This is a genomic window from Rhodococcus sp. NPDC058521 (assembly GCF_042719695.1).
Classification (GTDB): domain Bacteria; phylum Actinomycetota; class Actinomycetes; order Mycobacteriales; family Mycobacteriaceae; genus Rhodococcus_F.
Map to the genome: position 1 here is coordinate 1 of NZ_JBHXNL010000011.1, position 56427 is coordinate 56427.

At 64.3% G+C, this 56427-nt stretch carries 57 protein-coding genes and 3 tRNA genes (1 of these 60 only partly in view); 24 read left to right on the forward strand and 36 right to left on the reverse strand.

Features of this window, described 5'->3' with window-relative positions:
- Positions 1-390 precede the first annotated feature (390 nt).
- From ACFWO3_RS16290 to ACFWO3_RS16350, 13 genes are all read right to left on the reverse strand, one after another.
- Positions 391-999 carry a hypothetical protein gene (locus ACFWO3_RS16290; RefSeq protein WP_378579534.1) on the reverse strand — a complete coding sequence of 203 codons (609 nt, stop codon included), beginning with the start codon at positions 997-999 and terminating at the stop codon, positions 391-393.
- Between the two features lie 242 nt (positions 1000-1241).
- Positions 1242-1493 carry a hypothetical protein gene (locus ACFWO3_RS16295; protein ID WP_378579535.1) on the reverse strand — a complete coding sequence of 84 codons (252 nt, stop codon included), beginning with the start codon at positions 1491-1493 and terminating at the stop codon, positions 1242-1244.
- Between the two features lie 478 nt (positions 1494-1971).
- Positions 1972-2334, reverse strand: coding sequence for a hypothetical protein (locus tag ACFWO3_RS16300; protein WP_378579536.1), 363 nt, complete (start codon positions 2332-2334; stop codon positions 1972-1974).
- A 304-nt stretch (positions 2335-2638) separates the two neighbouring features.
- Positions 2639-3448, reverse strand: coding sequence for a hypothetical protein (locus ACFWO3_RS16305; RefSeq protein WP_378579539.1), 810 nt, complete (start codon positions 3446-3448; stop codon positions 2639-2641).
- Positions 3449-3466: 18 nt separating this feature from the next.
- Positions 3467-3850 (reverse strand): hypothetical protein, encoded by a 384-nt coding sequence (locus ACFWO3_RS16310; RefSeq protein ID WP_378579569.1) that lies wholly within the window; start codon positions 3848-3850, stop codon positions 3467-3469.
- Positions 3847-4188: a hypothetical protein gene (locus ACFWO3_RS16315; RefSeq protein WP_378579571.1), complete on the reverse strand. Its 342-nt coding sequence runs from the start codon at positions 4186-4188 to the stop codon at positions 3847-3849. Before ACFWO3_RS16315 ends, ACFWO3_RS16310 begins: the two co-directional genes overlap by 4 nt.
- The gene (locus tag ACFWO3_RS16320) at positions 4185-4364 is read right to left on the reverse strand and encodes a hypothetical protein (RefSeq protein ID WP_378579573.1); all 180 of its coding nucleotides are present in this window, start codon (positions 4362-4364) and stop codon (positions 4185-4187) included. The genes ACFWO3_RS16315 and ACFWO3_RS16320 overlap by 4 nt, the downstream gene beginning before the upstream one ends.
- Complete coding sequence (locus tag ACFWO3_RS16325; protein ID WP_378579575.1) at positions 4361-4729, reverse strand: WhiB family transcriptional regulator; 369 nt, start codon at positions 4727-4729, stop codon at positions 4361-4363. The genes ACFWO3_RS16320 and ACFWO3_RS16325 overlap by 4 nt, the downstream gene beginning before the upstream one ends.
- Positions 4690-5922, reverse strand: a complete 1233-nt coding sequence (locus tag ACFWO3_RS16330; protein WP_378579576.1) for a DUF3631 domain-containing protein — start codon at positions 5920-5922, stop codon at positions 4690-4692. The genes ACFWO3_RS16325 and ACFWO3_RS16330 overlap by 40 nt, the downstream gene beginning before the upstream one ends.
- 113 nt (positions 5923-6035) lie before the next feature.
- Positions 6036-6515 carry a hypothetical protein gene (locus ACFWO3_RS16335; RefSeq protein ID WP_378579578.1) on the reverse strand — a complete coding sequence of 160 codons (480 nt, stop codon included), beginning with the start codon at positions 6513-6515 and terminating at the stop codon, positions 6036-6038.
- Positions 6516-6918: 403 nt separating this feature from the next.
- Positions 6919-7131, reverse strand: a complete 213-nt coding sequence (locus ACFWO3_RS16340) for a hypothetical protein (protein ID WP_378579580.1) — start codon at positions 7129-7131, stop codon at positions 6919-6921.
- On the reverse strand, positions 7128-7499 hold the full coding sequence (locus tag ACFWO3_RS16345; RefSeq protein WP_378579581.1) for a hypothetical protein: 372 nt from the start codon (positions 7497-7499) through the stop codon (positions 7128-7130). The genes ACFWO3_RS16340 and ACFWO3_RS16345 overlap by 4 nt, the downstream gene beginning before the upstream one ends.
- Positions 7499-7699 carry a DNA-binding protein gene (locus ACFWO3_RS16350; RefSeq protein WP_378579583.1) on the reverse strand — a complete coding sequence of 67 codons (201 nt, stop codon included), beginning with the start codon at positions 7697-7699 and terminating at the stop codon, positions 7499-7501. Before ACFWO3_RS16350 ends, ACFWO3_RS16345 begins: the two co-directional genes overlap by 1 nt.
- A gap of 105 nt (positions 7700-7804) precedes the next feature.
- Here ACFWO3_RS16350 and ACFWO3_RS16355 point away from each other — a divergent pair, with 105 nt between their 5' ends.
- Together ACFWO3_RS16355 and xerC are read left to right on the forward strand one after the other, a co-directional pair.
- Positions 7805-8434: a helix-turn-helix domain-containing protein gene (locus tag ACFWO3_RS16355; RefSeq protein WP_378579585.1), complete on the forward strand. Its 630-nt coding sequence runs from the start codon at positions 7805-7807 to the stop codon at positions 8432-8434.
- Positions 8435-8531: 97 nt separating this feature from the next.
- A complete protein-coding gene (xerC, locus tag ACFWO3_RS16360; RefSeq protein WP_378579587.1) occupies positions 8532-9575 on the forward strand; it encodes a tyrosine recombinase XerC in 1044 nt (347 codons plus the stop codon).
- A gap of 61 nt (positions 9576-9636) precedes the next feature.
- Here xerC and ACFWO3_RS16365 read toward each other — a convergent pair.
- The 3 genes from ACFWO3_RS16365 to ACFWO3_RS16375 form a co-directional block, all read right to left on the reverse strand.
- Positions 9637-9709: transfer RNA gene (locus ACFWO3_RS16365), tRNA-Arg, on the reverse strand.
- Positions 9710-9746: 37 nt separating this feature from the next.
- A tRNA-Ser gene (locus tag ACFWO3_RS16370) sits at positions 9747-9838 on the reverse strand.
- Positions 9839-9936: 98 nt separating this feature from the next.
- Positions 9937-10656, reverse strand: coding sequence for a dienelactone hydrolase family protein (locus ACFWO3_RS16375; RefSeq protein WP_378579588.1), 720 nt, complete (start codon positions 10654-10656; stop codon positions 9937-9939).
- 61 nt (positions 10657-10717) lie between these two features.
- Here ACFWO3_RS16375 and hisC point away from each other — a divergent pair, with 61 nt between their 5' ends.
- Positions 10718-11794 (forward strand): histidinol-phosphate transaminase, encoded by a 1077-nt coding sequence (hisC, locus tag ACFWO3_RS16380; protein ID WP_378579590.1) that lies wholly within the window; start codon positions 10718-10720, stop codon positions 11792-11794.
- 27 nt (positions 11795-11821) lie between these two features.
- Here the strand turns inward: hisC and ACFWO3_RS16385 are convergent, their stop codons facing one another.
- The 3 genes from ACFWO3_RS16385 to ACFWO3_RS16395 form a co-directional block, all read right to left on the reverse strand.
- Positions 11822-12823, reverse strand: coding sequence for an alpha/beta hydrolase (locus ACFWO3_RS16385; RefSeq protein ID WP_378579592.1), 1002 nt, complete (start codon positions 12821-12823; stop codon positions 11822-11824).
- Between the two features lie 199 nt (positions 12824-13022).
- Positions 13023-13110, reverse strand: a tRNA-Ser gene (locus tag ACFWO3_RS16390).
- A gap of 42 nt (positions 13111-13152) precedes the next feature.
- A complete protein-coding gene (locus tag ACFWO3_RS16395) occupies positions 13153-13644 on the reverse strand; it encodes a MarR family winged helix-turn-helix transcriptional regulator (RefSeq protein ID WP_378579593.1) in 492 nt (163 codons plus the stop codon).
- Between the two features lie 87 nt (positions 13645-13731).
- Between ACFWO3_RS16395 and ACFWO3_RS16400 the strand changes: the two genes are divergently transcribed.
- Positions 13732-14724, forward strand: a complete 993-nt coding sequence (locus ACFWO3_RS16400; protein ID WP_378579594.1) for an NAD(P)H-quinone oxidoreductase — start codon at positions 13732-13734, stop codon at positions 14722-14724.
- A gap of 22 nt (positions 14725-14746) precedes the next feature.
- On the opposite strand, the gene ACFWO3_RS16405 is transcribed toward ACFWO3_RS16400, so the two are convergent.
- Positions 14747-15949, reverse strand: a complete 1203-nt coding sequence (locus ACFWO3_RS16405; protein ID WP_378579596.1) for a cysteine desulfurase-like protein — start codon at positions 15947-15949, stop codon at positions 14747-14749.
- Between the two features lie 140 nt (positions 15950-16089).
- On the opposite strand from ACFWO3_RS16405, the gene ACFWO3_RS16410 reads away from it, so the two are divergent.
- Genes ACFWO3_RS16410 through ACFWO3_RS16430 form a run of 5 tightly spaced genes read left to right on the forward strand, consistent with a single transcriptional unit; the run spans position 16090 to position 20202 of the window.
- Entirely contained in the window at positions 16090-16674 is a 585-nt protein-coding gene (locus tag ACFWO3_RS16410) for a bacterial proteasome activator family protein (RefSeq protein WP_378579598.1), read from the forward strand.
- 48 nt (positions 16675-16722) lie between these two features.
- Positions 16723-17595 (forward strand): ABC transporter permease, encoded by an 873-nt coding sequence (locus ACFWO3_RS16415; RefSeq protein WP_378579599.1) that lies wholly within the window; start codon positions 16723-16725, stop codon positions 17593-17595.
- 13 nt (positions 17596-17608) lie between these two features.
- A complete protein-coding gene (locus ACFWO3_RS16420; protein ID WP_378579602.1) occupies positions 17609-18448 on the forward strand; it encodes an ABC transporter ATP-binding protein in 840 nt (279 codons plus the stop codon).
- Entirely contained in the window at positions 18445-19356 is a 912-nt protein-coding gene (locus tag ACFWO3_RS16425; protein WP_378579603.1) for a glycosyltransferase, read from the forward strand. Before ACFWO3_RS16420 ends, ACFWO3_RS16425 begins: the two co-directional genes overlap by 4 nt.
- Positions 19357-19383: 27 nt before the next feature.
- Positions 19384-20202, forward strand: a complete 819-nt coding sequence (locus ACFWO3_RS16430) for a TylF/MycF/NovP-related O-methyltransferase (RefSeq protein WP_378579605.1) — start codon at positions 19384-19386, stop codon at positions 20200-20202.
- A 62-nt stretch (positions 20203-20264) separates the two neighbouring features.
- Here the strand turns inward: ACFWO3_RS16430 and ACFWO3_RS16435 are convergent, their stop codons facing one another.
- On the reverse strand, positions 20265-22088 hold the full coding sequence (locus ACFWO3_RS16435) for a glycosyltransferase (RefSeq protein ID WP_378579810.1): 1824 nt from the start codon (positions 22086-22088) through the stop codon (positions 20265-20267).
- Positions 22089-22253: 165 nt separating this feature from the next.
- On the opposite strand from ACFWO3_RS16435, the gene ACFWO3_RS16440 reads away from it, so the two are divergent.
- A complete protein-coding gene (locus tag ACFWO3_RS16440; protein ID WP_378579607.1) occupies positions 22254-24485 on the forward strand; it encodes a hypothetical protein in 2232 nt (743 codons plus the stop codon).
- Here the strand turns inward: ACFWO3_RS16440 and ACFWO3_RS16445 are convergent.
- Positions 24443-25060, reverse strand: coding sequence for a methyltransferase domain-containing protein (locus tag ACFWO3_RS16445; protein ID WP_378579609.1), 618 nt, complete (start codon positions 25058-25060; stop codon positions 24443-24445). The genes ACFWO3_RS16440 and ACFWO3_RS16445 overlap by 43 nt on opposite strands.
- A gap of 177 nt (positions 25061-25237) precedes the next feature.
- Here ACFWO3_RS16445 and ACFWO3_RS16450 point away from each other — a divergent pair, with 177 nt between their 5' ends.
- Positions 25238-26221: a glycosyltransferase gene (locus ACFWO3_RS16450; RefSeq protein ID WP_378579812.1), complete on the forward strand. Its 984-nt coding sequence runs from the start codon at positions 25238-25240 to the stop codon at positions 26219-26221.
- Between the two features lie 6 nt (positions 26222-26227).
- Positions 26228-27154 carry an NAD-dependent epimerase/dehydratase family protein gene (locus ACFWO3_RS16455; RefSeq protein WP_378579611.1) on the forward strand — a complete coding sequence of 309 codons (927 nt, stop codon included), beginning with the start codon at positions 26228-26230 and terminating at the stop codon, positions 27152-27154.
- 16 nt (positions 27155-27170) lie between these two features.
- On the opposite strand, the gene rfbB is transcribed toward ACFWO3_RS16455, so the two are convergent.
- The gene (gene rfbB / locus ACFWO3_RS16460) at positions 27171-28193 is read right to left on the reverse strand and encodes a dTDP-glucose 4,6-dehydratase (protein ID WP_378579613.1); all 1023 of its coding nucleotides are present in this window, start codon (positions 28191-28193) and stop codon (positions 27171-27173) included.
- Between the two features lie 108 nt (positions 28194-28301).
- Here rfbB and rfbA point away from each other — a divergent pair, with 108 nt between their 5' ends.
- The 4 genes from rfbA to ACFWO3_RS16480 are packed head-to-tail and all read left to right on the forward strand — an operon-like array spanning position 28302 to position 31091.
- Positions 28302-29177 (forward strand): glucose-1-phosphate thymidylyltransferase RfbA, encoded by an 876-nt coding sequence (gene rfbA / locus ACFWO3_RS16465; RefSeq protein WP_378579615.1) that lies wholly within the window; start codon positions 28302-28304, stop codon positions 29175-29177.
- Between the two features lie 8 nt (positions 29178-29185).
- On the forward strand, positions 29186-29788 hold the full coding sequence (locus tag ACFWO3_RS16470; RefSeq protein WP_378579618.1) for a dTDP-4-dehydrorhamnose 3,5-epimerase family protein: 603 nt from the start codon (positions 29186-29188) through the stop codon (positions 29786-29788).
- A complete protein-coding gene (locus tag ACFWO3_RS16475; protein ID WP_378579621.1) occupies positions 29785-30264 on the forward strand; it encodes a GtrA family protein in 480 nt (159 codons plus the stop codon). Before ACFWO3_RS16470 ends, ACFWO3_RS16475 begins: the two co-directional genes overlap by 4 nt.
- Complete coding sequence (locus tag ACFWO3_RS16480; RefSeq protein ID WP_378579624.1) at positions 30261-31091, forward strand: glycosyltransferase family 2 protein; 831 nt, start codon at positions 30261-30263, stop codon at positions 31089-31091. Before ACFWO3_RS16475 ends, ACFWO3_RS16480 begins: the two co-directional genes overlap by 4 nt.
- 2 nt (positions 31092-31093) lie before the next feature.
- Here the strand turns inward: ACFWO3_RS16480 and ACFWO3_RS16485 are convergent, their stop codons facing one another.
- From ACFWO3_RS16485 to ACFWO3_RS16505, 5 genes are all read right to left on the reverse strand, one after another.
- Entirely contained in the window at positions 31094-32278 is a 1185-nt protein-coding gene (locus ACFWO3_RS16485; RefSeq protein WP_378579627.1) for a PucR family transcriptional regulator, read from the reverse strand.
- A 258-nt stretch (positions 32279-32536) separates the two neighbouring features.
- Positions 32537-32698 carry a hypothetical protein gene (locus ACFWO3_RS16490; RefSeq protein ID WP_378579630.1) on the reverse strand — a complete coding sequence of 54 codons (162 nt, stop codon included), beginning with the start codon at positions 32696-32698 and terminating at the stop codon, positions 32537-32539.
- The gene (locus tag ACFWO3_RS16495; protein ID WP_378579633.1) at positions 32695-33012 is read right to left on the reverse strand and encodes an esterase/lipase family protein; all 318 of its coding nucleotides are present in this window, start codon (positions 33010-33012) and stop codon (positions 32695-32697) included. Before ACFWO3_RS16495 ends, ACFWO3_RS16490 begins: the two co-directional genes overlap by 4 nt.
- Before the next feature lie 118 nt (positions 33013-33130).
- Entirely contained in the window at positions 33131-34375 is a 1245-nt protein-coding gene (locus ACFWO3_RS16500; RefSeq protein WP_378579635.1) for a PucR family transcriptional regulator, read from the reverse strand.
- Between the two features lie 24 nt (positions 34376-34399).
- Complete coding sequence (locus ACFWO3_RS16505) at positions 34400-35947, reverse strand: acyl-CoA carboxylase subunit beta (RefSeq protein ID WP_378579637.1); 1548 nt, start codon at positions 35945-35947, stop codon at positions 34400-34402.
- Positions 35948-36219: 272 nt separating this feature from the next.
- Here ACFWO3_RS16505 and ACFWO3_RS16510 point away from each other — a divergent pair, with 272 nt between their 5' ends.
- Positions 36220-37293 carry a S1C family serine protease gene (locus ACFWO3_RS16510; protein WP_378579639.1) on the forward strand — a complete coding sequence of 358 codons (1074 nt, stop codon included), beginning with the start codon at positions 36220-36222 and terminating at the stop codon, positions 37291-37293.
- Here the strand turns inward: ACFWO3_RS16510 and ACFWO3_RS16515 are convergent.
- From ACFWO3_RS16515 to ACFWO3_RS16525, 3 genes are all read right to left on the reverse strand, one after another.
- Complete coding sequence (locus ACFWO3_RS16515; RefSeq protein WP_378579641.1) at positions 37265-38281, reverse strand: alpha/beta hydrolase; 1017 nt, start codon at positions 38279-38281, stop codon at positions 37265-37267. The two genes, ACFWO3_RS16510 and ACFWO3_RS16515, sit on opposite strands and share 29 nt — an antisense overlap.
- 119 nt (positions 38282-38400) lie before the next feature.
- Positions 38401-39117, reverse strand: coding sequence for a polysaccharide deacetylase family protein (locus ACFWO3_RS16520; RefSeq protein ID WP_378579643.1), 717 nt, complete (start codon positions 39115-39117; stop codon positions 38401-38403).
- A 19-nt stretch (positions 39118-39136) separates the two neighbouring features.
- Entirely contained in the window at positions 39137-39643 is a 507-nt protein-coding gene (locus tag ACFWO3_RS16525) for a GtrA family protein (protein ID WP_378579645.1), read from the reverse strand.
- Between the two features lie 45 nt (positions 39644-39688).
- Between ACFWO3_RS16525 and ACFWO3_RS16530 the strand changes: the two genes are divergently transcribed.
- Genes ACFWO3_RS16530 through ACFWO3_RS16540 form a run of 3 tightly spaced genes read left to right on the forward strand, consistent with a single transcriptional unit; the run spans position 39689 to position 43777 of the window.
- On the forward strand, positions 39689-41113 hold the full coding sequence (locus tag ACFWO3_RS16530) for an FAD-binding protein (RefSeq protein ID WP_378579647.1): 1425 nt from the start codon (positions 39689-39691) through the stop codon (positions 41111-41113).
- The gene (locus tag ACFWO3_RS16535; protein WP_378579649.1) at positions 41110-41874 is read left to right on the forward strand and encodes a decaprenylphospho-beta-D-erythro-pentofuranosid-2-ulose 2-reductase; all 765 of its coding nucleotides are present in this window, start codon (positions 41110-41112) and stop codon (positions 41872-41874) included. The genes ACFWO3_RS16530 and ACFWO3_RS16535 overlap by 4 nt, the downstream gene beginning before the upstream one ends.
- Before the next feature lie 25 nt (positions 41875-41899).
- Positions 41900-43777 carry a galactan 5-O-arabinofuranosyltransferase gene (locus tag ACFWO3_RS16540; RefSeq protein ID WP_378579814.1) on the forward strand — a complete coding sequence of 626 codons (1878 nt, stop codon included), beginning with the start codon at positions 41900-41902 and terminating at the stop codon, positions 43775-43777.
- On the opposite strand, the gene ACFWO3_RS16545 is transcribed toward ACFWO3_RS16540, so the two are convergent.
- Positions 43774-44241, reverse strand: coding sequence for a MarR family winged helix-turn-helix transcriptional regulator (locus tag ACFWO3_RS16545; RefSeq protein WP_378579651.1), 468 nt, complete (start codon positions 44239-44241; stop codon positions 43774-43776). The genes ACFWO3_RS16540 and ACFWO3_RS16545 overlap by 4 nt on opposite strands.
- 76 nt (positions 44242-44317) lie before the next feature.
- Between ACFWO3_RS16545 and ACFWO3_RS16550 the strand changes: the two genes are divergently transcribed.
- Both ACFWO3_RS16550 and ACFWO3_RS16555 read left to right on the forward strand, forming a co-directional pair.
- A complete protein-coding gene (locus tag ACFWO3_RS16550; RefSeq protein ID WP_378579653.1) occupies positions 44318-44857 on the forward strand; it encodes a carboxymuconolactone decarboxylase family protein in 540 nt (179 codons plus the stop codon).
- Between the two features lie 86 nt (positions 44858-44943).
- Positions 44944-45216: a hypothetical protein gene (locus ACFWO3_RS16555; protein WP_378579655.1), complete on the forward strand. Its 273-nt coding sequence runs from the start codon at positions 44944-44946 to the stop codon at positions 45214-45216.
- A gap of 7 nt (positions 45217-45223) precedes the next feature.
- On the opposite strand, the gene ACFWO3_RS16560 is transcribed toward ACFWO3_RS16555, so the two are convergent.
- Positions 45224-45925: an MspA family porin gene (locus tag ACFWO3_RS16560; protein WP_378579657.1), complete on the reverse strand. Its 702-nt coding sequence runs from the start codon at positions 45923-45925 to the stop codon at positions 45224-45226.
- Between the two features lie 161 nt (positions 45926-46086).
- Here ACFWO3_RS16560 and ACFWO3_RS16565 point away from each other — a divergent pair, with 161 nt between their 5' ends.
- Both ACFWO3_RS16565 and ACFWO3_RS16570 read left to right on the forward strand, forming a co-directional pair.
- Positions 46087-49329 carry an arabinosyltransferase domain-containing protein gene (locus tag ACFWO3_RS16565; protein WP_378579659.1) on the forward strand — a complete coding sequence of 1081 codons (3243 nt, stop codon included), beginning with the start codon at positions 46087-46089 and terminating at the stop codon, positions 49327-49329.
- 66 nt (positions 49330-49395) lie between these two features.
- A complete protein-coding gene (locus ACFWO3_RS16570; RefSeq protein ID WP_378579661.1) occupies positions 49396-52683 on the forward strand; it encodes an arabinosyltransferase domain-containing protein in 3288 nt (1095 codons plus the stop codon).
- Between the two features lie 68 nt (positions 52684-52751).
- Here the strand turns inward: ACFWO3_RS16570 and ACFWO3_RS16575 are convergent, their stop codons facing one another.
- The 3 genes from ACFWO3_RS16575 to pks13 form a co-directional block, all read right to left on the reverse strand.
- Positions 52752-53708: a hypothetical protein gene (locus ACFWO3_RS16575; RefSeq protein ID WP_378579663.1), complete on the reverse strand. Its 957-nt coding sequence runs from the start codon at positions 53706-53708 to the stop codon at positions 52752-52754.
- A 184-nt stretch (positions 53709-53892) separates the two neighbouring features.
- Entirely contained in the window at positions 53893-55440 is a 1548-nt protein-coding gene (locus ACFWO3_RS16580) for an acyl-CoA carboxylase subunit beta (protein ID WP_378579665.1), read from the reverse strand.
- Positions 55437-56427 carry the final stretch of a polyketide synthase Pks13 gene (gene pks13, locus ACFWO3_RS16585; protein WP_378579816.1) on the reverse strand. It continues 3878 nt past the right edge of the window, so 991 of the gene's 4869 nt are visible here — the last part of the coding sequence; its start codon lies beyond the right edge, outside the window — the gene reads right to left on this strand; its stop codon occupies positions 55437-55439. Before pks13 ends, ACFWO3_RS16580 begins: the two co-directional genes overlap by 4 nt.

Consider the following 56427-nt stretch of genomic DNA (forward strand, 5'->3'; position numbering starts at 1 on the left):
GCTGCCTCAAACGCGCCGTCGCCCGCGAGATCTACCAACTCCTGACCCACCGAACGACACCCCAACCCGCCCTTGACGAAACATAGGAGCATCACAGGTTCGCCTCACGTGAACCGCGGTGACATTGGTCGGGTGAGGGGGATGCAGATACAGCGAGTGCCCTGGCAGACGTTGCATCTGCCAGGGCACTCGGTGGTGCGCCCGAAGGGATTCGAACCCCTAACCTCTTGAAATACTCGAATCGTTGCCACTACTCCGCCTGTTCCAATATTCGCAGTTCAAAGCGATATTCGTGGCCGGTTTTTCCAGCCAGAACGCCTCACTACCGTCCGTTTCGGGGTGGTAAAGGGGTGGCGCGGCCGCCGTTACGGCCAGGACCGAGCTTGGCGGTCAGTCAGTGGTGCTGTCCGACTTGGACCCCGGCCCCATCCACATAGTCTTGATCACGCCCAAGACGGGGATCGACATGAAGCACGCTCCGGCGACGACATTCCCAATCGCAAAGAACACGATTGAGGCGATGGTGAAGATCAGCAGAAAAGCGGTCGCAGAGGACCGATCTGACTTGGCTTGGTCGATCTCGGCTTCCGCCAGCTTGTCAAGACGGGCGGATTTATCAACGGTCTGCACTTCGGCCATCCGAAAGATGCGCTCGGGCGCATCGGGGACCAGCTTCTGGTATTCGACCATATCGGCGTGATGGGCCAGCGGGCCTGACCACGAAAGTTCTGAGGAGAATCTCTCAGCTAATACCTCGAGCTGCTCGATTACCTGCTCTGTGTCCGGAGCTGAGTCGCCAGGACGTGCAGGCTCTCGCCGATTTGCTTCGATGTCGCCTCGTACCGGCGCTGGCGATCGTTGTCCGACTTCTCCATCTTTATCCGCATTGAGCGGACTCGTCTGGTCGGAGATGTCGTCAACCTGTCCAGGCCGCGCTGCACCGACCGGACGGGATTCCGGCTCGGGGTGGGTCGCTGGCGAATGGTTGTCATGACTCAACGCTACCTCGATACGTAAGTTCTGTCAGTTGGTGGGTCTGTAAGGTACCCCAACTGACCTGCACAGAGTGGCGCATCTTCCAGACTTGCAGCGGAGCGCGTGGAATATCTGGCAAAGCTGCCGCTGTACACGATTCTGAGCGACGTTCTCGGCGTTTGGGTAGGTCGGTGCACCCTTTCAACCGTGGTACTCATTCGTTACAACCGAATCATCTGTGACGGACAGTCGGTCAATGATGCTGGTTACCGAGGATCGGTTGTCGGCGGTAGATCGGGCGGTGCGTAGGGGCGTGCCGGTCGGTACCCGCCATAGGTGCCGCGCTCGTCGTCGGCAAGCCACTGGGCATTCTGTATCCGGGCGCGTGCCGCGAGGAGCGATGCCTTCCCGCGTGCCTGACGGCGAGCGACAGTGCGGCGCCACAACAACGTGGAGATGAGGAAGTAGCTGGCAATCGCGACGGCGATCAAAGCGACGAGCACCAACAGTGTTGTCATGACGGCCTTCCTCGGACGACTCGGGTCGAGTGTCTAAGTCTGACACGAGGGCTCGAACTCGGTGCCGCTTACGGGGATCAGGTGAAGGTCAGGGTGCAGCATCGTCGGCGGCCACGGGTCCGTCGCACCCGTCGACGACCGGGCGGGGCGACACCGAACAACACCTCACGGCGCACGTCCACCCCCGACGCAATCAGATCCAGCGCTCCCCCAGGGATCGGTAGGCCTCACCACCAGCTCGGGCGGCACCGACGACGGCGTTCCTGCCTGGCCGCCTCACTGGTGAACCGTGGTGCATTCTCCGCAGCCCAGACCGCGCGGCGGCGTTTCCACGCCATCCACTCAGCGCGGATCTGTTCCCACCGAGCCACATCGTCATGCCACCCACGATCGAATCCCAACACCCAATCGGGCCACTCGCTCGGCGGCACATCACCACCACGAGGGACACGGGCACCGGGGCCGGCCACCCGCGCCATCAGGCTCCACCAGCCTTGTCCCAGCGGCGGCGAGCGGCACGAACATGACGTTGCGACTTCGGCCGTTCCGTCCCCTCAGGATTCAGACGTCCGATCAGATCGACCACCAGACGGTCGAGCGCACGGATCTCCGCTGACAACTTCACCGTCACCGCGGGCCGGGGCTCGTCGGCCCTCAGCTCGGAATCGAGCAACTTCCTCAGCTTCTCCGCACGATCGACTGTCTCCCCCGCACGCTCGAGGATCGCCTCTTCCGACTCGGTCCACACCAAATGTGTGCCGAGTTCCGTCCCAGCACGGTGCAGGTTTTCGGTCTGACCATCGACGAGCCGTTTACCGGCCGCGGTCCTCGGTCTACGCATGTCGTGGTGTCCTTCCTGGTGGTTTCCCGTTGCAGTGCAGCGAGCCTGAGCGGCTATGCCCTCCGTGCGAACTCACCCCGGGGGGAGGGGTGGTGCCCCTGGGGGTGGGTTCGTCGGAGCCGGGCGGGCTGTGTGGGGTGGGTCGAGGCGGTGAGGGTGGGGTAACCGCGGTAGTGATGACCGTGGTTGCGGTGGTGGGGGTGCCGACGGCACGCAGGGAAAGGAATCGAAAGCTGCGTGCCGTCGGCGGTCTCGCTGGGGCTGGTTCTGGGTCCGGCCTCCCGGCGAGAGGTGTGGGGTGGCATCAGAAGATGCGGATGGCCGCACGTCGGGCTCGTTCACGAGCGGTCTCGGCGGCTTCGAAGTCGGTGTGGTGGTGGGCGGCCTGGTATCGGGTGTTCGGGTCGTCGTGGGTGCGCGCCAGGTTGATGGGTGTGCCTATGCGTGCCGCCGCGTGCCAGATGGAGGGGTCTCGTTGGAGGGTGAGTCTTGCTCCTGTGCTGTCGACGAGCTGTTGGTACTGCTGTCCTGTCCACGAGTGCGTTCGGAAGTACGGTTCTGCGTAGTGATCGAAGCGCCGATTGTGGGGTGTGTTCAGGTCGAGGAGAAGGTTGTGTGCTTGCGCGAGTTTCTGTGTGAGGATCTGTCGTTCTGCTCGGAGGATGGTGGAGGTGGCGGGGTCCTCGGCTCCGAGGATGTCGGAATGCTTGTCCTCGTAGATGGTCTGTAACTGGTCGAGCATGGCGGGTGCGTCGGCGACGATTGCTTGTGCGACGCGGGCGGCGGCGGTGAAGCGGTGCCGGCTGATGATGGGTGCGGCGTGTTCGGTGATGTGTTGGCCGATGATGTGTTCGCGGATTCGGTGGGCGTAGTTGTCGGTGCGGGGATCGGTGTCGAGTGGTGGGGGTGCGAGTTCTCGGGTGGTGCGGTCGAGGGCTTCTCGGGTGGTGCGGTGTGTGTCGAGGGCGGTGAGGGTACCGGGTTCGGGGGTGATGCCTACTGCGGCGAGGGTGGGTAGTGCGTCGAGTGCTTTTGTGTCCCAGGGCCGTTGGGTGATGAGTTCGAAGCTTCGGGTGATGCGGGTGAGTTCGTCGAGGGGGTTGGCGGTCTTCACTGGGGTTGTCTCCTGGTGTCAGTGGGTGTTGCGGAGGCTGCGGTACTCGGTGACGAGGGCGGGGTCGAATGTCCAGCACCCGGCGAACTTGCGGCCTTCGAGGGTTCGGGCGAGGCGTTGAACCGTGCGGGGTGTGACGCCGAGGAGTTCGGCGGCTTCGCTGACGGTGATGCGGTCATGCTCTGATGTTGCGTATCGTGGTGTTGGTGCGTCGTCGTTGTGTCGTTGTTGCGACACAGCGTGTTTCAGTGTGGCGACGAGTTCGGTCATGCCGCCTGGGATGGGTTGGTGGCGTTCGGTGAGTATGCGTGTTGTGGCCGCAGTGGCGAGGTATGCGAGGTCGAGGGCGCGGCCTTGGAGGAGGACCGCTCTTCCGAGGCGTTGCACTGGTGGTGTGCTCATCGCTTCTCCGTCAGGTCCTCGGCAGCAATCTTGGCGAGCTTGCCACGCATCGAGGGCATGCCGGGTGCGACCTGCTCGAGGACGTGCAAGCTCGGGTCGAGGATGTCTGCAACGACATGGCGCAGTGCTCCGGCCGCGACGCAGCCGAACGCATCCACACCGACGCGGTTGATCCACTTCTCGGAGAGGGCGTCGAGGGCGTCGTGGTCATGGCAGGCTGCGGCCATCTCGTTGCCGAGTTGGATCGCCTGCATCTGAACCTGGTCGATGTTCATCATCGCAATGGGCGAGCCGTTGTCGTCGACGATGAGGGCGTTCTCGGGGATCTGGTTGGTCATTGCTTCTCCTGGGGTCGGTGGGTTTCTACGAAGTCGACGATGCGGTCGGCTAAGACCAGAGCCTCGGTGTAGTCGAGTCCTAGTTCGGTGCCGGCGACGAGCAGGCGCACCGGGTGGTCGGTGGCGGGGTGGTGATGCAGGCGCACGAGACGACGGCGTTGGGCTATGAGCTTCATGCGGTCGCCGCCTTTCGTGGTCTGCCGGGGTTCCCGGCTGGGTTGCGGATGCGTCCGGCCCACAGTCCGGTGGCTTGGTGTTCGAGGGCGGCTGTCGCGCAAGCAATCCGCACCGGGCACGTGTGGCAGACCTCAGCGGCTTTCGTGAGGCGTACGTGGCGTTGGGCATCGGATTCGCCGTCGAGCTGGTCATCGAACAGTGGGGCACGGCCCGCGCACGAGGCACCTGTGAGTCGCACGTCAACAAGGGCTTCGAGGGTGGACACTCGGGACGGCCAACGGCCTTGGCCGGGGTTGCCTCGGGAGGCACCTGCTTTGCGGCCGGTCACTGGGCACCTCCGACGCGCTTTCCCGAGCCGAGCCACTGCCCCGGCTTGCGGCCCGGAGTGTGGACTTCTGGCGCGGTTGGAGAGTCAGAAACGGGCGTCTTTGACTGTTTCCCGGCGCTATGGTGTCCGAAGCCGTCCGAAGGCGTACTTATATGGTCTGAGCTGCTGTTATCGTGGGACGCCTTTGTTTCTACGGACACCTTCAAGGCGTCCGACGTTTCCAAGGCGTCCGTAGCTTTTTGCTGGTCAGAGCCATTTAGACGCCTCTGGACACCTTCGGACGGGTTAGCGGCCGGAACGTAGCGTTCGAACGCATCTTGGAAGTCGATCAGTCGGTATCCGCGTTCGGTTTTCGCGGAGTTGTGGCCGGTCTTAATTCCGTACTCGCGGAGTCGGTGGCCGAGCCTCGAGGGATTCAATTCGAACTGTTTCCACGGCGACTCTTCGACTTGCTGGAGCTGATTACAGAGCGCGTCCGACTTGAGGAATGACGCGTGCAGGGAAGCGAAGACATCGCGGATATCTGCGAGCAGCCGAACATTCAGCGACGACGCTTCCTCGTCCTCTTCGGCCTCGGCAACCAGTGCAGCCGCGGCTTGGCGGGCCAGCGCGGGCCAGCGCCCACCCGCCATGTCCGCCACCGTGACAAGCGGTTCCCACACGTCGGCGGCACGGTCTTCGATACCAAGATCGGCGGGCTCGAATCCCGTTGCCTTGTCGATCACTTGCGCGGCCCATTCCGAAAGGCTCTGTCGAAGATCCTCGAGCGCGGGCCGGTCGCGACGCGTGCGAAACGGCTGCACGGTCTCGGACGGCTTGCGGCGGCGCATTACCACGACGATTGCTCGGTCTTCGATAGTGTCGGGCATCTTCCCGATACCGGCGAGCGCGGCCATGCAGAACGTTTCGAACTCCGTAGGCATGTGGTGCGGTCCGACCGTGCGACCGAACGGAAGTCCGCGCTGGAATCCGGCATTGAGCAGGCCGCGCAACTCTTCGTTCTGCTCTGCCCGCACCTTCGTGCCGAAGATCGTGTCCGCTTCGTCGAGCATGAGCGTCGGCGGCGGATCGGCGTCGAGACTGCGAAAGATGTACGACACGGTGGCATTGACCGCGCGGAGCGGTTCGAACACCAGCGCGTCGAGGACCTCTAGCAGTCGGGACTTTCCGGATCGCTTCTCCGCTGACCGCAGCACCAGACGAGGCGCATATTCGAACGCTGTCGTCATGTGGGTTGCGGCCAACCACAATGTGACTGCCACGAGGGCATGGTCGGACGGGAGTATGCAGTAGCGGCTGATTGCAGCACGGATGTCGTCGAGCAGTTCGTCACCCTTGATCTTCACGCGGAAACCTCCCCGCGCAGGACCCGCAACCGGTCGGCGTGCTTGACGATGGCGGTACCGATCGACCGAACCAGCGGAACAAGATCATGCTCGGGTGCGACAGATGCGCCTTCGACCAACGCCTTGCCTGCCGATTCGAAACGGCGGCGGAGGGATGCCGCGACAACCGCAGCCGCAAGCTGGCGGACGGCGAGAGGTTCGCTTCCGGCCGTGGTGGCGTCCAACAGGGCCTTTCGTGCTGGTTCGGTGAGCTTCCCGAGTCGTCCGAGGTGGTCGGCGATGGCGACCGGGCCGTGGTCGTGCCCCTGGTGTGCCAGGTGACTGATCGCCTCGAGGCAGGCGGCCGCGCCGGTCTCGTCGAGGTCGAGTGTGTGCACTTGTTCGAGAATTGTTGTCGTGTTGATGTTTTCGGTGTAGACGAGCGCACCGAGGAGTGCGATTTCGGGTGTCGGGGTGGGTCCGATGGGCTGGATCATGCTGCATCGCCTCCCGCCGAACGCTTGGAGCAGACGGGCCCACGATGCCGTTTTACGGACTGCGCGGCGACGAGCCAGGTTCCGCAGACGTCGCATTGGACGGCGAGGCGGAACGTTCCTCCGCGTAGGGCGGCCATGAGTAGGCGATCGGCGGGGTCGACGACTGTTTCGTCGAAGTGTTGGTCTTGCTTCTTCGATACCATCTAGGGGTATCCCTTTCGGTGAGGGCCCCGGGGCCGGGCCTCTGGCAAAAGAAGCCGGCCCCGGGACGTTCGTAAGATTTCGTTGCACCGGGCCCTTACGAACACGCATCAGTTGTGGCGAGACCACCCCCGGAAGTCACAGATCAGCCACAGAGCCGATTGGGTGCCGAGCAGGACGACGAGGACCACCTCGAGACCGCTCACAGTCCCTCCCTGACCTCAGCCTCGGCGCGTACGCGGGCCTCGTCGCGGTGCAGCTCCCGGCGCTTATCCAGTTGGTTAAGCGCGTCGAGGATCTCGCCAGCGAGAGCGCGGGCCTGATCTTCCTGCAGGTGCATGTATGCCGCCCCGGTCTGCACCACCACGACGTCATCGAAATGAGGGGACGTGCGGGCGGTGACTCCGGGGATCATGCGCCCACCTCGGCGCGGCGGTTGACGACGGTGTTCGTGGTGAGATACCGGAGCAGCTCGAGGCTGATTCCCCCGGCGTACGCCTCGGTCAGAATCTCGCGCTCGAACACCGCGAGGTCGTCCCAGTCGGGGCCTATGTGATCGGCGAGAGTGTCGGTTACGGTGGACACAGAACTTGCTCCTTCTTCGGTGATCGGGTTGGTTCGGCCCTCGTCGCCCGTGGTTGCAGCCACGGGGTTTACGGCGGGGGCTTCTTGCTGTTCAAGGCGGTCGGCGTCGGCCTCGTAGATCGCGGCCAGGTGCTCGTCTCCGAATCGTCGGGCCGCTGCCGCACCTCGACGCAGCTCGTCGGGGGTTACGTCGAACATCAGGCAGCACCGCCAACACCGAGCAGCGCGCGCAGTGGCGCTGTTGGCACGATGTAGCGGCTGCCTGCCCGGATTACGGGCACCGGAAATTCGTTCTTCCGTGCCAGTTCGTACGCGGTGGACACGCCAAGGCCCATGATTCGAGCCGCGGTTCTGAGGTCGGTGGCTACGCCCAGTTTGTCGAGTTCGGTCTGGTTCATTTCATCTCCATGTCGCGATGTCATCAATATTCTGCCTGTTTGCTGCACTGACGACCATAACAGCACAGAGTCGAGAATTCTGCAAGCTATGCGTATTCTGATGAAATGGCGACATGGGATGAAAACACTACGGCCCGAATCGGCGAAGCAGTCAAGGCTGCGAGATCAGCGCGTGGATGGTCAGCAAAGGCATTGGCTGACCGCACCGCTCAACTCGGACATGCAGTCGGTCGAGCGACGATCTCAGAATTGGAGACGGGTAGGCGTCGAAACATTGCTGTTGCAGAGCTACTCATCCTTGGCGCCGCACTGGAGGTGCCTCCGCTTCAACTGCTCTACCCCGATCTTCCCGAAGGGCGGGTGGACGTGTGGCCCGGCCGCGAGGTCACCAGCCACGAAGCCGTGGAGTGGGTCGCAGGCAAGCACGATCCCAAGTACCTCGACGATCAAGTCGGGTGGGTATGGCGTCGACCAGGAGACGGTCCACTCGCCGAGACTTGGACGTGGTTGGCGGCGCGGGATGTTGTCGACGCCGCACGGCGCGGCGCGGAGGAAGCCGCCGAACGACTCGCAGAGGAACAAGAGATCGCAAGCAAGTCGGGAAGTCCGCAGTGGGGCGACGAGACGGCGGAAGCGAAGCTGAGCTATGAAGTCGCAGGCAGCCTGTTGGCTGAGGCACAACAGGTTCTGCACGATGTCGAGGCTCGGTTGAAACGGGCCACGGGCGATGCCTAGACAGCCACTCCCCCTGGGCACCTGGGGAAGAGTCACCCGGCAAGAGGTAGAACCCGGCCGGTGGCGCGCACGCGCAAAATACCGCGATCTCGACGGCGTGACCCGACGCTTCGAACGGTTCGCGACCACTGGGCCGAAAGCTGAGGCGGCACTCACCACCTACTTGCGGGACAGGCGCAGGCAGATGGGCGGCGACACCCTCACCCCCGACTCGACGGTCGAGGAGTTGCTCACCGACTGGTTGGCGCATGCCGACGATGGGAGCCGACGCCCACAGACGATCGGCGACTACCGTTCTGCTGTCGAGGGGCATATCAGCAAGGGCATCGGTTCGGTTCGTATCCGTGAGGCCACGGTCGGAACGCTCGATCGGTATCTGCGCGGCATCGAGGGCGACGGGATCCGCAAGCGGGTCAGAACCGTTCTGATGCTTGCGTTTGCGTATGCGGCGCGTCTGGACTTGGTCGAGGTCAACCCGGTTCGGGATACGTCCACAGTTCGTGCACGGTCGAATGGCGTCGAGGTTCCGACCATCGAGGACGTTCACCGGTACCGAGCTGCCATCGAGGAGTGGTGTGGCGGCAACCGGATGGGTCCGCGTCGCGGCGCTGGGCTGCTCGAGGTAGTCGACGTGGTTCTCGGGACCGGGCTACGCCCCGGTGAAGTCCTGGCTCTGCGACTGGTCGATGTCGACCTCGAGGGGGCACGGCTCACGGTGGCCGGCACCGTGGTCGGCAATCAGAGGCAACCGACACCGAAGACTCGGAAGGGTCACCGGACCGTGAAGTTGCCCGCGTTCGTTGTCGACGCGCTAGGGCGACGCTTGGACGATCCCGTTGTCGAGTTGACCGGGCTGGTATTTCCGTCGGGGACTGGAACGGTGCGGAGCCGAGCCAATCTGGACCGCCAACTTCGAGAGGCGAGGCCCGCAGACCTCGAGCACATCACATTGCGTGCGTTGCGACGGTTGGCAGCGACCACGGTGGACCACGCACTCGGGGTTGAAGCCGCGTCGAGGCAACTCGGACACTCCGGGACCGCTGTCACCGAACGGCACTACATCGACCGGCCGGACGTGGGCCCAGAGGTCGCGGACGTGCTCGGGACGCTGGCACCACGAATAGGGGTGGTTACGGGGTGAAGCACGAAAAAGCCCCAGGCCTTCCAGCCGTCAAAAACAGTGGATAACCTGGGGCTTTGAGTGCGCCCGAAGGGATTCGAACCCCTAACCTCTTGATCCGTAGTCAAGTGCTCTATCCGTTGAGCTACGGGCGCGAGTCTTCAATTTTGTGCCGGCCAACTATCACCGGTGTGGCGGAGGCGAGAGGATTTGAACCTCCGGTCCCTCGCAAAAGGGACAACTCATTAGCAGTGAGTCCCATTCGGCCGCTCTGGCACGCCTCCCTGGGGTGGTTCCGATCCCTTCGGACCGCCGAGCGGAAAGATTACACACCTTTTCACCACAAAGGCAAAACGTGTGGTCACAGGGTTAACGGAGGTTGTCAGCGCAGGTTACTGTCGAACCAGTCGAAGATTCTTCGTTGGGCGTCCAGGATGGCTTCGGCGAGTGGGTCGTCTTCGGCGTTGGGAACCTCTGGCGGTTCGTCGGCGCGATGCGCGAAACCCTCGTAGCTGACAACGAGAGCCGCAACCTGAGCCTTGCCCGCCGCCTCACGGAGCTGTTCTACATGATCGAGTGGTATCGACGGATCGTCTTCTCCGTACAGACCCAACCACGGCACCTGCAGTGCCGGGGCCGCGTTGACGAGCGCGGTGGCATCGTCCGCTATCGGTTCGAGGATGCCGGGTGCGGCGACACTGACGGCCGCTCCGATACGCCGCGTAGTGGCGACCAGGAAGGCCGCGGTGCCCGCGTCGTCGAACCCGAGAACTCCGATGCAGTCCTCATACACGCCGCGACCGACGAGCCAGTCGAAAGTGGCGTCGAAGTCGGAGAACAGATGGTCTCCGAAGACCTCGGCGCAGCTGTGCGCGGGTTCGCGATGGAACAGGTGCGGTGCGACTGCGACCCAACCTTCCATCGCCAGCGACTTCATCAGTTCGAGAAACTGCTCGGTGAACTCGCGAGACTCGTGAAGAACCACAATGCCGCCGCGGGCCGGTCCGTCCGGCTCGACCGCGGTGAGAGGGACACGTCCAGGAGCGTCCGAAGACCCCCCGACCACGCGCAATTGCGCGCTGTCCTCGAAGATTCCCGACATACAACCACCTTGGCACGGACGGGCCGCCGACGCATCACCTCACGGAGCGCATAATCGCATCGTGACCACTCGGACTCGGACAGACCTCGACTCGATTCCCGCCTACGTTCCGGGCAAGAACTTTCCCGGTGCCATCAAGCTCGCCAGCAACGAGACGACTTCCTCTCCGCTGCCCGGCGTGCAGGACGCGATCGCGGCGGCGGTCACGTCCGCGAACCGGTACCCGGACAACGGTGCGACTGCCCTGATCGACGCCTTGGCGGCTTCGCTGAACGTTCCGCGGGAGAACATCGCCACCGGTTGCGGTTCGGTCAGCCTGTGCCAGGAGCTGACCCATGCGACGTGCAAGGACGGCGATGAGGTCGTCTACGCGTGGCGTTCGTTCGAGGCCTACCCGGTGGTGACGAAGGTGGCCGGCGCCGTACCGGTACAGGTGCCCCTGACCGCGGACTACGGTCACGACCTCGACGCCATGCTCGCGGCGATCACCGATCGCACTCGGTTGGTGTTCGTGTGCAACCCCAACAACCCGACCGGCCGTTCATTGGGACGAGCCGAACTCGAGCGTTTCCTCGACGCAGTTCCGGACCACGTCGTGGTTGCCCTGGACGAGGCGTACTTCGAGTACAACCGGACCGACGCGGACGGCATCACCCTCCTGCCGGGGCGTCCCAATGTGGTGGTACTCCGCACCTTCTCGAAGGCATACGGACTCGCCGGAATCCGGGTGGGTTACGCAGTGGCCGACCCGTCCATCATCACCGCGCTGGGCAAGGTGCACATCCCGTTCAGCGTCAACACGCTCGCTCAGGTGGCGGCGATCGCCTCCCTCGAGGCCAGCGACGAACTACTTGCTCGGACGGACGGCGTCATCGCCGAACGCGAACGGGTACGTGATGCTCTGATCGCCGCCGGTTACGACGTCCCGCAGACGGCCGCGAACTTCGTGTACCTGCCGCTCGAGGAACGATCCGGGGCCTTCGGAGCAGCCAGCGCGGAAGCGGGCGTTCTGGTGCGTCCCTACGGGGACGACGGCGTGCGCGTCACCATCGGCGACGCACACGAGAACGATGCTTTCCTCGCCTTCGCCACCAAAGACGAAGCGCGGACCCTGGCAGGTGCCAAGCTCCGCGCTTGATCGGATCGCCGAAGTGAGGCGATGGGGCTACAGCCCCAGCGACCTCTTCAGCACCGGCCATGCAGCCTTCAGCTCGTCCTGCCAGTACGGCCATGAGTGCGTGCCCCAGTTGTGGTAGGTGAACGTGGCCGGGATCTGCAGCTCGTCGAGACGCTTCTGGAAGGTCTGCGTGCAGAGGTACGCAGCGGCCTCGAGAGGACCACCGACAGCGATGGCCGACGCGAGATCGCCGCCGGCGGACCGCTCGTGCGGGCCGGGCAGACCGTTGCCGGTGGAGATGTAGATGTCCTTGCCGCGCAACTGCTCGGCGTGACGGGTGGGGTCGTGCTCGTTCCACGCCGGGTCAGAGTCCGGCCCCCACATGTTCAACACGTCGCCACCCTTGTAAGCAACTGTGCCGCGCACCGACTCACGTGAACTCGGCTGGGTGTTGTCGAGGCAACCGCTGAACGCCGCAAGCCCCTGATACATGTTCGGATGGCGGGTGATCAGGTTGCCCGCACCCATCGCACCCATCGAGACGCCGGCAATCGAGTTGGTGCCGTTGCCGTTGAACTTGGAATCGATGATCGGAGGCAGTTCCTGCGTGAGGAACGTTTCCCACTGGTTGATGCCGAGCACGGGGTCGGGCCGGTTCCAGTTCGTGTAGTACGAACCCATCCCGCCGACGGGAAGCACGACGTTGACGTTCTTGCCGGAGAAGAAGTCGACGATGTCCGTCTTCTGCGTCCAGGTGCTCTCGGTGTAGTTGGACTCTTCACCCGCACTGACACCGTCGAGCATGTACAGCGAGGGCCTGGAACCTCCACCGGCCGGGTGAAGAACCTGAACCTGAATGACCCGCTGCATCGCAGGCGATTCGATGAACACGGCACTGCGCGTCGGAGTCAGTTCGTCTACCCGCTCGACCTTCACCGAATCGATGGTGGGGCCAGGCGTAGGCGCGGGATCGGCATTCGCCGTGAGGCCGCCTCCCAAGAGGGACAGCGTCAACGCCGTCCCGACAGCAGCCAATACACGACGACGCATTCAGATCCTCTTCCCCGAGTGTGATGAACAGCAATTGCACAGTACGAATGAGCCCTGGTCAACCCAACACCACAACTTTGTGACTCGTGGGTAACCCCGTCTGGTCTCATTCGGCGCGAACGCGGTGATTCCACAGGCTTACCCGTCGAACGAATCGAGCCCCGCCTGCACGGTCGTCCGTTCAGGTGGGGCTCGATTCTGGCGGAAGCGGAGGGATTTGAACCCCCGGTGGTTTTACCCACGCTCGCTTTCAAGGCGAGTGCATTCGGCCGCTCTGCCACGCTTCCGTGGGCGATCCTATCGGTAGGACACCCCTTCTCGACAACCGGTCAGCGGCTGCCGATTGCCCTGTCCACGCGTTCGAAGACCTCGGCGAGGACCTTCAACTGCGTCTTGGTGAGCAGATCGACCAGGTTCCGGCGAACTCCGGCGACATGTGTGGGTGCCGCCGTCGCGAGGCGGCGCCGACCCTCGTCGGTGATGACGGCGAGAACCCCGCGACCGTCCTCGACGCACGTGTCCCGGGTGACCATTTTCTCATTCTCCATGCGACGAATCTGGTGCGTGAGTCGGCTCCGCGACGACAACACCCCGTCCGCCAGATCGCTCATACGCAGCGATCCGTCCGGCGATTCCGACAAGAGCACGAGAATTCGGTAATCCGCCAAGGACAGATCGTGGAAATCCTGTAGATCACGGTTGAGCACCTCCATCAACCGCTGGTTGCCGTCCATGTACCCCCGCCAGGCACGCTGCTCCGCGGGCGTGAGCCAGTTCGGCTCCACATTCGCGTCCGTTCGATCCGTTGTCACACGCAACATTCTAGGGGTGCGGCCGGATTTCAGAGTGCGGGAAGGTGATCTCACAACATCGACGCAACCGAGTGAGCCTTCGATAACGTCGACGACATGTACGCCATCGCGATCGACTCCACCGAATCCCACACGCTGAGCTGGTCCGAGCACCCCGATCCGGTGATCGAGCCGGGACACGTGATCGTCGACGTCGCGGCGGCCGGCATCAACCGCGCAGATCTGCTGCAGCGCCGTGGCCTCTATCCACCGCCCCCGGGCGCGAGCGAGGTTCTCGGTCTGGAGTGCTCGGGCATCGTGGCCGAGGTCGCGGAGGATGTCACGGACTGGGCCGTGGGCGACAAGGTGTGTGCTCTGCTCTCGGGCGGCGGCTACGCGGAGAAGGTTCTGGTTCCGGCCTCCCAACTGCTCCCTTTGCCCGAAGGCGTGGACCTGATGGCCGCGGCCGCGCTCCCCGAGGTCGCGTGCACGGTGTGGTCGAACCTCGTCATGGGCGCGGGTCTGCACCGCGGACACGTGCTGTTGGTCCACGGGGGCGGCAGCGGAATCGGCACTCACGCCATCCAGGTCGGAAAGGCACTCGGCGCGACGGTCGCCGTCACCGCGGGCTACGAGAACAAGCTCGCCAGGTGCCGTGAACTCGGCGCGGACATCACCATCGACTACCGCTCCACCGATTTCGTCGAGGAACTGAAAAAGGCCACGGACGGTCACGGCGCAGACATCGTCCTGGACAACATGGGCGCCGCCTACCTCGATCGGAACATCGACGTTCTCGCCGCGGACGGTCAGCTCGTGGTGATCGGCATGCAGGGCGGCGTCAAGGCCGAACTCGATCTCGGAAAGATGATCGGCAAGCGCGCCCACGTCACCGCGGCCGGTCTACGCAGCCGACCCCCCGTCGGCACCGCCGGCAAGGCGAGCATCGTCGCGGACGTTCGAGCGAAACTGTGGCCGCTCGTCGCGGAGGGCGCGGTGGCCCCGGTCATACACGCGGAGCTGCCCATCACCGAAGCGGCGCGCGGACACGAACGACTCGACTCTTCCGACACCGTCGGCAAGGTGATTCTGACGATTCCCCGCCGCTGACTCCGCCGCCGGGTGAACCGATTCAGCCCAACGACGAGAGCTCGGCCGCGAGCTGATCTATCTCGTAACGGGTCGTGTACGGCGCCAAGCCGACTGTGACCGCGCCGCCCTCGTCGTTGACACCGAGAGCGTCGAGGAGCCGGGACCCGCCGTGCGTTCCGCTGACCGTGGCGATGCGCTTGTCGGCGAGATGCGTGGCGACCTTGTCGGCAGGAACCCCGTCGACGGTGAAGCTGACCGTGGGAACCCGGCTCGGCGACCGCCCGATCACCATGACCTGCGGCAACCTCTGCAGGTGCGCGACGAGCCGTTCGAAGAGGGAGTCGTGATAGTTCTGCAGCGAGCTGATCGACGTCTCGAGCTTCTCGCGCCGATCACCTTTGGCCGAGTCGTCGAGACCGGCCAGGAAGTCGATGGACGTGGTGAGGCCGGCAAGCATCGCGAACTGGTGCTCGCCCACTTCGAGTCGCTCCGCGCCGCGTGCGTACGGGTTCAACGACACTGCCGGGATGCGGTCGAGCAGCGTCGGGTCACGGAACACCAGTGCGCCTACCTGTGGGCCTCCCCACGCCGTGGCACTCACCGCGACGACGTCCGCGCCGAGTTCCTCGATGTCAACGTGCGCGTAAGGCGCGGCACCCTTCGCATCGACGACGATGAGTCCGCCCACTTCGTGCACACGGTCTGCGGCGGCACGCACGTCCGGCGCCGAGCCCACGATGGGAGACGCTGCCGTCAGCGCGACGAGCCGGGTGGTGCTGGTGATCAGATCCTGAAACTGCCAGGCCGGAAGCTCACAGGTCTCGATTTCGACCTCGGCCCACTTGACCTGGGCGCCGTATCGATTGGCCACCCGCAACCACGGGGCGACGTTCGCTTCCTCGTCCAGCCGTGACAACACGAGCCCTGTCCCGAGCCCGAGCCTGGTGCTGAGCGACTCGGCGAGCCAGGCGAGAAGGATCGCACGATCTGCGCCCAGAACGACGCCCGCGGGATCACCTCCGACGAGATCGGCAACCGCGATGCGAGCAGCGTCGAGAACTGCGGCGCTGCGCCTGTTGGACACGTGCCGTCCGGTGGCCGACGAGGCGGAAGCCCGGAACGCCGTGGAGACACTGCGCGAGACCGCATCGGGAATCTGCATCCCCGCTTGCGGGTCCAAATGAATCCAACCGTCGCCTAGTGAGGGGATCAGTCCCCGAACGCGGGCAACGTCGTAAACCATGACCGACACTCTAGGACCCGAAGTCAACGCGGGCGAAGTCAGATGCCGGTTGCCGCGACATTCCCGCCGCCCGGCCCGTCCCTGCGGACAGCGCACCGTCCCGGTCCACACAGGCGGGCCGAACCAGACAAGATGGAGTCATGACGAACTCGGAAAACGAAGACGTCGTCGTGATCGGCCCTCACGGCCGTCCGACGACCCGCTCCTCGGCCGGCACCGAGAAACCGCGGAACAACGACACCCGGAACGAATCCGCGGAGGCCGGCGAAAAAGACGGGCCGGACACGGTGTCGGATCTGGTCGAGCAGCCCGCGAAGGTCATGCGAATCGGAACCATGATCAAGCAACTCCTCGAAGAGGTCCGCGCGGCTCCGCTCGACGACGCCAGCCGCAATCGGATGAAGGAAATCCACAAGTCCTCCATTCGTGAACTGGAACAAGGTCTGGCACCGGAACTTCGTGAAGAACTCGAGCGACTCACCCTTCCGTTCACCGACGACAGCACCCCGTCCGACGCCGAACTACGCGTCTCACAGGCTCAGCTGGTCGGTTGGCTCGAAGGTCTCTTCCACGGAATCCAGACCGCGTTGTTCGCTCAACAGATGGCCGCACGTGCACAGCTCGAGCAGATGCGACAGGGTGCACTTCCTCCCGGTGCGATGTTGAGCACGGCAACACCGTCGGAGGACGATCGCCACACCCCCGGCACCGGCCAGTACCTGTAGCAACCGGCGAAATCATCAACGGTTACGGCCACGGTAGGCTCGGTCTCCGTGTCAGCATCCGCAATCGAATCCGAGGCCACCGGCGCCGGCGAGCCCGACTCCGACTCGCAGACGTTCCGTCGCGCCTTCAAGGACCTGAAGGGTGGCTTCGCCCACCGGGAACTGTGGTTGAGCCTCGGCTGGCAGGACATCAAGCAGCGATACCGCAGGTCGGTGATCGGCCCGTTCTGGATCACCATCGCAACCGGTGTCCAGGCATCAGCGATCGGCCTGCTCTACGCGGCCCTGCTCGACATTCCGCTGGACGAGTTCTTGCCCTACGTGACCGTCGGCCTGATCGTCTGGAACCTCATCAACGCCAGCATCACCGAGGGTTCCGAGGTGTTCATCGCGAACGAGGGCCTGATCAAGCAGCTGCCCTCGCCGCTCAGCGTGCACGTGTACCGCCTGGTGTGGCGACAGTTGCTGTTCTTCGCGCACAACCTCGTGATCTACGTGATCATGATGGTGGCGTTCGGGGTGTGGCGGGACCTGACCTGGACGTCTCTGGCAGCGATCCCTGCGCTGGCACTACTGGTCCTCAACGCCCTGTGGGTGTCGATCGTCTTCGGGATCTTCGCAACCCGCTACCGCGACATCGGGCCTATCCTCGGCAGTCTGACCCTGCTGTTGTTCGTCCTGACCCCCATCATGTGGACCACGCAGAGTCTCGAAGCCCAGGGCGGACAGGCGGCCGAGCGTGTCAAGCTCGCGGAGATCAACCCGCTGTTCCACTTCCTCGACATCGTGCGCGCACCGATGATCGGACAGGACCAGGAGGCGTACCACTGGTACATCGTCCTCGCCATCACCGTCGTCGGCTGGGCAGTGGCGCTGTTCGCGCTGCGCAAGTACCGTGCCCGCGTCGCCTACTGGGTTTAGAGGTAGCAAGTTCATGACCGACAACGTCAGCATCGAGACGCGGGGCGCCTGTGTCGACTTCCCGATCTTCGACGCGAAATCGCGCTCCCTCAAGAAAGCGTTCCTCGGCAAGGCCGGCGGCTCGATCGGCCGCAACGACTCCGACGTCGTGGTCGTCGAGGCACTCAAGGACATCAACCTGTCCTTGAAAGAAGGTGACCGCATCGGACTCGTCGGACACAACGGTGCCGGCAAGTCGACACTGCTGCGGTTGCTGTCCGGAATCTACGAACCCTCACGTGGCAGTGCCCGCATCCGCGGACGTGTCGCGCCGGTGTTCGACCTCGGTGTCGGCATGGATCCCGAGATCTCCGGATACGAGAACATCATCATCCGCGGACTGTTCCTCGGACAGACCCGCAAGCAGATGCTCGCGAAGATGGACGAGATCGCCGACTTCACCGAGCTCGGCGACTACCTCGACATGCCGCTGCGCACGTACTCGACCGGTATGCGGGTTCGTGTCGCGATGGGTGTCGTCACCAGCATCGACCCCGAAATCCTGCTACTCGACGAGGGCATCGGCGCGGTCGACGCCGAGTTCATGAAGAAGGCTCGCACCCGCTTGCAGGCCCTCGTGGAACGTTCCGGCATTCTCGTTTTCGCCAGCCACTCCAACGAGTTCCTCGCCCAGTTGTGCGACACCGCCATGTGGGTCGACCACGGCCAGATTCGCCAGCACGGCGAGATCGAGGAAGTCGTACGCGCCTACGAGGGTGACGACGCCGCCGACCATGTGCGCCGCACCATCGAAGAGATGAAGCGCGACGAGGAGGCCGAGGCGAGCAGCGACCCCGGCAAGGTCTCGAAGTGACGGAAACCGGCTCCACCATCGTCGGCGTCGTCGTCACCCACAAGCGTCGTGAACTGCTCGCCCAATCACTGAAGGTTCTGGAGTCGCAGTCGCGTCCGCTCGACCACCTGGTGGTCGTCGACAATGCGAACGAAGAAGCCGTGCGCGAACTCGTCGAGGCCTCCGCGGTTCCGACGTCCTACCTCGGTTCCCGGCACAACCTGGGCGGGGCCGGTGGTTTCGCACTCGGCATGCTCTACGCGCTGTCGCTCGGCGCGGACTGGGTATGGCTCGCAGACGACGACGGGCGCCCGGAAGGCCCCCGGGTCCTCGAGACGCTGCTCGACTGCGCGGTCCGGCACGGGCTGTCCGAGGTGTCGCCGGTCGTCTGCGACATCGACGAACCCGACCGTCTCGCGTTCCCGCTGCGACGCGGGGTCGAGTGGCGGCGGCTGCGCTCCGAGCTCGGCGGCAGTGACGAGGACGGCGGGGACCTCCTGCCCGGAATCGCCTCACTGTTCAACGGCGCGCTGTTCTCGGCGGCTGCCATCGACGCGGTCGGCGTGCCCGATCTACGTCTGTTCGTGCGGGGCGACGAGGTCGAGGTGCACCGCCGTCTGGTGCGCTCGGGGCTCGCCTTCGGCACGTGCCTGCAGACCGCCTACGTGCACCCCAACGGAGCGGAAGAGTTCAAGCCGATCCTCGGTGGGCGAATGCACACGCAATACCCGGACAACGAGACCAAACGCTTCTTCACCTACCGAAACCGCGGTTACCTGCTGTCTCAGCCCGGGATGCGCAAACTGCTACCGCAGGAATGGGTACGTTTCGGCTGGTATTTCCTCGTCACCCGGCGCGATCCCGCCGGACTGCGCGAGTGGATCAGGTTGCGCCGACTCGGACGGCAGGAACGTTTCGAACGGCCCTGATCTGGGCGCACCTGGCACCATGGGGGCATGTTCGATCGTGCACGCGAAAACGCCAGACAGAAGCTTCAACGCGCGCTCACCGAGGTGATCGGGGAATCCGACCGCCGCACCCACGAACTCCTCGAAGCGCAGCACCAGCAGGTCCTCTCGGAGGTCGCCGAGCTCCGCGGACAACTGGCGGACACTCGCGCCCGCATCGACCACCTCGAGCAACAGGAGCGCCGAGACCTGACGCACGTGATGGACGTGGAGGCGGCACGCACGTCGGGTGACTTCGTCCTCGAACACATGCCCAAGGCGCCGTTGTTCTGGAGTCCGCAGGACACGCTGCGGTTCGCACTGTCGAAGGTCTCCACGCCGGGCTTGGCCCTGGAATTCGGGGTGGCAACCGGCTCGACTCTGCGCATCGTGGTCGGGGAACTGAAGGGCGAACACGGCGTCTACGGGTTCGACGTGTTCTCCGGTCTACCTCAGACGTGGCGAACCGGCTTCCCCGCAGGTGAATTCGCCCAGGACACACTGCCCGACGTCCCGGGCGCCGAACTGATCGCGGGGCTCTTCGAAGACACTCTGCCGGGTTTTCTCGCCGAGCGCCCCGAACCCGTGGCCTTCCTGCATCTGGACGCGGACCTGTACTCGTCCACGATCACCGTGCTCGATCTGATCGAACACCGGCTCGTCCCCGGCACGATCATCGTGTTCGACGAGTTCTTCAACTTCCCGGGTTGGCAGCAACACGAGTACCGCGCGTGGCAAGAATTCGTGTCACGCACCGGGATCCGCTTCGAATACCTCGCCTACACCGCGGACCACGAACAGGTGGTCGCACGGGTAATCGCGGCCTAGGACCCGGGACGAATGGAACATCCGTCGCTTCAGATTGGACGGGCGTCCCATTCGTCGGGGAGTTACTTGGAGTAGAGGCGCGCCCAGTTCTCACGACTCGTGAGTTCCGGCACGGCGTCACGGTACTTCTGCTGCACCGACTCGCCCTCGTCTTCGAGACGCTTCAACAGCGCGAACGTACGCTTGATCAGCTTGTCGGCCTTCTTCTTGTCCCGGCGGCGAATTCGCACACCGGACTGCGAAGCATCGGTGACGACGACATGGTCGAACAGCGACACGTGCCACCAGTGGGCGTCTTCGCGGGGAACGCCGATCAACCCGTGTTGAGTCTTTCCGAACCACTGGTAGACCGCACGCTTGAACAGGACGAGCAGCGGACGACTCGGGTGATCCTTCGCAGCGCGGCGGGTGGTGAGATCGGCTGCCCGCACAGGCGCTGTGGCAGCAGGATGATTCACCGTTTCCGGGTACTCGGCGCGTTCGCGACGAATAGCCGCCATCGCCTCGATCCCGCCGTCGCGCAACACGTCCGGACCCGACAGAAAGTCCTCGATGCCACGAAGTGTGGTGGCTGCGAGGCCGTACTGCATGGCCACGAGGTACTCGCTGATCTGCCGCAAGAACTGGCGCCTGATGAATTTGGTCGTGACGTCACCGTGCAGCGCGCCGACGATGAGCGAGTTGCGAGTGCTGAAGTAGCGGGCCCAGTCGTCGTGGTCCTTCCAGTAGAAGTCCGCATGCCACACCGCCGCGTTCGGAAGGGTGACGGTGACGAACCCTGCTTCGCGAGCACGAATTCCGTACTCCACGTCGTCCCACTGGAAGAAGATCGGGATCGGGAGGCCGATCTGCTTCACGACCTCGGCGGGGATCAGGCAGGTCCACCACGCGTTGTACCCGGCATCGACGCGACGCTCCTGGTTCCGCTTCAGCATGCTGGTGTTGCCGAGAGCCTTCTCGACCTTCTGACCGTGGGCCAGGCGGTGCAGATGTACCTCTTCTGCACCGACATTGAGGTAGTCGGGGTTGAGGAGATACAACATCTGCGCACCGACGAGTGTCGGCTCCACGGTGACGTTGGCAAAAGCGTTGAGACGCAACACCGTCTCGGGCTCACACAGAATGTCGTCGTCCATGAGGATGACGTCGGCATGCTCGTTGGCGGCCGACACCTCGTACAGGCCACGGGTGAATCCGCCTGCGCCACCGAGGTTGGGCTGGCGTACGTAGTGGAGCTTGTCCTCGAAGCGCGGTGCGACTTCCTGGTACAGCTCCCGATCCTGGACCAGATCGGTGCCCTGATCGACGACGTAGACCGCGTCCAGTGCCGCGAGCACGCGATCGTCGGATGCGAGTGCGGCAACCGTGTCGGCACAGTCCTTGGCACGGTTGAACGTGCAGATGGCAATTGCAACGGGACGCACGGTGGGCGGCGACTCGACGGTCCACTCCAACTCCGAGATGTCGACAGCGCCGCCGGCCGCGTCGAACTCGACCCACAGCGCACCGCCGTCGACGAACTTGTCGAGAGAGGCGGTCAACGAAATCGTCTCGGTGCCGCGCACGACCGTCGAACCCACGATGCGTCGGTGACCGGCGATGTCGGAGGCGACCAGACGCACCTTGCATCGAGCCTCGGCTTCGACCCGGGCGCTGACGACAACCTCGCGCACGGTCGTCCAGCGCTGCCAGTAACTCGCGGCGAAACGCCCGAAGTAAGTGTTGGTGTGTGCGCGTGCGTCACGCTCGAGATGCAGATCGAACCTGGTGTGGTCGGACCGACCCTTGACGACGACGTACAGGCCATCGTTGACGATCGGCGACGTTCCGGCGAACAGTCCACGCTGGGCAAGGAGGCGTCCGGTCCCTTCGTGTTCCGCCAACATCAGTTCTGTATCCGTCTCCTGGGGCACGCCCACACCATCCACATTTCGATCGTATTCCCGGCACACGTTCACCCGGCAGGGTAGCGCGAACGACCTGTCACCACCGAACTCGTACTGGTCGTTCGGTTATTGTCTGGGCACATCCTCAGCACCTCGGGAGTTCTCGTGACGATTCGCCCCACCCGTTCCCCATTCCAGGAACGTTGGTTGTGGGGCGCACTCGTCGCGGTGATCGTGTGCAGTGGGTTTGCCGTACTGCGGGCGATCGACCCTCGCTACTTCTATGTCGACGACACCGAGTCCGGTGCCGTCGGCAACTGGATCCAACTCGGCCATCTGATGCGCGAAGGACAGTGGTTTCCCACCCTCGTACTGGACCAGTGGATGTCGGGAAATTACCCGGTCGAGGGTCAGGGCGGGCTGTGGAACCCGGTGCAGATGTTCGTCAACTACATCGCGCCGTCCGTCGACGACATGTCCCTACTGGCGACCCTCGTCAAGCTGGGTTTCTCGATCGTGCTCGCGTGGGGCGTCTACCGCGTCGCGCTCGAGTACGGCGCCCGGCCGGGCTGGGCCGCGGTCGCGGGTGCCAGCGCCCCGTTCACCGGATTCACCCTGTACTTCGAGCACCCTTCCTGGGTCACCTCGCTGATCGGTACGGCGTGGGTGGTCCAGGCGTGGGCTTCCGGCGTTCGCTACGCGCGTGGGCGCTCCGGTCCCATCCCCACCTTCGTCTTCCTGTATCTCGCGATCAGCGTCGGATACGCGCACGCCGCACTTCTCGCAGCGGTGACCATCGGGGCACTGATGATCGGCGAGTACGTGTATCGGAGGAAGTGGCAGGACGTGGTCCGGTTGGCGGCCGTCGGCGTCGCTGCCGCTTCCGCGGCCGCCATCGCGTTCCTGCCGGGAGTCCTGACCTCCGACGTCACATGGCGGACCGGCAACGAGGGCGCTCTCAACGACAACTTTCTCACCGCTCCGTGGTCCGAGACTCTCACGGCGAGCATTCCGTCGTCGGTGTCGAGCATCGAATCGTGGACGGGGGAAACCACGACCGCACCGGTCACATACATCGCCTGGTTCGTGATTCCGGCTCTGGCCTTCATCGCATGGCGGGCCGCCCAGTCGTCGCTGAAAGAACTATCGGCGCCGTTGATACTGGTGGTGTTCGCCCTTCTGTTCACAGCAGGCCCCAGTGACATCGGGCAGATCCGCTGGCCCGCCCGCCTTCTCCCCTTCGTCGCTCTCACCATTTTGATCGTCTTCGTCGTCTTGATCAGCAGGTTCGGAACGACCAAACCGCTGCGGCCGCGGTTGATCGCAGCTGGGCTACTCGTCGTGGTGCTGGTTCTGCGAGCGAGTTCGTCGGGCCCGCAGTACTTCGGCCGTCATGTGATGTGGGGGTTCGTCATTGCCGCGGTCGGCGCCCTCGTCGTCCTTCTCGGACGCCGGTTCGGAGCGACTGCAGTCGCAGGATTGCTGCTCGTGACCATCGTCCCGGTGACGATGTATCAGGTATCGACCTACCCGAAAGCTCTCAACAAGTGGTATCTGCCCACGAGCCAGGCCGAGGCCAAGGCGCAGTTCCCCCAGTGGGAAGGCACCACACTGCAACTGGGCACGCGCGGGCTCGTTCGGATCACCGAGGACACTCCGCGCCTGCCGTGGCATTCACTGGTCTTCGGCAACTACGCGAAGGATCTGGATCTCGACTACGTCAACGCCTACACACCCGTCGGGCACCGTGACTTCACCTCGATCCTCTGCATGAGTTTCGATGGTTCCACTTGCGAAGCGGCCTACCAGAACGTGTTCGCGGTCGACCTGTACACGCAACGCACCTTCGCGGACCTCATGCGACTCGACCGGGTCGTGCTGCAGCGGAAACAGTATCCACACGTCGACGAGACGCCACCCCCGCCGGGATGGAAGTGGATCGAACCGCCGGCAGTCACCAAGGGCGAGATCGCCGTACTCGAACGCGTGGACGGTCCCGTCTCGACTGCGCCGGGCCGTGTGTCCGCGACCGTCGGCGCCGAGGTGACACCCGAGTCGTCCAGTGTCGACCACGAACAACTCTCCGTCTCGTCGCCGAACGGCGGTTCGGTGGTGTTCGCGCGACTGGCATGGCCGGGATACACGGCCACTCTGGATGGCCGACCCCTGCAGACGAAGGGCATCGGCGGCACCTTCCTCTACGTCGATCTACCACCGGGCACCGAGAACGGTGACCTCGAGATCCACTTCGATCCACCGGGGTGGCGCGTGGGATTCGCCGGCATGGGCTTCGGCGCGTTCGTGCTCCTGGTACTGACGGTGTTGCATTACCGAAACCGCTTCCGCCGTTCGCGTCAGCGCGAGGGCACTTCGGCGACCACCACCGACTCGTTGTAGACGAAAGGTTTCCCGGCCCACCGGGGAAACGGGAACGACGACGAGCGGACCACGTCCAGCCCGACGTCGTGACAGATCTTCTCGAGGTCGCCGCCGTCCAGAAACACCGTGTGGGTCTCGTCGCTGGCGAACCCCCTTTCCTGAGGGCACACGAGCATCACCACGGCGCCGGGCTCCAGATACGGAAGGTATTCCTCGATGATCACCGGGCCGCCGTTCGGCTCGAGATGTTCGAGTAGGTGCGCCATCAGCATGCCGTCGAACTTCGTACCACCGGTCGCATGGAATTCCTCGGGGGTGAGCGCATCGAACCCTTGGGACCGACAGAAGCGAACCGAATGCCGATTGTGGTCGACCCCCAGGCTCCCGGCCGGGAGATTGCGGAGGTTGCGCCCGATGCCGCAGCCGACGTCGAGAACCCGGCGACCCCCGAGAAACCGACGAATATTCCATTGATACGGCGCCTGCACCCGCAGCAAACGTTTCCAACGGGCGCCCTGAAGCTCACGTAACCGTTCCGTGTAGCCGGTGTCGGTCGTGCCGTTCGCTTCGGTCGACTCGTCGTTCTCGGGCACGGCGTCACGCTCGTTTCGGTCGAGTGCGGTTACGTTCGAGAGTGATCTGGATCATAGTGGCGTTGTCGGGCATGTACTCGTGTCCCACGCCCAACTGCGCGGAGGTGCTGAGGTTTGCGTATAAACTCCGGGCCTGTGACGACCGATGACACCGCATCGTCGGTGCAGCCGCACCGATTGTCGGTAGTTGTGCCCGTGTACCAAGGTGAGAAGACACTCGAGTCTCTGATCGAGGAAATCGTCCCGTGGACCCGACCGAGTTCCACACCGGGCGGGCGGCCGATGATCGTCGAGGAAGTTCTTCTCGTCTTCGATCACGGGCCGGACAACTCCGCAGACGTCATTCGTGCGCTCGCAGCGGCACACGATTTCGTCCACCCCATATGGCTGAGTCGGAACTTCGGTCAACATCCCGCAACCCTCGCCGGCATGGCTTCGAGTGGTGGCGAATGGGTCGTCACGATGGACGAGGACGGCCAGCACGACCCCGCCGCGATCGGTGGCCTTCTCGACACGGCACTCGACGAACAGGCCACACTCGTCTACGCCGAACCCACCAACCCAGCCCCACACGGGTCGTTCCGTAATTCGGCGTCGCGGTCGGCGAAGTGGGTGATCACTCATCTTCTGTCGGGTGAGAACTCTTCCAACTTCCAAAGTTTCAGACTCGTTCTCGGAGAGGTGGGCCGATCGGTTGCCGCCTACGCGGGGTCGGAGGCCTATCTCGACGTCGCGCTCGGATGGGTCGCCGGCTCCTCGACCACGAGTCCGGTCCGGCTCCGTGAGGAAGGGGAACGCGATTCCGGATATCACCTCCGGTCGCTGCTGTCCCATTTCTGGCGGATGGTGCTCTCGAGTGGGACCAAGGGGCTGCGCATGGTCAGCCTCATCGGATTTCTGTTCGCGGTGGGAGGTATCGGCGTCATGATCTACGTGTTGGTGTCATACCTCTTCTTCGACGCCGGCATCGAGGTGCGTGGGTGGGCGTCGACCATGATCGTCATGTTGCTCGGATTCGGGTCGACCCTGTTCTCGCTGGGAGTGATCGCCGAATACGTGGGAGTCAACGTGAAGACCGCAATGGGTAAGCCGCCGTATCTGATCGTGAGCGATCCGGCCCGCGGGCCGCTCGGGCGAACCACTACAACCGGCCGCGAGTGATCGGCCATGTCGGTTCCCACCTGGGTAGTCGGTAGCGGGGGCCTTCTCGGCGGAGCTCTGACCGCCGAACTTCGGCGTCGTGGCGTGAATCCTCTGATATCGAAAGTCCTCTGGCACGACAACAGCCTGGCCCGTGCCGTGCTCATCGAGGATGCACGTCGACTCGTCGCCGACTCGGCGGGCGGACCGTGGCAAGTGATCTGGTGTGCGGGTGCCGGAGTCAACGGCACCACCGTCGAGGAGTTCGCCACCGAGAACGCACTCCTCGGTGCCGTACTGGACGAACTTGCTGCGGCAGGTGAATCCGGCACCGTCTTTCACGCATCTTCCGCGGGCGGGGTCTACGCCGGGGTGCCCGCACCGCCGCACACCGAAAACAGCCCTGTCGCTCCGCTCGGCGACTACGGCCGAGCCAAGCTCGCGGCCGAGCAATTGGTCACCGACTTCGCGCTGCGTCACGAGGCACGAGCCGTCATCGGCCGCCTGGCGAACTTGTACGGACCGGGCCAGAATCTCGCGAAACCGCAGGGGCTCATATCGCACCTGTGCCGCGGGTACCTGCTCGCATCACCGGTGTCCATCTACGTACCGATGGACACGCTGCGCGACTACCTGTACGTCACGGACGCCGCAGAAATGGTCGCCGACACCCTCGACCACGCCCGGCACGCCCCCACGGGCGCGGTCACCAAGATCTACGGTTCCGGGCAGAGTGTGACCATCGGATCGATCCTCGGCGCCTGCCGCACCGTGTTCAGGCGTAAACCCAACGTGGTTCTCGCATCGTCACCACTGGCTGCCGTGCAGGCCAAAGATCTCAGGCTGCACTCGGTGGTCTGGCCGGAAATCGACGAACGCACTCACCGTCCACTTCCGGCAGGGATCTCGTCGACCCTCGAGTCGATCCGCCACCACGTGACCGTGACGCACTGACACCTCGGTGGGTCGTTCAGGTGGCCTTGCCTGGCGTCGTCTTCGCTTCGCCGGCAGCCGCGTACTTCTTCTCGGTGGCTTCCTTCCGGTCACGCCACCACGACTCGTTGCTTCGGTACCAGTCGACCGTCGCTTCCAGACCGCTCCGAAAATCGCGGTATCGCGGCTCCCAGCCGAGTTCGGTTCGTAGGCGTGTGGAATCGATGGCGTATCGGCGGTCGTGACCTGGGCGGTCGGTGACGAAGTCGAACGCGTCCGGGTTCTCTCCGAGCACCTCGAGGACCGACTCCACCACGGTGCGGTTGTCCACCTCGCCGTCCGCGCCGATCAGGTACGTGTGACCGATCTCGCCGCCGTCGATGATCGCCCACACTGCACTGTTGTGATCGTCCACGTGAATCCAGTCGCGCACGTTGCGACCGTCACCGTAGAGCTTCGGCTTGATCCCCGAGAGCACGTTGGTGATCTGGCGGGGGATGAATTTCTCGATGTGCTGGTAGGGGCCGTAATTGTTGGAGCAGTTCGACAAAGTGGCCCGCACTCCGAACGACCTGGTCCAGGCCCGCACCAGCATGTCGCTCGACGCTTTCGTCGACGAGTACGGACTGGACGGGTTGTAGGCCGTGGACTCCGAGAACCTGGCCGGGTCGTCGAGCTCCAGGTCTCCGTAGACCTCGTCCGTGGAAATGTGGTGATAGCGCACGTCGTGCTTGCGAACGGATTCGAGAAGCGTGTAGGTGCCCACGATGTTGGTATGCACGAACGGCCACGGGTCGCCGAGCGAATTGTCGTTGTGGGACTCGGCCGCGAAATGCACGACCACGTCGGACGCGGCGACCAGCCCGTCCACGAGATCGGCGTTCGTGATGTCGCCGTGCACGAAGTCGATCCGGTCGGCCACCGGGCCCAACGACGCACGGTTTCCGGCGTACGTGAGCGAGTCCAATACGGTGACCTGTACGTCCGGCCGTTCCCGGACCGTCTGGTGCACGAAGTTGGCACCGATGAATCCTGCCCCACCCGTGACCAGAACGCGCACGAGACCTCCACACGACACACCGGTTCACCGGCAGTTGATTACTACGAAACCGCACCATACAGGGCCGCGTTGATTTGATTCTTCCCCGAACACTGGAACACTTCGATCATGCGCGGAATCATTCTGGCGGGTGGGACAGGGTCGAGGCTTCACCCGATCACTCTCGGTATCAGCAAACAGTTGGTGCCGGTCTTCGACAAGCCGATGATCTACTACCCACTGTCCACGCTGATGCTGGCCGGGATTCGCGACATTCTGATCATCACCACGGCCGACGATGCCCCCCAGTTCCAGCGACTGTTGGATGACGGCACGCAGTACGGGGTGAACCTCACCTATCAGGTTCAGCACGAGCCGAACGGCCTCGCTCAGGCGTTCATCCTGGGCGAGCAGCACATCGGGTCCGAATCGGCAGCCCTGGTTCTCGGTGACAACATCTTCTACGGGCCGGGTCTCGGCTCGAAGCTCTCCCGTTTCGAGGACGTCGACGGCGGCGCCGTGTTCGCATACTGGGTATCCGACCCCAGCGCCTACGGGGTGATCGAGTTCGACGACACCGGCCGAGCCGTGTCGCTCGAGGAGAAGCCGCTTCACCCGCGGTCCAACTATTCGGTCCCCGGCCTGTACTTCTACGACAACGACGTGGTGTCCATCGCGAAGGACCTGAAGCCTTCCGATCGCGGCGAGTACGAGATCACCGACGTCAACCGCGCATACCTCGAAGCCGGGAAACTGCATGTGGAAGTACTCCCCCGCGGCACTGCGTGGTTGGACACCGGTACCTTCGATTCGTTGCTCGATGCCTCCAATTTCGTCCGCACGATCGAGGAACGTCAAGGACTGAAGATCGGTGCGCCGGAGGAAGTCGCGTGGCGGCGCGGGTTCATAACGGACGACGAGCTGCGTCATCGGGCCGAACCATTGGTCAAGTCCGGTTACGGCAGCTATCTTCTCGGTCTCCTCGATCGCGGCAAGGAATGGTGAACAGGTCCATGGAGTATCGAGAACTGAAGGTTGCGGGCGCCTGGGAGTTCACTCCCAAGCAGTTCGGCGACCACCGTGGAGTCTTCCTGGAATGGTTTCGTGAGCCGGGCTTCTCCGAAGCGACCGGACGTGCACTAGACCTGCAGCAGGCCAACTGTTCGGTGTCGTCGGCAGGCGTGCTCCGGGGTATCCATTTCGCGGATGTTCCGCCCGGGCAGGCCAAGTACGTGACATGCGTCAGCGGCGCCATCCTCGACGTGGTTGTCGACCTGCGGGTCGGATCCCCCACCTTCGGGCAGTGGGATTCGGTTCTCCTCGACGACGTGGACCGCCGCACGGTGTTCCTGTCCGAGGGCCTCGGGCACGGATTCCTCAGCTTGGCCGACGGTTCCACAGCGATGTACCTCTGTTCCTCCGGCTACAACCCCCAGCGAGAACACGGCATCCACCCCCTCGATTCGCGTGTCGGGATCGAATGGCCGGTGCTCGGTCGGGACGGGCAGGCCCTGGACTTCCAACTCTCCGAAAAGGATGCGGCCGCACCGTCACTAGACCAGGCATACGCTTCCGGCCTGCTGCCGACGTATCGATCACCGGACCAGGATCGATGACAACGGTGAGTGACCCGCACGGCCCACCCGTCCCTCCTGCCGGGATGCTTGGTCGACCCGGCCCTTTGATGCGGATCGTCAAGAATCAGGGTCTCGCGTTCGTACTCGTCGGCGGATTCAACACCGCGCTCGGCACCCTTTGGTTCATCGCCTGGCAACTCGCGTTGGGCGAGCAACTCGGCTACCACTTCGCGATCGTGGCGGGATACCTCTGCAACGTGGCGTGCGCATTCGCAATGTACCGCTACCTCGTATTCGAGGTTCGCGGCCATTTCCTGCGTGACCTTTGGCGATTCGTAGTCGTCAACTTCGGGGCATTCGCCTTGAACATGGCGCTCATGACGATTGCCGTATCGGCACTGCACTTCCCGCCGATCCCGTCACAGATCGTTATCACCGCAGTCACCGCAACGGCCAGCTTCTTCGGATACCGAGACTTCTCGTTTCGCCGCAAGACAAAGACAGGAATCTCATGACTCCCCGTGTTTCAGTCGTCGTCCCTGCGTACAACAACGCCGAATACATTGCGGAGACTATCGATTCGATCCTGACCCAGACCTACCAGGACTTCGAACTGATCGTCTCGGACCACTCCTCCACGGACGGAACCATGGAGGTCCTTCGCAGGTACGCGAATGACGATCGCGTACAGATCCTCACCACGCCGTCAGGCGGTGGCGCAAAAGCGAATTGGGACCGAGTGAGCGAGGCCGCAAATGGGGAGCTTCTCAAACTCGTGTGCGGCGACGACACCATCTTCCCGACGTGCCTCGCGGAACAGGTAGCCGCGTTCGACCAGCACCCGTCAGCGGTCCTGGTCACGGCCCAGCGCTCTCTTGTCGATGCGAAGGGCAAGCCAATCATCGCCGCGCGAGGACTGGCCGGCCTGTCCGGTCTGGTCAGCGGCAGAGAAGCTGCGAGGCGCGCAGTCACGGCAGGCGCCAACATCTTCGGCGAACCGGGCTGCGTGATGATGAAGCGCGCCGCGCTGAAGGAAATCGGCTGGTGGGATGACAGCCACCCGTACCTTATCGACGAGGCCAGCTATGTCGGAGTGGCGTTGCAAGGCGATGTGGTTGCCATTGCGCACCCGCTTGCCACTTTCCGAGTGAACGCTGGACAGTGGAGCGTGCGCTTGGCCAAACAGCAAGCCGGGCAGGCATCCGCATTTCACCAGTCGCTGCGGGATGCGGACGCCACCCTCCTGTCCGCCACCGACGTACGAATCGGGAACCTCAAAGCCCTCGCAACGTCCTTCATGCGACGGGGCGTGTACTTCTTGCTGCGCCACCGCATGTCCTGAGGTCAGCGCGCGGACATCGCCAGTCGCCGGGCCACGAGTGCCGCCTGTAGCGGCCTGAGCCCCGACGGGCGGACCGGGTCCAGACCGGTCAGCTCGGCAACACGCTTGAGCCGGTAGTCGACGGTGTTGGTGTGCACGTGCAGCTGACGCGCGGTGCGCTGTCGGTTCAGGTCGTTCTGAAGGTGAACTTCCAGAGTGTTGATGAGGTCGGGTGTCTTCTCGAGCGGATCGAGCAAGGCGACCAGGTATTCACGACCGGCACCGGGGCGCATCATCTGGTATTCGAACACCAGATCCGACATCCGATATACCTTCGGCGTGCCGTGCAAGAGCTGCGCGAGGTCGAGCAGCTCGTGGGACCGCTCGGAGGCATGCGGAACATCTGCGGTTTCGGCGGTGACCGCGGACGCAGTGATGTCGACCTCGGCAGCGGTACTCAGTTGCGCGACAAGTGAATCCACCCACTCATCGGTGGGCGAACCGGGTAGTAGCACCGTCCCCCCTTCGGTGCTCAGCAACGAGAGGGCGGTGCGTCCGCACACCTTCGCGAGTTCGGCCTGTACTCGGCGCAGCTTGCGGCGTGCAGGAACAGCGGAGTTTATGGCGGGATCGTTCTCGTCGGCGTGCTTCGGCAGGTACACGGCCAGAACCACGTACTCGGAGGCGACGTCGATTCCGAACTGCCGCTCCATCGCGGCACCCGCCCGTCCGGCGAGAAGTGCTGTCACCAGCGTGTGCGCGGCCGTGTGATGTTCGCTCGCCACCACCTTGAGTTCGGTGATGTAGGACTCGGTCGCGGCGACCGTCACGCGCGAAAGCATCGAGATGAGCAACTCACCGCCTTGAGTCAAGTCCTCGATGTCGGCGCCCTCTGCGCCGCTGACGACGTGCAGCCACCCGAGCCGGAAACCCTCGTGCAGCACCTCGAGGATCGTTTCGAGTGGAATGCCTTCGCGGGCCCACTGCGCGGACGACTCCCGGAAGCCGTTCAGTTCTTCGTCGGTAGGGGGACGGCGCTTGTCGAGCATGTCCATCGCAAGGCGAAGGCATCCCATGGTCACGTTGGTGACATCGCCACTCAGTTCCTCACGCGGCAAGTTTCCGCAAGGAATCACGTTGGCCGCGAAATGGCCGACGAGACTTCCTGCGACAGCCCTGAGATTGCTGAACTGTGACGACGCGGGCATACCCGCAACCATGATTCTCGAACTCGAATTTTCGATCGTTGACAAGTCGTTCCTCCCCGTACTTTCGTCCCGCCGATACATACGCGTGACCTACCATCACACAATAGTGACCATTTCGTGACATTGGGGCGTTTCTCGCGAATCCGGTCACCGATACGAGGCAGGATCGACATGTCGATCAGCTGTCCGACGAGCCGGAAGATCCGGTGACGGCATCAGCGCATCCGGTGCCGAGCGGGCCACCGTTCGAGCTGCGGCCTATCGGCGAGTTCCGACACACCGCACGTCCGATTCCGTGAAGTTCTCCGGGTCCAACGCATGCTCGATCCAGTCGATCGCTCGCGGCGAGTACGACATGCTCAGGTGATCCGATACGTCGATTCCACAGCCGTCCTGCAGAGTCACGTTGTGAACCTTCACGCCTGGCCCCTCCTCGAGAAAGGTCCACTAATAAGGGTTCGCGCCCTGCGAGTGACTTTTCCGTAGTTGAGGGCGATGACGCGGTAGCCCTCGTCCTTCAGGATCGGCGATACACCTGACCAGTTGTTGTAGGAGTTCTCCCCCGTCCCGTGCACCAGGACAACCGGCTGCGGGTGGGCTTCGTCGGGTTTGCAGTTCCAGTCGTTCGCTCCGACCGGTGCCGCATTCGGAGCGAGGAGTCCTTCGGCGAACGCGTCGGGAAAGTTGTTGCTCGGCAGTCCGACTCCAACGGTCGAGTCCGGCGGCGGAGGCAAGCGACGGTCACCGTGACCGCCACGGCCGTGGAAGCGGCAAGCATCGAGACTGCGGAGTATCCCCGCTCCAATGTGACCCTCGCACCACTTGCGGACCGCCGTATCCATCACCCAACATTCACGTGGAGGTATTCGCCCTCGTTCTCGAAGATTCGAGGCGCCGAGCGACCAACGCAGCCTGCAGCGGACGCAGACCGGAGGGACGTGAGGGGTCCATACCGGTGATCTCCGCGATGCGTTTCAGTCGGTAGTCGACCGTGTTGGTGTGCACGTGCAACTGGCGTGCCGTCCGCTGCCGGTTGAGATCGTTTCGCACGTGCACGTCCAACGTGGTGATGAGATCCGGCGTCCGCTCCAACGGATCGAGCAGCCCGATCAGATGCTCACGCCCCGGCCCGGGTCGCATCATCTGGTATTCGAACACCAGGTCCGCCATGCGGTACACCTTCGGCACGCCTCGAACGCGCTGCGCGAGATCCAGCAGCTCGTTCGCCCGTTCTGCAGCCGCCGGCACGTCGCCGGTATCGGCCTGCACCACTGCTGCCGTCACCGGCACCTCGGCGGCGGCCCCCAGCTTGCCGATCAGCTCGTCGACCCAGGCGTCGGAGTTCGACCCCGGCAGCAATACGGTTCCGCCCTCGGGGCTGAGCAGCGACAGGCCGGTGCGGCCACAGATCGTTGCCAACTCCGCCTGAACGCGACGCAGTTTGCGGCGGGCCGGCACCGCGGAGTCGATTGCGGGATCGTCCTCGTCCGCATGACGCGGCAGATGGAGAGCGATGACCGTGTACTCGGCGGCGATCTCCACCCCGAACTGCCTGACCATGGCCGGTGAAGTCCGGCCGGCGAGCAGCGCGGTCACAAGGGTGTGCGAGGCGGTGTGATGCTCGCTCGCAACCACTTTCAGCTCGGATATGTATGCCTCGGTGGCCGACACCGCAACCCTGGCGAGCATGGCGATGAGCAGTTCCCCACTCCGCGCCATGGACTCGACGTCACCTTCTCCGGCGTTGCTCACCAGGTGCAGCCAGCCGAGCCTGAAACCTTCGTGCAGGACCTCGAGGATGGTGTCGAGTGGGATGCCCTCACGCGCCCACTGCCCCGTCGACTCGCTGAATCCGGCCAGGTCCTCGTCGGTGGGCACTCGCCGCCGGTCGAGCATCTCCATGGCCAACCGCAGGCATTCCATCGTCACGTTCGTGACATCGCCGCTCAGCTCCTCGCGAGGCAGGTTCCCGCAGGGCACGACGTTGGAGAAGTGCCCGACGAGGTCCACTGCCATGGACCGGAGATTTCCCAACTGAGAGGACGCCGGCGCACCGGCCAACATGATTCGAGGATTCGACTGATCGAGAGTGGTCACGTTGAAGTTCCTTGCTTTCGCGATCTACAGGGGCAGCAGATAGTGCTTGTGCGTTGTGGGCTCGGTTCGCTTGTCACGCAGGAGCTTCAGAGCGCGACGAATCTCGAGTCGGGTGACGGACGGCTCGATGACGGCATCGATGTATCCGCGCTCCGCGGCGCCGTAGGGGGTGGCGACGCTCTCGTTGTAGGCGTCGATCAGCGTCTGACGCAGCATCTCGGCGCCATCTCCTGCAGCTTCGAGTTCGCGTCGATACAGAAGGGAAATGGCGGCCTCGGCACCCATCACCGCGATTCGAGCGGTGGGCCACGCGAAGTTGATGTCGGCGCCCATTTGCTTCGACCCCATGACCGCATATCCGCCGCCGTAGGATTTACGCACCACCACAGTGACTTTCGGAACCGTCGCCGAGGTGAAGGTGTGCAGGAACCTACCCCCACTGCGGAGGACCCCGTTGCGTTCCTGCTCGACACCCGGCAGGAACCCCGGCGTATCGACCACGAAGACCAACGGAATCTCGAACACGTCGCACAGGCGAACGAAACGTGCCGCTTTGTCGGCACTCGCCTGGTCGAGCGCACCCGAGAAGAACATCGGCTGATTGGCGACGACACCGGTCGTCTGCCCGTCGACCCTGGTGAACCCCGTGACGATGTTGGGAGCCGCCTGCGACGCGATCTCGAGGAAATCGCCGTCGTCGAACAGGTAGACGAGCAGATCACGCATGTCGTACGACGCGTTGTCCGAATCCGGAATGATGGAGTCGAGCTTCAGGTCGTTCGCAGTGATCTCGGGCTCGAGACCGGGATTGACCAGGGGCGGCTCGTCGTGCCTGGTCGACGGCATGAACCCGAGGTAGTCGCGAACCCAGGCGAACGCCGCTTCTTCACTGGGCGCCACGTGGTGGACGTTGCCGTTCTCCGCCTGGGTGCGAGCACCACCCAGTTCGTCGAGTGTCACTTCCTCGCCGGTGACCGACTTGATGACGTCCGGCCCGGTCACGAACATATAGGCCTGCTCGTCGACAGCCACGACGAGGTCCGTGTTGATCGGCTGGTAGGCAGCACCGCCCGCACACTTGCCCAACAGAATCGAAATCTGTGGACACACACCGGACAACGGAATCTGCCGCCGACCCATCTCCGCGTACCAGGCCAACGAAGCGACGGCGTCCTGGATGCGCGCACCACCGGAATCGTTGATTCCGACGATCGGGCATCCCATTCTGGCCGCGAATTCCATTATCGCGCAGACTTTTCGACCGAACATTTCGCCGACACTGCCGCCGAAGACCGTCTGGTCGTGGGAGAAGACCGCAACCGGGCGACCGTCGACGGTCCCGTGCCCGGTCACCACTCCGTCGCCGTACGGGTTGTCCGGACTGCCAGGGCTCTTCGCGAGCTGCCCGGTCTCGATGAAGCTGCCCGGATCGAGGAGCATCCCGATGCGTTCTCGCGGACCGGGCAGGCCCTTGGCCTTGCGGCGGGCGATCGCGCCGGCGCTCCCCGGCTCCAACGCCGCATCGAGGCGCTCGCGCAAGTCGGTCAGCAACTCGGCCGTGGTCATGCTCATCTTCGGGGCTTCCTCCTTGCGAAGCGGCACTCGGCACGGCAGTCGTGGTCGGTGTAGCGTTCGCGATTCGTCTTCCAGCGCGCTACAGGGCGCCGGGTCTCTCTTCCTGGAACCGTCCAGGGATGCGAAGAGCGTATGTTCGTCTGCCGCGTAGTTCCATAGTCGGGCGCGAACCCTGGGCAGTTCCCGCAACGATCCCCCCGCGCACTGTGATCTCTCACAGAGGACCGATCCCGCGCGGTGGCGCGTCCGGATCGAGTAACTTTCTATTCGTGACTCGATCGCGGCCGCTGCAGCTGACGGCAGTCGCGGGCCTGGTAGCCGCGACGATGTTCGTCGGCGACCGCTCACTCGAACCAGCATCGATACCCACCGCAGAGTCCCCTCCCGCTCCCGTGGCGACTGCGCCGGAGAGGCCGGTCCTGGACCCCGATCAACTCGAAGCCACCGTCGCTTCGTGGACGATGGCGATCACCGCGGACGCCGTCACCGCCACCACCGCGGGCACCGGTGTGGTTCTTCCCGACGACGGACTCGTCGTGACCAATCATCATGTGATCGCCGGCGCACGCACGGTGACGGCACGTTCGTTCGGGACCGGCGCATTGTTCGAGGCCGAGGTACTCGGCTACGACTCGACCGAGGACATCGCGGTGCTGAGGCTCGGCGGTGCCGACTCGCTACCGACCGCACCACTCATCGACGGCGCGGATGTGCGGATCGGAGACCCGATCACTGCCATCGGAAACGCCGAGGGCGACGGGCTTCCGATGGCTGCCCGTGGTGCCGTCACCGACCTCGATCAGGTGCTGACCGCTCGCAGCAGCACGGACGGTTCGCAGAACCGCCTCTCCGGGATGATCGAGGTGAATGCCGCTGTACGACCGGGTGATTCGGGCGGACCGCTCGTCGACGACACGGGTGCGGTGATCGGAATCAACACGGCGGGCAATGCCGAAACGGATCCCGGGCAGCCGGTGGATGCCCCGCGTTCCTACGCCGTACCCATCGCTGTCGCGACCGATGTGGTCGATCAGGTTCGCTCCGGTGTCGGCACCGACACCGTGCGAGTCGGCCCCACACCGGTTCTCGGAGTCACCGTCACGAATCACGCCGGCGGAGCAGAAGTGCTGTGGGTCGCGGTCGGGAGTCCGGCCGAGCAGACCGGGATGAAGGTGGGTGACGTCATCACCGCTGTCGACGGGCGTCCGCTCGGTTCGTCACGTGAGCTCACGTCCCTGATGATGCAGCGCGGGCCGGGCGACACCGTCGCGTTCACCTGGACCGACTCGGGCGGCGCCGTGCAGGACGGAAAGGTCACGCTCGAAGAGGGGCCGCCGCGCTGACACCGCCGGCCGGGGCCGTGCGAGTGAGCACGAACCGCGCGACGGTGCGCAATACCGCCCGGCTCTCGGGCAGGCCGGGCGCGACCGCTGGGAACGCGTGGACCTGCCCGTCCCAGATCTGCAGCCGGCAATCGACGCCGGCATCACACAGGCGCGCGGTCATCAATTCGGAATCGCATCGCAGCACCTCGGATTCGGCCGCGAAGAGTAGGGTCGGCGGCAACCCGGCCAGATTCCCGTTGACGGGAGACAGCGACGTGTCGAGCACTCCGTCCTTCTGTGCACCGAGTCGCCCGATCTCCACGAGCGCCGACACCGGGGCGAACGCATCCCGCTCGGCGTTGGCATGCGCCAACTTGGTGGCGCAATCCAAATCGAGGAACGGCGAAAATCCGACGAGACCGGCTGGGGCCTGCACATTCGCCTCGATCGCCTTCAACGCGGTTGCGAAGACCAGGAACCCACCCGCCGAGTCTCCGGCGAACACCGTCCTATCCGGGCGTGCCCCGTTCTCGAGGAGCCACGTGTACGCCGCGAAACAGTCGTCCACCGAACCGTTGATGTCGGTGTCCGGTAGCTGGCGGTAGCCGACATGCATCACGGGTAGTCGAGTACGTTTCGCGAGGGCGGCAACCACTGGGCGATGCGTGTTGAGACCACAGCAGAGGAAGCCGCCGCCGTGCAGGTAGAGGATGGCACCGCGCCCGAGGTCCGAAGAGGCTCCCTGAGCACGGACGATCTCGGCATCGAATCCCGGGAGAGTCACGGCCGTCCGCACGATTCCCTTTGTCGGCCGGACCCCGGCGGCGACGTCGAGCATTGCAGCCCTCCGGATGGCCGCCTCGTTGATGGGCGCCACCTTGGCCACCGGCCTGACGAACCACCTGCATGCCTGGAAGAGAAGCTGCGACTCGATGCTCGGCCCGGCAAGGCTCGCACCCGTCCGATACCGGACGTTAACGGTGTGCGGTTCTCGCGTTCTCGACATGGCATCGCTCCCATCCCGTAGCTCAGCGTCGAACTGCGGTTCGTTCAACGCTATTCGCCGGAAGGACGTGCCGTCTCGAAGTAGTCCGATTCGTTACGGATTCAACAAGTGACGGACAGTCACCGCATGTCGAGGAGCCGGGACACGGTGGTGAAGGTGTAGCCATGTTCCTTCAATCCGTCGATGATGCCGGGAACGGCAGCAAGAGACGCTTCGCGCGACGGATACATCACGTGCAGCAGCACGATCGAACCCGGACGGACCTGGTCGACGGTGCTCGACACGATCTCGTCCGTGCTCGGGGACGAGACCGAATCCGGTTCCACGTCCCAGGTCACCGTGGTGCGACCGTGATCCGACAGATAACGGGGCAAGCCGTAGAGCTTCTTGCCGTTGGGCGGACGGAAGGTGATGTCGCCGTCGTACCCGACAGACCGAATCGCCTCGTCCGTGCTCTCGATCTCCTCCCGCACCGTTTCCGAGCTCACGAAGATCATTCTTCGGTGGCTCGCGGTGTGGTTGCCCAACTCGTGTCCGTCCTCGACCATCCGGCGGCCGATCTCGGGGTACTCGGTGAGCTGATCACCCTCGACATAGAACGTGGCCGGCACGTCGGCATCGCCGAGTATGTCCAGGACCTCGCCGGTACGTTCGGTCGGACCGTCGTCGAAGGTGAGCGCGACGACCTTCTCACTCGTGTCCACCCGGTTCACGATGTCGCCGAACAACTGATAGGTCCGCGAGTTCATCAACGTGTACGTGCCGTAGGCGCAACCGGCGAGCACCAGGACGAGAACCACCACCACGATCGCGGTGATACGCAGCTTGCGTGCCACTCCCCTCTGCCCTCGACCGCTAGCGAATCCTGAAGATCACGACGCGCTGCACCACGAAGTTGATCACCGTGGCCGTGCCCTGCGCGATCAGGAAGGCCAGCGGGAACCGCCACCATTCGTCGGGAAACACGTGGTAGAGCCAGCCGTTGAGGCCGACCTGGACCGCGTAGGTGAGGGCGTACAACGCGACGACGGCAGCGAACCGCGCGCGGCTCGGCTCTGCCTTGAAGGTCCAACGCCGGTTGATCAGATACGCCGTGGTCGTGCCCGCGACGAAGCTGATGGACTTGCCCAAGCCGATCGGCAGATCGAAGACCAGCACCAAGAGGCTGTACAAGCTGAAGTCGACGATCAGCGACAGCCCACCGGTCACACCGAACCTGAACATCTGGGTTTTCAGGTCGGGTGCATCGTCCGCGATGTTCTCGGTGACCGGAATCTCGACGGGCAGCGGAACATGCGGCTCGTCGTGGTGAGCGACCGGTTCTTCAGTGACGTCCTCGTGACTTTCGGGTGTTGCAGGCACGCGCACGAGCCTAGCCCTCTCCACCGCCAGGTAACCTCTATCCCGATGTCCGAGACAGCAGAAGAGACGCCGAACAAGGCGCTCCCCACACAGACCCGCACCCTCACAGGCTGGGGACGCACCGCGCCGACCACGGCGCAGGTGCTCGCCACCCCGGACGTGGAGGTGATCGCGAAAGCCGTCACCCAGGTCGCGGAACAGAACGAGTCCAAGCCCTCCTACCTGCAGCGAGGGGTGATCGCACGCGGCCTCGGCCGCTCCTACGGCGATCCCGCCCAGAACGCCGGTGGGCTGGTCGTCGACATGACTGCCCTCAACCGTATTCATCGGATCGATCGCGACACCCACCTCGTCGAGGTGGACGGCGGAGTCAGTCTCGATCAGCTGATGAAGGCCGCGCTGCCGTTCGGCCTGTGGGTGCCGGTGCTGCCGGGCACCCGTCAGGTCACCGTGGGCGGCGCGATCGCCTCGGACATCCACGGCAAGAACCATCACAGCGAGGGCAGCTTCGGCAACCACGTCCGCTCGATGGATCTGCTCACCGCGGACGGCACAATTCGTCACCTCACTCCGGAGGGCGAGAACTCCGACATCTTCTGGGCGACCGTCGGCGGCAACGGCCTCACCGGCATCATCGTGCGCGTCGTCATCGAGATGATCCCCACGGAGACGGCCTACTTCATCAACGACGGCATCCAGACGCACAGCATGGACGAGACCGTCGAGGTCCACCAGGACGGCACCGAGGACAACTACACGTACTCGAGTGCATGGTTCGACATCGTGAGCGCTCCGCCGAAGCTCGGCCGTGCCGCCATCACCCGCGGTTCCCTCGCCAAGCTCGACCAACTGCCGAAGAAGCTGCAGAAGGACCCGCTCAAGTTCGACGCACCGCAGCTCATGACCCTCCCGGACGTGTTCCCGAACGGCCTGATGAACAAGCTGTCGGCGAGCGCGATCGGCGAACTGTACTGGCGCCGGGGTGCCGACTACACCGGCAAGGTGCAGAACTTGACGCAGTTCTATCACCCGCTCGATCTGCTGGGTGAGTGGAATCGCGCATACGGTTCCCGGGGTTTCCTGCAGTATCAGTTCCTGGTCCCCACCGATGCCCTCGAGGAGTTCAAGAGCATCATTCGGTTCATCCAGGGTTCCGGGCACTACTCGGCACTCAACGTGTTCAAACTGTTCGGACCCGGAAACCAGGCGCCGCTGAGCTTCCCGATGGCCGGCTGGAACGTCGCGATGGACTTCCCGATCAAGGCGGGCCTCAACGACATGGTGTCCGAGCTGGACAAGCGTGTCCTCGAATTCGGTGGACGCCTCTACACCGCCAAGGATTCCCGTGCCACCGCGGAGACCTTCCACGCGATGTACCCCCGGATCGACGAATGGATCAAGGTTCGCCGCTCCGTAGACCCCACAGGCGTATTCGCCTCCGATATGGCCAGAAGGTTGGAATTGTTGTGACGATCGACGCAGTCGGCAACCCCAAGACGATCCTCGTCCTCGGCGGAACCAGCGAGATCGGCCTCGCGATCACCGAGGTATACCTGTCGCGTTCACCTGCACGCGTGATCCTCGCTGCACTCCCGGGCGATCCGGGCCGCGACAAGGCCGTTGCCCAGCTGAAGGCCAAAGGTGCGACCGAGGTCGACCTGATCGACTTCGACGCGGTCGACACCGAATCGCACCCCAAGGTCATCGACGAGGCCTGGTCCAAAGAAGACGTCGACGTCGCCATCGTCGCCTTCGCCCTGGACAGCGACTCCGAAGAGTTGTGGCAGAACCAGCGCAAGGCCGTTCTCACGGCCAACGTCAACTACACCGCGGCCGTCTCGGTCGGCGTTCTCGTGGGCGAAAAGATGAAGGCACAGGGCTTCGGGCGCATCATCGCGATGTCCTCCGTTGCCGGTGAGCGCGTCAAGCGTGCCAACTTCGTGTACGGGTCCACCAAGGCCGGTCTCGACGGCTTCTACCTCGGTCTCGGCGAGGCTCTCGCAGAGTTCGGTCCCCGCGTGACGGTCGTCCGGCCCGGCATGGTGCGCACGCAGTTCAGTGCTCACGTGAAGGAAGCTCCCCTCACAGTCAACAAAGAAGATGTCGCCGCACTGGCGGTCGCGGCTTCCGACAAGGGCAAGGAAATCGTCTGGACGCCCGGGCTGTGGCGTTTCGTGATGATGGGCCTCCGGCACGTGCCGCGCCCGATTTTCCGGAAGCTGCCCATCTAGGCTCCATTCCGTGACTAGTGCAGAGATGGCCCCGGTCAGGCGGACGCTGTCGGCGGCAGGAGAAATGCTGTCGGCAGCAGCCGTGGCGGTGGTTGTCGCAGCGGTAGGCCTGTTCGCCATCGGGCAAGTTCAGTGGCCCGCGTTCAACTCGTCGAACGTCACGCAGGCGGTGACGACGGTCGCCCAAGTGGTGACCATCGTCGGAATTGCCGTCTCGGTCATCCTGACCAGACGGAAAGTGGCGCGGACGTTCGCGAAGCTGCTGTCCTGGGTGAGCCTGTCCGGGTTCGTGACCGTGACCCTCGGGCTGCCCCTCGGTGCGACGAAGCTCTATCTGCACGGCGTGTCCGTCGACCAGGAGTTTCGCACCGCATACCTCACCAGACTCACCGACTCGGCCGCCCTGCACGACATGACCTACGCCGACCTCCCGCCGTTCTACCCGGCGGGCTGGTTCTGGATCGGCGGCCGCGTCGCCAATATTCTGGGGATGGATGGCTGGGAGGCGTTCAAGCCGTACGCGATCGCTTCGCTCGCCGTGGCCGCAGTGGTCGCGCTGGCACTGTGGAGCAATCTGATCCGTCAGGACTGGGCGATCGTGGTGGCACTGGCCACCACGGGTGCCGTGCTCGCGTACGCATCCGCCGAGGTCTACGGCGCAGTGATCGTCCTGCTGATGCCGCCCGCCCTCCTCATGGCTTGGGGCGCATTGCACCGAAGCGGCCTGTCCGGGGGCTGGGGCGCCGTTGTCGGCACTGGCCTCTTCCTGGGCCTCGCTGCCAGCTTCTACGCGCTCTACCTCGGGTACGCGGCATTCGTCGTCACCGTGATGGCCCTGCTCACGGCGGGGTTGGCAGTGCGTGCGCAGAAGACGTGGCGCGCGGTCGTACCCGCACTCGTTCGTCTGATCACCATTGCCGCGATCTCCGGTGTGGTCGCACTGTTCGTGTGGTTGCCGTTCCTCGTGGACATGCTTCGCGGCAAGCCTGCTTCCTCGGGAACGGCGATGCACTATCTGCCCGAGAACAGCGCGGAACTCCCTTTCCCGATGATCGACTTCTCACTCGTCGGCGCGCTCTGCCTGCTGGGCACGGTATGGCTCGTGTCGCGGGCGGCCACGTCGCGGCGGGCTCAGGCGCTGGGCATCGGCGTTGTCTGCATCTACCTGTGGTTCCTGCTTTCGATGACCGCGACGGTCGCAGGAACGACCCTGCTGGCGTTCCGACTCGAACCCGTCCTGCTGACGTTGCTCTGCGCTGCGGGTGTCTTCGGATTCGTGGAGTTCTCCGGCTGGATCGTTCGCGCCACCAGCGACAGTCCCCGGGTGAAGGGGTCGCTCCTCGCGGTCGGCGTGCTCGGCGCGTTGTCGTTCGTCCAGAACATTCCGCAGGTGCTCGGTCCCGACATCGCGGTCGCCTACGCGGACACCGACGGAAACGGCGAGCGCGCCGACATGCGCCCGCCCGGGTCGGCGGCGCACTACGCCGAGGTCGACCGGATCATCACCGAGCAGACCGGCCGGGATCGGCACGACACGGTCGTCCTCGCGGCAGACACCGGTTTCCTCAGCTTCTACCCGTACTTCGGATTCCAGGGTCCGACGTCGCATTACGCGAACCCGCTCGCCGACTACGAGGGCAGGTCGGCAGCGATCTCCGAGTGGAGCGAGTTCGATACTCCCGACGAGTTGGTCGGTGCACTCGAAACGACGCCGTGGCGCGCACCGGACGTGTTCGTGTTCCGCCAGGGCCCGGACGGCTACACCATGCGACTGGCCGAGGACGTCTACCCGAACGACCCGAACGTTCGCCGCTATACGGTCACCTTCGGTAAGGAACTGTTCGACGATCCGCGCTTCACGGTCACCGAGACGGGTCCGTACGTGGTGGTGACGCGAAACTAGGGCCCGAACCAGGCCTGTGCGTCGAGTCGTGGGGTGCTCTTTTCCGCCACCGCGGACAGGCCGTCTTCGAGCGCACACAGTTGCTCGTTGCCCATGACCGCTGCCCACTCGGTCCGGATCTCGGTGAAGATCTGCGCCGAGATGATCAGCGCATCCATGCCGCGTTCGGTCAGAACGATCTTCTTGCTGCGGGCATCGTCCGGGTCCGGGCGACGCTCCACGTAGCCGAGAGCTTCGAGCCGATCGGCAGTCTTTCCCGCTGCTTGCTTGGACACGCCGAGGCGGCGCCCCAGGACCACTGCGCTCACTCCTTCGACGCCGACCGCCTGCATGGCGAACCCGTACGAGGGCCGAACCTGCGGGTGGCCGCGTTCGGCAAGTCGGTCGTGCATGTCGTCGACCAGTTGCCGAAATCCCGCGAAGAGCAGAAAGGGCAGGCGCGCTCCCCGCGGGTCATCAGGCATGACGAGCCTTGCCGGAATAGACAACCTTATTTACTATTTGGTCAACCATGTTGTCATTCTAGGTCGGAGGCTCACGATGTCGTTCACCTGCCACACCATCGAGTCGGCACCCCCTGCAGCACGCGCCACCATGTCCGCAATCGAGCGGCAGTTCGGCTACCTACCCGCAGCGGCTTCGGCGATGGCCACGTCACCACAACTGCTCCTCGGCTTCGTTCGCGCAAACTCACTGTTCACCGATACGACCCTCACCGAGATCGAACGCGAAGTACTGGTGATGACGATCGCAACGCACAACGGCTGCGAAGTCTGCATCGCACTGCACACCGAGCAGCTCACTCGAGCCGAAGCGCCGGCAGAGGTGGTCGAAAGCCTTCGGACCGGAACACCACTGGTCGACGCCCGGCTTGATGCGATGCGACAATTCGTTCTGGAAGTTCTCGCCACCGCCGGCAACGTGTCGGACGTAGCGCTCGCACAATTTCTCGGAGCGGGATATTCGCCGCGAAATGCCTTGGACGTCGTACTGGGAATCGGCACCTACACGATGTCGACCCTCGCGAATCGCCTCACCCGCGCACCACTCGACCCGCAATTGGCGAGCTACACCTTGTGACCGATTACAGATTGTTTGCCACAACGCCACCATTTCGTTCATTACTATGGATAAACTAAACCGACTGGTCGGCGTCAGGAGTGGTGATGCGGGGTGCACAAGCCTCCGACAACGAGGAATACCTGATCGGAACAACCGTCGGGATAAACTTGGTTCATATCGGACTCGCCTGGTCTGTGGCAGGAATTGTGGCGATCTATGGCGGATTCTGGATTGTTCTGACGATCCCTGCCCTAGGGGTCGGGTTGTGGCTGGTGAGCCTGCCCATCACGAAGATCATCCAGAGTCACGGCGAGAAGGCCGCGGCAAAGGTCGGATTCGCCGGCCATCGCGAACACGAGATGAGATCGGCAGCCTGACTCACTTTCACGAAAGCCGTTGCGGAGCACCATAAGTCATCACCGTATCCCCGTTCTCGGTGGTGGCCATCGCATACGGTCTGATGGTCACAGGCCCGATGGCACCGTGTACGTGCCCATGCAGATTGGCCAACCGGACACTCGCGATCGGTCCGTCGAATTCTTGATTCTCGAGAATCGGCACGGTGGTGATTCCGCCAGGCGCCAACTCGACGTCGAGTTCCTGCGACGGAATGATCGAGCCGCCGAGCGTCCCGAAATTGCCCGCTTCGAGACCGAGCTCGAAATCGGGAACGAGACCGAGAACGATGGCGTTTTCGGTACCGACCTCCCAATCGAGGTTGGGTGTGTTGAGCACGACCACCGCACCGGCCACTGCCACCGGGTACCCGATCTGGTAGCCGATCGTCAGCCTGGTCGCCCTGAACTCCGCTGCGTTCGGGCCGGTGATGTTCACCGAGGCCACCCCGTCGTGGAAGAACTCGACGGTGAGGGGCGAACTGTCCAGCGGCGGGACCGTCCTGATGAAAGTGTCCCCCTGAATTACCTCGATCCGGTTACCGCGGGCATCGGTGACAGAACTGGCGTTGTCGATCCCCGCCGATGCCGTCCCGTTGCCGGTCACCATCGCGAGAGCTGCGACACCACAGATGGCAGCGAATCGCAGGAATCTGTTCGGACCGAATCGTTGTGCCGTGCCGACTGCCATGATGACTACCCCGTTTTGTGAGTGGATCCCAATGCGATTGGGCCGGAGAGCGTCGAATGTTCGTGACGGACCCAGATTAGACGGGTCTGGACACGGCCGTCACCGAATTGCCCAGATAATCATGTGGCCTAACATCGTATTCCGTGCCCCCTGATGCCCCTGTGACTTCACGCCAGTCGGAAGCCCGCCGCGTCCGCACTTCACGCACGATCGCCATCGTCACCGGACTGCTCGGTTTCGTCCTGGCGCTTGCGACTCCGCTGCTGCCGGTGAAGCAGGAAGCGGCCTCGATCAGTTGGCCACAGAATCAGTCGACGGAGAGCGTCAGCGCTCCCCTCGTCTCGTACACGCCCACCACGATCGACATGACGATCCCGTGCACCGCGCTGGGTGAACTCGGCGGCGATGGTGGCACGCTCGTCAGCACGCTGCCCGCCGGGGCCGTCCAGCCGTCCGCGGGGATGCTCGCCGCCGTTCGCGACGGCGAACTGGAAATCCGCGTCCGGGACACGGTTCTGGCCTCCGGATCGCTCACCGCACTCGAGGGCTGCAACGCGATCCACGTGGCAGCCGACTTCGAGCAGACGTCCGCAGAACTCGTCGGATCCGCCGCCGACACGAACGCAGTCACGACGAACACGCTCCGCGGTGACTTCCGGCCGCAGGTGGTCGGAATCTTCACCGACCTCCAGGGTCCGCCGCCCGAAGGGCTGAACGTCCACGCCGATCTCGATTCACGCTTCTCGTCGAGCCCCACCCTGCTCAAGCTGCTCGCCATGATCGTGTGTGCACTGGCCACGCTCGTGTCGCTGTATTCGCTGCACCGCATCGACGGCGTGGACGGTCGACGGGCCCGCAGATTCCTGCCCGCGAGGTGGTGGCGCTTCACCGGCGTGGACGGCATCGTCGTCGGCGTACTGCTGCTGTGGCAGGTCATCGGCGCAAACACCTCCGACGACGGCTACCTCCTCGGCATGGCGCGAGTATCCGAACACGCCGGGTACATGGCGAACTACTTCCGCTGGTTCGGTGTCCCCGAGGCTCCGTTCGGCTGGTACTACGACGTATTGGCGGCGTTCGCCAAGGTCAGCACGATGAGCATGTGGATGCGTCTGCCCGCGCTCATCGCCGGAATTCTGTGCTGGATGGTGATCAGCCGCGAGGTCATCCCTCGCCTCGGCGTTGCGGTCAGGCGCAACAAGGTCGCGCTCTGGACGGGCGGTCTCGTCTTCCTGGCGTTCTGGCTGCCCTACGACAACGGTCTGCGGCCCGAGCCGATCATCGCGCTCGGCGCCCTTCTGACCTGGTGCTCGATCGAGCGCGCCATCGCCACCGGCAGGCTCCTACCAGCGGCTGTCGCCGTTCTCATCGCAGCGTTCTCCCTCGCCGCCGGCCCATCCGGACTCATCTGCATCGCGGCCCTGATCGCAGGCGCGCGTCCGGCGTTCCAGATTCTCGTGGCTCGGGGACGAAGAGTCGGGTTCGTTTCTCAGATCGCGCCGATTCTCGCCGCCGGAACCGTGGTCCTCGTGGCGGTCTTCGCCGATCAGACTCTCGCAACCGTCATGGAATCGACCAAGGTGCGTACCGCGGTCGGCCCCAACCAGACGTGGTTCGAAGAGCGCATCCGCTGGGACGCGCTCCTCTCGATCACGCCGGACGGCGCGTTGAGTCGCAGGTTCGGCGTCTTCGTGATGCTGCTGTGCGTCGTCCTGTGCGTGATGCTCATCCTTCGCAAGGGCAGGATTCCCGGTACCGCCATCGGGCCGTCTCGCCGCATTCTCGGCATCGTCTTCGCGTCGCTGCTGCTCATGATCTTCACGCCGACGAAGTGGACCCACCACTTCGGCGTGTACGCGGGGCTCGCAGGCTCGGTGGCCGTCCTTGCTGCCGTCGGGGTGAGCGCCGCAAGCATCCGATCCAAACGCAACAGAACACTTTTCGCCGCCGGAGTGCTTTTCATCCTCGCGGTGGCATTCACCGGTTCCAACGGCTGGTGGTACGTCTCGAGCTACGGGGTTCCGTGGTTCGACAAGCCACCCACCTTCGCGGGCAAGGGCGTCGCGACCTTGTTCCTCGGGCTCACCGTCCTGACGCTGCTGCTGGCCGCCTGGTTCCACTTCCGCGAACCGTACGAGACAGACAAGCCGCCCAACGGAAAACGTGCGCGCCTGCTCGCCCCCTCACCGTTGACCATCGCCGCCGGAGCCGTGGTGCTCTTCGAGGTGCTCTCGCTCGTGAAGGGCGCCCAGGCGCAGTACCCGGCGTACTCCATCGCGAAAGCCAACATCGACTCGCTCACCGGAAGCTGCGCGCTGGCCGACGAGGTCCTGGTCGAAACCGACCCCAACGCCGACGTCCTCCCTCTGCGCACACCGCCGGCCGGCAACTCGGGGGCCGAAGCCTTCGGCGCGACCGAGTCCACCGGCTTCGAACCCAACGGCGTCGCCGACGACCTCACCGCGGACGCCGAGAAGTCGACTTCCGGCAGCGCCAACACGGTCGACAGCGACTCGAAGGACGGAGGGGCCGACGACACCACGTCGAGAACCAGCTCCGGCACCGGCGGCGGTTCGGCAGACAGCGCGGGCATCAACGGCAGCACCGCCGCACTGCCCTTCGGTCTGGACCCCGCGCGCGTCCCCGTCCTCGGTAGCCAACAGGCCGGCAGGCAGCAGGCCGCCGACCTCACGACTGGCTGGTACGTACTCCCCGAACGGAACGAGGACGCGCCACTGTTGACCATCGCCGCCGCAGGACGAATCCACTCCGTCGACGCGGACGGTGTCGTCACCCCCGGTGGCCGCCTACAGGTCGAATACGGGCGTACCGAGGCCGACGGCGACGTTACGGTCCTCGGCGTCGCCGACCCCATCGACATCGGGCCGTCGCCGTCGTGGCGAAACCTGCGGGTGCCGCTCGATCAACTGGCCGAGGACGCCGACTCCGTACGCCTGGTGGCAGCGGACAACAGCCTCGACCCGGCCCAGTGGCTCGCCGTGACACCTCCACGCGTGCCGCACACCGAGACTCTGCAATCGGTCGTCGGTTCACAGGCACCGGTACTGCTGGACTGGGCCGTCGGCCTGGCCTTCCCCTGCCAGCGGCCGTTCGATCACCGATACGGCGTAGCCGAGGTTCCCGAGTACCGCGTCCTTCCGGATCGCGGTGGCGCCGAGGCCACCAACGCGTGGCAGGACCGCTTCGGTGGTGGTCCGCTCGGGTGGACCGGACAACTGCTGTCCTCGCGCACCCTCGCCACCTACCTCTCGAACGACTGGGACCGGGACTGGGGATCGCTCGAGCAGTTCACACCTCTGGTCGAAGCACCCCCTGCCCGCGTCGATACGACGGAAGAGACTCGCTCTGGCACCTGGACGCCGGGACCGGTGCGCTTGCAATAGACGAACGGACACGAACGTCGTCGTCCTGTGACGCCCGAAATATCCGTTGACATACCATCGACAACCGTGCCCGACGTCGCAGCAGTACCTGCCACCAAATCCGACCCAAGGTCGGAGTATCGAAACGTTCGCCTGATCGCGGTCGTGACCGGTTTGATCGGCTTTCTGCTCGCGCTTGCAACGCCGTTCATGCCCGTCACCCAGACGACGGCAACGGTGCAGTGGCCGCAGAACGGGGCGGTGAGCGATGTCGAGTCGCCGCTGATGTCGCAAGCACCCGTCGACATCCAGGCATCGATCCCGTGCACCACCGTCGCCGACATGGACGCGCGTGGCGGAATCCTGCTGGCCACCGCACCCCCGCAAGGCGAAGGTGCCGCACTGAACGCAATGTTCGTGCGGGTGTCCGCCGACACGGTCGACATCCTCGACCGCAACGTCACGATCGCGTCCGCGCCACGCGAGCAGGTGGAGTCCGGGCAGTGCTCGAACATCGTCATCAGCTCCGACATCGATCGCACCCGAGCCGAATTCACAGGTCTGGAGAACGAAGACGGCTCGCCCGTCGTCGGCGAGTTGGGCGGCGACCTCCGTCCGCAGGTCGTCGGCATCTTCACCGACCTTCCAGAGAACACCGCGACCGACGGCCTGTCGTTCACCGTGAACGTCGACTCGCGCTTCTCGTCGAGCCCCACCTTCGTCAAGTCCGTCGCGATGATCGGCGCCGTCCTCCTCACCCTGATCTCGATGGTCGCACTGGGCCGCCTCGACGGCACCGACGGTAGGCGTCACCGCCGCTTCTTCCCCGCGCACTGGGCGAAGCTCACAGGCCTGGACGCACTTGTCATGGGCACCCTGCTCGTCTGGCACTTCATCGGCGCGAACACGGCCGACGACGGCTACCTCCTCACCATGGCCCGCGTCTCCGAGGGCGCCGGGTACATGGCGAACTACTTCCGTTGGTACGGCGTTCCGGAGGCACCGTTCGGCTGGTACTACGACGTGCTCGCCGCCATGACCCAGATCTCCACGGCGAGCGTGTTCATGCGTTTGCCCGCCCTGATCGCGGGAATCCTGTGCTGGATGGTGATCAGCCGCGAGGTGGCCCCGCGCCTGGGACGGGCAGTACGCAACAACCGGGTCGCCCTGTGGACCGGTGGGCTGGTGTTCCTCGCGTTCTGGCTTCCCTACAACAACGGACTGCGGCCCGAGCCGATCGTTGCGCTCGGCGCTCTCCTGACGTGGTGCTCGATCGAGCGTGCCATCGCTACCGGCAGGCTGTTGCCCGCAGCGGCCGCAGTCCTGATCGGCGCGTTCACCCTTGCGGCCGCACCTACCGGCCTCATGTGTGTTGCCGCATTGCTCGCCGGCGCAAGGCCTCTCGTCCACATCGTCATCAAGCGGCACCGCCTCGTCGGCACCCTGCCACTGATAGCACCCATCCTCGCTGCAGGTGCGCTGGTCCTCGTGGTGGTGTTCGCGGACCAGACGTTGGCTTCGGTCATGGAAGCGACCCGAGTGCGCACCCTGATCGGGCCGAACCTCGAGTGGTACAAGGACTTCCTGCGGTACTACTACCTCTTCGTCCCCACCGTGGACGGTTCGGTCGCACGCCGCTTCGCGTTCCTCACGATGATCCTGTGCCTCTTAACGACACTGTTCGTGCTGTTGCGCCGACGGAAGATTCCCGGCGCCGGAGTTGGGCCGTCGTGGCGCCTGCTGGGCGTCGTATTCGGAACGATCTTCTTCATGATGTTCAACCCCACCAAGTGGACGCACCACTTCGGTGCGTACGCCGGCATCGCGGGTTCGCTGGCCGCACTCACCGCCGTCGCAGTGTCCGCGTCGGCGCTCCGGTCACGGCGCAACCGCACGATCTTCCTCGCAGGCCTCCTCCTGATGCTTGCGCTGACGTTCGCGGGTATCAACGGCTACTGGTACGTCTCGAGCTACGGCGTGCCGTGGTTCGACAAGACCATCTCGCTGGGCGGCCGCGAGTCCAACACCCTGTTCCTCGTCCTGTTCGGACTCGCCGTGGCACTGGGTGCATGGCAGTACATGCGCGAGGGTTACGCACCGTCGCCACCGAAATCGAACACCCAGAAGGGCAGGCGGATTCGCAAGTTCGCGGCGGCGCCGCTCACGGTCATCGCGGGCGCGATGGTGCTCTTCGAAGTCCTGTCGCTCGCCAAGGGTGGCGTTGCGCAGTACCCGGCATACTCGTTGGCGCGCTCCAACATCCAGTCCCTGGCCGGGGAAACCTGCGGGCTCGCCAAGGACGTTCTCGTCGAGTCCGACACCAACTCGGGTAATCTCACGCCGGTTCCGGAGCCCGGACAGACCCTCACGAATTCGAACGATCCACTCGGCGGCGAGAACCCACGTGGCTTCAGCCCCAACGGGATTCCCACCGACCTCACCGCCGACTTCGTCGAGGTGAAACAGGGCATGGGCAACACCGACAATCAAAGCGTCGGCCCCACGTTCGAAACCGGCTCCAACGCCGGAACGAGCGGCGGCACCGGTGCCGCCGGCGTGAACGGCAGTACCGCAAAGCTCCCGTTCGGCCTCGACCCCGCGATCACCCCGGTCATGGGCAGCTACCAGGAGGGCGTCCAGGAGCCGGCCGTGCTCACCTCGAGCTGGTACGCCCTGCCCGAGCGCAGCGAGGACGCACCTCTCGTGGTCGTGTCAGCCGCAGGACGCATCTGGTCCGTCGACATCAGCGGTGCCGTCACCTACGGCCAGTCACTACTTCTCGAATACGGCAAGCGCCAACCGGACGGCACCGTCGTCTCGCAGGGCACCTACCTGCCGAAAGACATCGGGCCCGCACCGTCGTGGCGCAATCTGCGCATTCCGATCGACGAACTCGCACCCGACACGGACACCGTGCGCATCGTCGCCAACGATCCCAACCTCACTGGCGATCAGTGGTTCGCATTCACTCCGCCGCGGGTGCCCCAGCTGCAGAACCTCGACACCGTCGTCGGGCGCGAGCAGCCCGTGCTGCTGGACTGGGCGGTGGGCCTCCAATTCCCGTGCCAACGCCCGTTCTCCCACGAGTACGGCGTCGCGGAGATGCCGAACTACCGCATCCTGCCCGACCGGCCGCTCGCCATCAGCTCGACCGACACCTGGCAGGCTGCGGAAAACGGTGGGCCCCTCGGATTCACGGAATCCATAGCGGGCGCGACCACCATCCCCACCTACCTGCGCGACGACTGGGGTCGTGACTGGGGCTCCCTCGAGCAGTACGACAGGCACTTCGCCGACGCCACCCCCGTCGAGGTCGAAACCGCGGAAGAGACCCGTTGGGGTTGGTGGAAGCCGGGCACCCTCCGCGTCTACTAACCCCCTTCCCCCGACCAATGTCACACACGTTCAACTCAGGTGAACCGCTGTGACATTGGTCGGGAGGGTTAGCGGGAACCGACGAGATACACGGGTGGACGCGGACGCGACACTGCTAGTTCCCAGCCGGCTCGAAGGTCGGCCAGTACCGTCGCCGGTTCCGAGCGCAGCTGCTTGGGCAGATGTGTCACCACAACAATTCCCGCACGTTGCATACGCGCCCGGCGAACGACCGTCGCCTCGTGCTGTTGTGCAGACAGGTGGTAACGCAAAGAGTCGATCTCCCACGCAAGTGCTACGTCGTCCAGCCACCCGTCGGGACGAGCAATCCATTTGCCACCCAAAGCAATATCGCGGTTGTGAACCATCGGCGGCAACTCGCTCGTCGCATAAAGCTTCTGCGCCTGAACCTCCGCGACGGAGTGGGCGTCGTCGGTCAACTCACGCAGTACGGCTCGGGGAACACGGCTGCCTCGGTCGCTGCCGGCCGCCAACTCCTGGACCAGATCACTCACCGTCACGTCCCCGCGCTGCAGCCCTTCGGTGAGTAGAGCCCTGCAGGTATCTATATTCGACATACGACGTGACGCATCCAGGAGGCACCGTACAGCGGGCGCCGCTCGAAGTTGCCCGCAGTCGACCGCCTCGGGCAGGCGCCACGTACGTTCGACGGTCACATACGAAACATCCCGCCGATGCTGCGTCGACGGGACGAGAAGCAACACCGGATTCATCGAAGAAGCTGCGGGATAGCCCAAGGCAGCCAGCCCCGCGTATCCGGACAACATCGCCTGTGGGCCACCATATTCGAGAGCGGCGATCACCCGCTGACGCCACGACGGCGGCCCGTTGTGAAGCAGGACGACCCCTGGAAGCATCCGTTGCCACGGGCCACCCGGGCGACATCGTGAAGATACCGTCGCGCGGCCGATCTCGAACTGTTCCAACGCGGCCGAGCGCACCACACCCTCTCGGCTCGCAGCAACGATTTCATGGTGGTTCTCCACCCAAGTTCCCCGCAACATGCGGCCAGGATGCAGTACCCCGTCCGACATCAATAGCCGGAAAGAGGCACTCAGGATCGATCCGTGGACAACATGAAGTCTGTGGATAACCGTCCCTCAGCGCACCCTTCTCCTCACGAATGTCACACCGGTTCGCGTGAGCTGAACGTGTGTGACATTCGTCGAAAAGGGTGGGGGTGGAGAGTCAGAGTGGGAGGAGGTGGTGCTTACGTGGATTCTTCTCGACCTTCTTGTCCCGCAACAGCGTCAGAGCCTTGCGGATCTCCAGGCGAGTGGCCGACGGCTCGATGACCGCGTCGATGTAGCCGCGCTCCGCCGCGATGTACGGGGTGGCGATGTTCTCGTTGTAGAAGTTCACGAGCTCCCGACGAACCGCATCGGCGTTCTCACCTGCCGCCTCGATCTGCCTACGCCCCATGATGTTCACGGCGCCCTCGGCTCCCATGACGGCGATGCGAGCGGTCGGCCATGCAAGGTTGATGTCCGCACCGAGCTGCTTCGAGCCCATCACAGCCCAGCCCCCGCCGTATGCCTTGCGGATCACGACGGTGACCTTCGGGACGGTGGCCTCGACGAAAGCGAAGAGGAAGCGGCCACCACGCTTGATGACACCGGCCTTCTCCTGCTCGAGCCCCGGAAGGAAGCCGGGAGTGTCGACGACGAACACCAGCGGAATGTCGAACGCATCGCACAGACGCACGAAATGTGCAGCCTTGTCGGAGCTGGCCGCGTCGAGCGCACCCGACAGGAACATCGGCTGGTTCGCGACCACACCGACCGAACGCCCATCGACACGGGAGAATCCGGTGATGATGTTGGGCGCAACCAAGGCGCCGACCTCGTGGAACGTCCCGTCGTCGAAGATTCCGAGCAGGATGTCGTGCATGTCGTAACCGGCGTTGTCGGCGTTCGGCATGAACGAATCGAGCGCACGGTCGCTGTCGGTGATCTCGGGCTCGAGGCCGGGATTGACGATCGGAGCCGGTTCGTGACACGTCGATGGAAGGAACCCGAGGTACTCGCGGACCCACTCGAACGCGGCCTTCTCGTCGGGCGCGACGTGGTGAATGTTGCCGTACTGGGCCTGGTTTCGCGCCCCGCCGAGTTCGTCGAGGCTGACATCCTCACCGGTGACCGACTTGATGATGTCGGGGCCCGTGACGAACATGTACGACTCGTCCGTCGCAACGACGATGTCCGTGTTGATCGGTGCGTACACCGCACCACCGGCGTTCTTGCCCAGCACCATCGAGATCTGTGGGCACATGCCGGACAACGGCTCCTGGCGACGACCGAGCTCCGCGTACCAGGCGAGCGAGGTGACCGCGTCCTGCACACGCGCACCGGCGGACTCGTTGATGCCGACGCACGGGCAGCCGGTCTTGGCTGCGAACTCCATGATGGCCGCGACCTTGCGGCCGAACATCTCACCGGCCGCACCGCCGAACACCGTCTGGTCGTGGGCGAACACTGCGACCGGTCGACCGTTGACTCTGCCGTGTCCGGTGACGACGCCGTCACCGTAGGGGTTGGACGCGTCGCCCTGCATCTTCGCCAGCTTGCCGGTTTCGATGAAGGTGCCCTCGTCGAACAGCATGTCGATCCGCTCGCGCGGCGAGGGCATTCCCTTCGCCTTCCGCTTCGCGAGTGCACGTTCCGAACCGGGCACGTTGGCCGATTCGAGTTTGTCGCGTAGTTCGGCAAGCTTCTCTGCCGTCGTCGAGGTTGTCACTCGGTAGCTCCTGTTCCCGGGGGATCGATGGCCGCGAGTTTCTTCGTGAGATCCGCGCCGACCTTCGCGATGTACGGCTCGTCGACGATCTGGATGTGATCGCCTCCAACATGGATGATTTCGAGGTTCTTCACCGCGTCACCCCAACCGCCGTCGGGCTTGCGTGTCTTGAACGCAGGCTCGAGAGCGATGGCATCGTCGTGGTACTTGTCGGCGAGGTACAGCACGACGTCTCCGTCGTACCGCTCCGCCTTGGCCGTGAGGAGCGCACGGTTGTCGAGGTACGACGTCCGTTGGTGCTCGATGATGCCGCCGGGAATCTTTGCGCCACTGAGCTTGAGGAGCTCGCCGAGGATCTTGATTTGTTCCTCGTCGCTCTTCGCCGCGGCCAGCTTGTCGTACGGCAACGGGTAGTCGACGTTGTACGTCTTCTTCGCGAATGCCGCATAACGCTGCCAGCGCTTCTTGTTCTCCTCCGGGGTCTCTTCCATGTCCTCGCCGGCCATCACCGTGTCGATCAGCCCGACGACACGAACGTCCGCACCGGACTCACGCAGCAGCTTTCCGACCGCGTAGGCGAGCACGCCGCCGAGGGACCATCCGTACAGCACATACGGTCCGTCGCCCTGAATCTCGCGCACGAGCGGCAGGTATTCCGCTGCCCGCGTCTCGATGGGACCCTCCGTACGTTCGAGGCCGAACATCGGTGTGCCCTTGGGGAGCCGGCGCAGCAACGGCTCGTACGCAACTGTGGAACCGCCGGCCGGGTGGAACACGAACACCGGTGTGGCCGTGGACCCTTCGGGCCGCGGCGCAAGAGTGCGGACGAGGCCGTCGATCTTTCCGCCGTCCTCGAGGAAGCCGCGCACCACGTTTGCGAGTTCCTCGATGGTGGTGGAATCGAGGACGTCGTCGAAGGTCACGTCACCGCCGGAGCGCTCGGACAGGCGGGCGGAGAGTTTCTCCGCGACGTCGTCCGTGAGGATC

Excerpts from the sequence above, each read along its gene's own strand:
- ACFWO3_RS16295 (WP_378579535.1), bottom strand. The coding sequence starts at position 1,493 with ATGACAACACTGTTGGTGCTCGTCGCTTTGATCGCCGTCGCGATTGCC.
- ACFWO3_RS16300 (WP_378579536.1), bottom strand. The coding sequence starts at position 2,334 with ATGCGTAGACCGAGGACCGCGGCCGGTAAACGGCTCGTCGATGGTCAG.
- ACFWO3_RS16310 (WP_378579569.1), bottom strand. The coding sequence starts at position 3,850 with ATGAGCACACCACCAGTGCAACGCCTCGGAAGAGCGGTCCTCCTCCAA.
- ACFWO3_RS16315 (WP_378579571.1), bottom strand. The coding sequence starts at position 4,188 with ATGACCAACCAGATCCCCGAGAACGCCCTCATCGTCGACGACAACGGC.
- ACFWO3_RS16320 (WP_378579573.1), bottom strand. The coding sequence starts at position 4,364 with ATGAAGCTCATAGCCCAACGCCGTCGTCTCGTGCGCCTGCATCACCAC.
- ACFWO3_RS16330 (WP_378579576.1), bottom strand. The coding sequence starts at position 5,922 with ATGACGACAGCGTTCGAATATGCGCCTCGTCTGGTGCTGCGGTCAGCG.
- ACFWO3_RS16335 (WP_378579578.1), bottom strand. The coding sequence starts at position 6,515 with ATGATCCAGCCCATCGGACCCACCCCGACACCCGAAATCGCACTCCTC.
- ACFWO3_RS16340 (WP_378579580.1), bottom strand. The coding sequence starts at position 7,131 with ATGATCCCCGGAGTCACCGCCCGCACGTCCCCTCATTTCGATGACGTC.
- ACFWO3_RS16345 (WP_378579581.1), bottom strand. The coding sequence starts at position 7,499 with ATGTTCGACGTAACCCCCGACGAGCTGCGTCGAGGTGCGGCAGCGGCC.
- ACFWO3_RS16350 (WP_378579583.1), bottom strand. The coding sequence starts at position 7,699 with ATGAACCAGACCGAACTCGACAAACTGGGCGTAGCCACCGACCTCAGA.
- ACFWO3_RS16355 (WP_378579585.1), top strand. The coding sequence starts at position 7,805 with ATGGCGACATGGGATGAAAACACTACGGCCCGAATCGGCGAAGCAGTC.
- ACFWO3_RS16375 (WP_378579588.1), bottom strand. The coding sequence starts at position 10,656 with ATGTCGGGAATCTTCGAGGACAGCGCGCAATTGCGCGTGGTCGGGGGG.
- ACFWO3_RS16385 (WP_378579592.1), bottom strand. The coding sequence starts at position 12,823 with ATGCGTCGTCGTGTATTGGCTGCTGTCGGGACGGCGTTGACGCTGTCC.
- ACFWO3_RS16395 (WP_378579593.1), bottom strand. The coding sequence starts at position 13,644 with ATGTTGCGTGTGACAACGGATCGAACGGACGCGAATGTGGAGCCGAAC.
- ACFWO3_RS16400 (WP_378579594.1), top strand. The coding sequence starts at position 13,732 with ATGTACGCCATCGCGATCGACTCCACCGAATCCCACACGCTGAGCTGG.
- ACFWO3_RS16405 (WP_378579596.1), bottom strand. The coding sequence starts at position 15,949 with ATGGTTTACGACGTTGCCCGCGTTCGGGGACTGATCCCCTCACTAGGC.
- ACFWO3_RS16410 (WP_378579598.1), top strand. The coding sequence starts at position 16,090 with ATGACGAACTCGGAAAACGAAGACGTCGTCGTGATCGGCCCTCACGGC.
- ACFWO3_RS16420 (WP_378579602.1), top strand. The coding sequence starts at position 17,609 with ATGACCGACAACGTCAGCATCGAGACGCGGGGCGCCTGTGTCGACTTC.
- ACFWO3_RS16430 (WP_378579605.1), top strand. The coding sequence starts at position 19,384 with ATGTTCGATCGTGCACGCGAAAACGCCAGACAGAAGCTTCAACGCGCG.
- ACFWO3_RS16435 (WP_378579810.1), bottom strand. The coding sequence starts at position 22,088 with ATGTTGGCGGAACACGAAGGGACCGGACGCCTCCTTGCCCAGCGTGGA.
- ACFWO3_RS16455 (WP_378579611.1), top strand. The coding sequence starts at position 26,228 with ATGTCGGTTCCCACCTGGGTAGTCGGTAGCGGGGGCCTTCTCGGCGGA.
- rfbA (WP_378579615.1), top strand. The coding sequence starts at position 28,302 with ATGCGCGGAATCATTCTGGCGGGTGGGACAGGGTCGAGGCTTCACCCG.
- ACFWO3_RS16470 (WP_378579618.1), top strand. The coding sequence starts at position 29,186 with ATGGAGTATCGAGAACTGAAGGTTGCGGGCGCCTGGGAGTTCACTCCC.
- ACFWO3_RS16475 (WP_378579621.1), top strand. The coding sequence starts at position 29,785 with ATGACAACGGTGAGTGACCCGCACGGCCCACCCGTCCCTCCTGCCGGG.
- ACFWO3_RS16480 (WP_378579624.1), top strand. The coding sequence starts at position 30,261 with ATGACTCCCCGTGTTTCAGTCGTCGTCCCTGCGTACAACAACGCCGAA.
- ACFWO3_RS16485 (WP_378579627.1), bottom strand. The coding sequence starts at position 32,278 with ATGCCCGCGTCGTCACAGTTCAGCAATCTCAGGGCTGTCGCAGGAAGT.
- ACFWO3_RS16505 (WP_378579637.1), bottom strand. The coding sequence starts at position 35,947 with ATGAGCATGACCACGGCCGAGTTGCTGACCGACTTGCGCGAGCGCCTC.
- ACFWO3_RS16515 (WP_378579641.1), bottom strand. The coding sequence starts at position 38,281 with ATGTCGAGAACGCGAGAACCGCACACCGTTAACGTCCGGTATCGGACG.
- ACFWO3_RS16530 (WP_378579647.1), top strand. The coding sequence starts at position 39,689 with ATGTCCGAGACAGCAGAAGAGACGCCGAACAAGGCGCTCCCCACACAG.
- ACFWO3_RS16540 (WP_378579814.1), top strand. The coding sequence starts at position 41,900 with ATGGCCCCGGTCAGGCGGACGCTGTCGGCGGCAGGAGAAATGCTGTCG.
- ACFWO3_RS16545 (WP_378579651.1), bottom strand. The coding sequence starts at position 44,241 with ATGCCTGATGACCCGCGGGGAGCGCGCCTGCCCTTTCTGCTCTTCGCG.
- ACFWO3_RS16550 (WP_378579653.1), top strand. The coding sequence starts at position 44,318 with ATGTCGTTCACCTGCCACACCATCGAGTCGGCACCCCCTGCAGCACGC.
- ACFWO3_RS16555 (WP_378579655.1), top strand. The coding sequence starts at position 44,944 with ATGCGGGGTGCACAAGCCTCCGACAACGAGGAATACCTGATCGGAACA.
- ACFWO3_RS16560 (WP_378579657.1), bottom strand. The coding sequence starts at position 45,925 with ATGGCAGTCGGCACGGCACAACGATTCGGTCCGAACAGATTCCTGCGA.
- ACFWO3_RS16575 (WP_378579663.1), bottom strand. The coding sequence starts at position 53,708 with ATGTTGCGGGGAACTTGGGTGGAGAACCACCATGAAATCGTTGCTGCG.